The organism is Streptomyces sp. NPDC055099 (assembly GCF_053607685.1).
In genome coordinates this window covers 109,122-166,792 of sequence record NZ_JBSGUA010000013.1, presented here as the reverse complement: position 1 = coordinate 166,792, position 57,671 = coordinate 109,122, and the positions used below count along the sequence as shown (strand labels likewise).

At 69.6% G+C, this 57,671-nt stretch carries 44 protein-coding genes and 5 pseudogenes (1 of these 49 only partly in view); 30 read left to right on the top strand and 19 right to left on the bottom strand.

The features are described 5' to 3' along the window. Positions 1 to 410: 410 nt before the first annotated feature. Both ACWFRU_RS29105 and ppdK read right to left on the bottom strand, forming a co-directional pair. Complete coding sequence (locus tag ACWFRU_RS29105) at positions 411 to 791, bottom strand: hypothetical protein (RefSeq protein ID WP_409054957.1); 381 nt, start codon at positions 789 to 791, stop codon at positions 411 to 413. A gap of 86 nt (positions 792 to 877) precedes the next feature. Continuing rightward, complete coding sequence (gene ppdK / locus ACWFRU_RS29100) at positions 878 to 3,574, bottom strand: pyruvate, phosphate dikinase (protein WP_453691083.1); 2,697 nt, start codon at positions 3,572 to 3,574, stop codon at positions 878 to 880. Between the two features lie 273 nt (positions 3,575 to 3,847). Here ppdK and ACWFRU_RS29095 point away from each other — a divergent pair, with 273 nt between their 5' ends. Both ACWFRU_RS29095 and pflB read left to right on the top strand, forming a co-directional pair. Continuing rightward, positions 3,848 to 4,804 (top strand): universal stress protein, encoded by a 957-nt coding sequence (locus tag ACWFRU_RS29095; protein WP_409054955.1) that lies wholly within the window; start codon positions 3,848 to 3,850, stop codon positions 4,802 to 4,804. A 185-nt stretch (positions 4,805 to 4,989) separates the two neighbouring features. After that, positions 4,990 to 7,249 (top strand): annotated as a pseudogene (pflB, locus tag ACWFRU_RS29090) (formate C-acetyltransferase). A 298-nt stretch (positions 7,250 to 7,547) separates the two neighbouring features. Here the strand turns inward: pflB and ACWFRU_RS29085 are convergent. Next, positions 7,548 to 8,384, bottom strand: coding sequence for an alpha/beta fold hydrolase (locus tag ACWFRU_RS29085; RefSeq protein WP_453691082.1), 837 nt, complete (start codon positions 8,382 to 8,384; stop codon positions 7,548 to 7,550). Between the two features lie 193 nt (positions 8,385 to 8,577). On the opposite strand from ACWFRU_RS29085, the gene ACWFRU_RS29080 reads away from it, so the two are divergent. Continuing rightward, positions 8,578 to 9,348: a transposase gene (locus ACWFRU_RS29080; RefSeq protein ID WP_453691081.1), complete on the top strand. Its 771-nt coding sequence runs from the start codon at positions 8,578 to 8,580 to the stop codon at positions 9,346 to 9,348. 114 nt (positions 9,349 to 9,462) lie between these two features. Here ACWFRU_RS29080 and ACWFRU_RS29075 read toward each other — a convergent pair whose 3' ends face one another. Beyond that, positions 9,463 to 11,280, bottom strand: coding sequence for a stealth family protein (locus ACWFRU_RS29075; RefSeq protein ID WP_453691080.1), 1,818 nt, complete (start codon positions 11,278 to 11,280; stop codon positions 9,463 to 9,465). Between the two features lie 484 nt (positions 11,281 to 11,764). Here ACWFRU_RS29075 and ACWFRU_RS29070 point away from each other — a divergent pair, with 484 nt between their 5' ends. The 3 genes and pseudogenes from ACWFRU_RS29070 (at position 11,765) to ACWFRU_RS29060 (ending at position 14,979) form a co-directional block, all read left to right on the top strand. Further along, positions 11,765 to 12,694 (top strand): universal stress protein, encoded by a 930-nt coding sequence (locus ACWFRU_RS29070; RefSeq protein ID WP_453691079.1) that lies wholly within the window; start codon positions 11,765 to 11,767, stop codon positions 12,692 to 12,694. Between the two features lie 347 nt (positions 12,695 to 13,041). After that, a pseudogene (locus ACWFRU_RS29065) lies at positions 13,042 to 13,844 on the top strand (transposase family protein). 439 nt (positions 13,845 to 14,283) lie between these two features. Beyond that, positions 14,284 to 14,979, top strand: coding sequence for a hypothetical protein (locus ACWFRU_RS29060; protein WP_453691078.1), 696 nt, complete (start codon positions 14,284 to 14,286; stop codon positions 14,977 to 14,979). A 332-nt stretch (positions 14,980 to 15,311) separates the two neighbouring features. Here ACWFRU_RS29060 and ACWFRU_RS29055 read toward each other — a convergent pair whose 3' ends face one another. Both ACWFRU_RS29055 and ACWFRU_RS29050 read right to left on the bottom strand, forming a co-directional pair. Beyond that, complete coding sequence (locus tag ACWFRU_RS29055; protein ID WP_453691077.1) at positions 15,312 to 15,986, bottom strand: CBS domain-containing protein; 675 nt, start codon at positions 15,984 to 15,986, stop codon at positions 15,312 to 15,314. A 35-nt stretch (positions 15,987 to 16,021) separates the two neighbouring features. Then, on the bottom strand, positions 16,022 to 16,486 hold the full coding sequence (locus tag ACWFRU_RS29050) for a Crp/Fnr family transcriptional regulator (protein ID WP_453691076.1): 465 nt from the start codon (positions 16,484 to 16,486) through the stop codon (positions 16,022 to 16,024). A 270-nt stretch (positions 16,487 to 16,756) separates the two neighbouring features. Here ACWFRU_RS29050 and ACWFRU_RS29045 point away from each other — a divergent pair, with 270 nt between their 5' ends. Continuing rightward, positions 16,757 to 17,665 (top strand): universal stress protein, encoded by a 909-nt coding sequence (locus tag ACWFRU_RS29045; protein WP_453691075.1) that lies wholly within the window; start codon positions 16,757 to 16,759, stop codon positions 17,663 to 17,665. A gap of 66 nt (positions 17,666 to 17,731) precedes the next feature. Here ACWFRU_RS29045 and ACWFRU_RS29040 read toward each other — a convergent pair whose 3' ends face one another. Further along, the gene (locus ACWFRU_RS29040) at positions 17,732 to 19,495 is read right to left on the bottom strand and encodes a SulP family inorganic anion transporter (RefSeq protein ID WP_453691074.1); all 1,764 of its coding nucleotides are present in this window, start codon (positions 19,493 to 19,495) and stop codon (positions 17,732 to 17,734) included. 309 nt (positions 19,496 to 19,804) lie between these two features. On the opposite strand from ACWFRU_RS29040, the gene ACWFRU_RS29035 reads away from it, so the two are divergent. The 9 genes and pseudogenes from ACWFRU_RS29035 (at position 19,805) to ACWFRU_RS28995 (ending at position 29,368) form a co-directional block, all read left to right on the top strand. Further along, positions 19,805 to 20,713: a universal stress protein gene (locus ACWFRU_RS29035; RefSeq protein WP_453691073.1), complete on the top strand. Its 909-nt coding sequence runs from the start codon at positions 19,805 to 19,807 to the stop codon at positions 20,711 to 20,713. A 113-nt stretch (positions 20,714 to 20,826) separates the two neighbouring features. Further along, complete coding sequence (locus ACWFRU_RS29030) at positions 20,827 to 21,699, top strand: universal stress protein (RefSeq protein WP_453691072.1); 873 nt, start codon at positions 20,827 to 20,829, stop codon at positions 21,697 to 21,699. Between the two features lie 154 nt (positions 21,700 to 21,853). Continuing rightward, positions 21,854 to 23,888, top strand: a pseudogene (locus tag ACWFRU_RS29025) (phosphoketolase family protein). Positions 23,889 to 23,918: 30 nt separating this feature from the next. After that, a complete protein-coding gene (gene gap, locus ACWFRU_RS29020) occupies positions 23,919 to 24,932 on the top strand; it encodes a type I glyceraldehyde-3-phosphate dehydrogenase (protein ID WP_453691071.1) in 1,014 nt (337 codons plus the stop codon). Beyond that, positions 24,932 to 25,672: an HAD family hydrolase gene (locus ACWFRU_RS29015; protein WP_453691070.1), complete on the top strand. Its 741-nt coding sequence runs from the start codon at positions 24,932 to 24,934 to the stop codon at positions 25,670 to 25,672. The genes gap (ACWFRU_RS29020) and ACWFRU_RS29015 overlap by 1 nt, the downstream gene beginning before the upstream one ends. Before the next feature lie 14 nt (positions 25,673 to 25,686). Then, positions 25,687 to 25,926, top strand: a pseudogene (locus ACWFRU_RS29010) (glycoside hydrolase family 65 protein); the annotation flags it as partial. 899 nt (positions 25,927 to 26,825) lie between these two features. Further along, positions 26,826 to 27,557 carry a CBS domain-containing protein gene (locus ACWFRU_RS29005; RefSeq protein ID WP_409054947.1) on the top strand — a complete coding sequence of 244 codons (732 nt, stop codon included), beginning with the start codon at positions 26,826 to 26,828 and terminating at the stop codon, positions 27,555 to 27,557. 324 nt (positions 27,558 to 27,881) lie between these two features. Beyond that, on the top strand, positions 27,882 to 28,313 hold the full coding sequence (locus ACWFRU_RS29000) for an Hsp20/alpha crystallin family protein (RefSeq protein WP_409054946.1): 432 nt from the start codon (positions 27,882 to 27,884) through the stop codon (positions 28,311 to 28,313). 182 nt (positions 28,314 to 28,495) lie between these two features. Beyond that, positions 28,496 to 29,368: a universal stress protein gene (locus ACWFRU_RS28995; protein WP_453691069.1), complete on the top strand. Its 873-nt coding sequence runs from the start codon at positions 28,496 to 28,498 to the stop codon at positions 29,366 to 29,368. A gap of 290 nt (positions 29,369 to 29,658) precedes the next feature. On the opposite strand, the gene ACWFRU_RS28990 is transcribed toward ACWFRU_RS28995, so the two are convergent. Next, positions 29,659 to 29,865, bottom strand: a complete 207-nt coding sequence (locus tag ACWFRU_RS28990; RefSeq protein ID WP_409054944.1) for a DUF2180 family protein — start codon at positions 29,863 to 29,865, stop codon at positions 29,659 to 29,661. Positions 29,866 to 30,493: 628 nt separating this feature from the next. Between ACWFRU_RS28990 and ACWFRU_RS28985 the strand changes: the two genes are divergently transcribed. Beyond that, complete coding sequence (locus ACWFRU_RS28985; RefSeq protein ID WP_125509839.1) at positions 30,494 to 30,775, top strand: metal-sensitive transcriptional regulator; 282 nt, start codon at positions 30,494 to 30,496, stop codon at positions 30,773 to 30,775. A gap of 38 nt (positions 30,776 to 30,813) precedes the next feature. On the opposite strand, the gene ACWFRU_RS28980 is transcribed toward ACWFRU_RS28985, so the two are convergent. The 3 genes from ACWFRU_RS28980 to ACWFRU_RS28970 are packed head-to-tail and all read right to left on the bottom strand — an operon-like array spanning position 30,814 to position 33,334. Continuing rightward, the gene (locus tag ACWFRU_RS28980) at positions 30,814 to 31,563 is read right to left on the bottom strand and encodes a sulfite exporter TauE/SafE family protein (RefSeq protein ID WP_409054943.1); all 750 of its coding nucleotides are present in this window, start codon (positions 31,561 to 31,563) and stop codon (positions 30,814 to 30,816) included. Continuing rightward, positions 31,560 to 31,919, bottom strand: a complete 360-nt coding sequence (locus ACWFRU_RS28975) for a rhodanese-like domain-containing protein (protein ID WP_453691068.1) — start codon at positions 31,917 to 31,919, stop codon at positions 31,560 to 31,562. The genes ACWFRU_RS28980 and ACWFRU_RS28975 overlap by 4 nt, the downstream gene beginning before the upstream one ends. A 38-nt stretch (positions 31,920 to 31,957) precedes the next feature. Then, the gene (locus ACWFRU_RS28970) at positions 31,958 to 33,334 is read right to left on the bottom strand and encodes an MBL fold metallo-hydrolase (protein ID WP_453691067.1); all 1,377 of its coding nucleotides are present in this window, start codon (positions 33,332 to 33,334) and stop codon (positions 31,958 to 31,960) included. Between the two features lie 473 nt (positions 33,335 to 33,807). Between ACWFRU_RS28970 and ACWFRU_RS28965 the strand changes: the two genes are divergently transcribed. Next, positions 33,808 to 34,182 (top strand): hypothetical protein, encoded by a 375-nt coding sequence (locus ACWFRU_RS28965; RefSeq protein WP_409054940.1) that lies wholly within the window; start codon positions 33,808 to 33,810, stop codon positions 34,180 to 34,182. 190 nt (positions 34,183 to 34,372) lie between these two features. Next, a complete protein-coding gene (locus ACWFRU_RS28960) occupies positions 34,373 to 34,711 on the top strand; it encodes an ArsR/SmtB family transcription factor (RefSeq protein WP_409054939.1) in 339 nt (112 codons plus the stop codon). A gap of 565 nt (positions 34,712 to 35,276) precedes the next feature. On the opposite strand, the gene ACWFRU_RS28955 is transcribed toward ACWFRU_RS28960, so the two are convergent. Further along, a complete protein-coding gene (locus ACWFRU_RS28955; protein WP_453691066.1) occupies positions 35,277 to 35,645 on the bottom strand; it encodes a hypothetical protein in 369 nt (122 codons plus the stop codon). A gap of 135 nt (positions 35,646 to 35,780) precedes the next feature. Here ACWFRU_RS28955 and ACWFRU_RS28950 point away from each other — a divergent pair. Then, a pseudogene (locus ACWFRU_RS28950) lies at positions 35,781 to 37,994 on the top strand (bifunctional polysaccharide deacetylase/glycosyltransferase family 2 protein); the annotation flags it as partial. A gap of 3 nt (positions 37,995 to 37,997) precedes the next feature. Next, positions 37,998 to 39,218 (top strand): acyltransferase family protein, encoded by a 1,221-nt coding sequence (locus tag ACWFRU_RS28945; RefSeq protein WP_453691190.1) that lies wholly within the window; start codon positions 37,998 to 38,000, stop codon positions 39,216 to 39,218. A gap of 39 nt (positions 39,219 to 39,257) precedes the next feature. Here ACWFRU_RS28945 and ACWFRU_RS28940 read toward each other — a convergent pair whose 3' ends face one another. After that, positions 39,258 to 39,482, bottom strand: a complete 225-nt coding sequence (locus tag ACWFRU_RS28940) for a hypothetical protein (protein ID WP_453691065.1) — start codon at positions 39,480 to 39,482, stop codon at positions 39,258 to 39,260. A 723-nt stretch (positions 39,483 to 40,205) separates the two neighbouring features. Between ACWFRU_RS28940 and ACWFRU_RS28935 the strand changes: the two genes are divergently transcribed. Further along, positions 40,206 to 40,697, top strand: coding sequence for a Gmad2 immunoglobulin-like domain-containing protein (locus ACWFRU_RS28935; protein ID WP_409054936.1), 492 nt, complete (start codon positions 40,206 to 40,208; stop codon positions 40,695 to 40,697). 119 nt (positions 40,698 to 40,816) lie between these two features. Here the strand turns inward: ACWFRU_RS28935 and ACWFRU_RS28930 are convergent, their stop codons facing one another. Together ACWFRU_RS28930 and ACWFRU_RS28925 are read right to left on the bottom strand one after the other, a co-directional pair. Then, positions 40,817 to 41,863 carry a universal stress protein gene (locus ACWFRU_RS28930; protein WP_453691064.1) on the bottom strand — a complete coding sequence of 349 codons (1,047 nt, stop codon included), beginning with the start codon at positions 41,861 to 41,863 and terminating at the stop codon, positions 40,817 to 40,819. 177 nt (positions 41,864 to 42,040) lie between these two features. After that, the gene (locus ACWFRU_RS28925) at positions 42,041 to 43,468 is read right to left on the bottom strand and encodes an MBL fold metallo-hydrolase RNA specificity domain-containing protein (RefSeq protein ID WP_453691063.1); all 1,428 of its coding nucleotides are present in this window, start codon (positions 43,466 to 43,468) and stop codon (positions 42,041 to 42,043) included. Between the two features lie 294 nt (positions 43,469 to 43,762). Here ACWFRU_RS28925 and ACWFRU_RS28920 point away from each other — a divergent pair, with 294 nt between their 5' ends. Further along, positions 43,763 to 45,493 (top strand): GAF domain-containing protein, encoded by a 1,731-nt coding sequence (locus tag ACWFRU_RS28920; protein WP_453691062.1) that lies wholly within the window; start codon positions 43,763 to 43,765, stop codon positions 45,491 to 45,493. Positions 45,494 to 45,514: 21 nt separating this feature from the next. On the opposite strand, the gene ACWFRU_RS28915 is transcribed toward ACWFRU_RS28920, so the two are convergent. The 3 genes from ACWFRU_RS28915 to ACWFRU_RS28905 form a co-directional block, all read right to left on the bottom strand. After that, positions 45,515 to 46,489 (bottom strand): Acg family FMN-binding oxidoreductase, encoded by a 975-nt coding sequence (locus ACWFRU_RS28915; protein WP_409054933.1) that lies wholly within the window; start codon positions 46,487 to 46,489, stop codon positions 45,515 to 45,517. Between the two features lie 120 nt (positions 46,490 to 46,609). Further along, the gene (locus tag ACWFRU_RS28910; protein WP_453691061.1) at positions 46,610 to 47,311 is read right to left on the bottom strand and encodes a response regulator; all 702 of its coding nucleotides are present in this window, start codon (positions 47,309 to 47,311) and stop codon (positions 46,610 to 46,612) included. Positions 47,312 to 47,570: 259 nt separating this feature from the next. Next, a complete protein-coding gene (locus ACWFRU_RS28905; protein WP_409054931.1) occupies positions 47,571 to 48,035 on the bottom strand; it encodes a cyclic nucleotide-binding domain-containing protein in 465 nt (154 codons plus the stop codon). Between the two features lie 535 nt (positions 48,036 to 48,570). Between ACWFRU_RS28905 and ACWFRU_RS28900 the strand changes: the two genes are divergently transcribed. Next, positions 48,571 to 49,476: a universal stress protein gene (locus ACWFRU_RS28900; protein ID WP_453691060.1), complete on the top strand. Its 906-nt coding sequence runs from the start codon at positions 48,571 to 48,573 to the stop codon at positions 49,474 to 49,476. An 86-nt stretch (positions 49,477 to 49,562) separates the two neighbouring features. On the opposite strand, the gene ppk2 is transcribed toward ACWFRU_RS28900, so the two are convergent. Continuing rightward, the gene (gene ppk2 / locus ACWFRU_RS28895) at positions 49,563 to 50,366 is read right to left on the bottom strand and encodes a polyphosphate kinase 2 (RefSeq protein WP_453691059.1); all 804 of its coding nucleotides are present in this window, start codon (positions 50,364 to 50,366) and stop codon (positions 49,563 to 49,565) included. Between the two features lie 211 nt (positions 50,367 to 50,577). Between ppk2 and ACWFRU_RS28890 the strand changes: the two genes are divergently transcribed. The 6 genes from ACWFRU_RS28890 to ACWFRU_RS28865 all read left to right on the top strand — a co-directional run. After that, a complete protein-coding gene (locus ACWFRU_RS28890) occupies positions 50,578 to 53,268 on the top strand; it encodes a bifunctional acetate--CoA ligase family protein/GNAT family N-acetyltransferase (RefSeq protein WP_453691058.1) in 2,691 nt (896 codons plus the stop codon). Between the two features lie 34 nt (positions 53,269 to 53,302). Next, positions 53,303 to 54,034, top strand: coding sequence for a CBS domain-containing protein (locus tag ACWFRU_RS28885; protein WP_453691057.1), 732 nt, complete (start codon positions 53,303 to 53,305; stop codon positions 54,032 to 54,034). Between the two features lie 16 nt (positions 54,035 to 54,050). Then, positions 54,051 to 54,557 (top strand): flavodoxin domain-containing protein, encoded by a 507-nt coding sequence (locus ACWFRU_RS28880; RefSeq protein ID WP_409054926.1) that lies wholly within the window; start codon positions 54,051 to 54,053, stop codon positions 54,555 to 54,557. Between the two features lie 80 nt (positions 54,558 to 54,637). Further along, positions 54,638 to 55,678, top strand: coding sequence for a zinc-dependent alcohol dehydrogenase family protein (locus ACWFRU_RS28875; RefSeq protein WP_409054925.1), 1,041 nt, complete (start codon positions 54,638 to 54,640; stop codon positions 55,676 to 55,678). 200 nt (positions 55,679 to 55,878) lie between these two features. Beyond that, complete coding sequence (gene gap, locus ACWFRU_RS28870) at positions 55,879 to 56,925, top strand: type I glyceraldehyde-3-phosphate dehydrogenase (RefSeq protein ID WP_453691056.1); 1,047 nt, start codon at positions 55,879 to 55,881, stop codon at positions 56,923 to 56,925. Then, a protein-coding gene (locus ACWFRU_RS28865) for a universal stress protein (RefSeq protein ID WP_453691055.1) crosses the window boundary here: on the top strand, positions 56,922 to 57,671 show its 5' portion. The gene runs 126 nt beyond the window's last position; only the first 750 of its 876 coding nucleotides appear in the window; its start codon is at positions 56,922 to 56,924; its stop codon lies beyond the right edge, outside the window. The genes gap (ACWFRU_RS28870) and ACWFRU_RS28865 overlap by 4 nt, the downstream gene beginning before the upstream one ends.

Sequence of the window (57,671 nt, the reverse complement as noted above, 5' to 3'; positions counted from 1 at the left end):
CGCGGCCCCGCGGGACCGGCGGCGGCGAGCCGTACACGAGTCGTAGACTCGCGGTCGTCAGGCCGTCACCACCCCCGACGACGCCCTCGGGCCGCCACATCGCGCCGATGGTCCCCGGAACCTGCCCGCGCCGCCCTGCGCGGACGCTCCGTCCGCGGAGACCTGCGACAGGCACCTGGCGGATCGCGGTGCCGGTGAGTCGATCCTCCTCGGCCGGCACAGGGAGCCGTTCCGCCCCTCGATGTGTCACCGGTTGGGCCGCGTGCGGGAAGGTGACGGACGGCCTGCTCGGGACGCATCCCGACCACGCACAGCCCGCTCGTCCACGCACTGCCCTCCCGCCACCTCGTCCGTCCAGGCAGTGCCCGCCGACGGGGTGACGGTCGAGCGGCTTCGCAGGAGCGCCTCCGCTACAGCGGACCACCGCGCCACGGGGGCGGCGGGGCCGCCCTGCGGGCCTCCGCCCTGCGGTGCGCCGTGCGGTCCGTGCGCTCGCGCAGCCGGTCCCGCAGCCGGTCGGCCAGTTCCCGGGCGCTGGCCTCGCGGGCGTGGACGATGACGAGGCCGCCGCCCAGCCTGATCTCGGCCCCGGCCGACCAGGGCAGCTCGACGTGGTGCCCGGTGGCCCTGACGACGCGTACCTCACCGCTCACGGGCGCGAGCCCCGGCCGGTCCAGGGCGGCGCCGATCTTCTCCTTGAGATACGCCAGCGACTCCTCGTCCACCTCTCCCTCGGCGCGCACCCGCACGGTGTCGGTGATGTCGCCGGTACCGCCGACCTTGTCAGTCATGTGTCCCACCCCTTGCCCTTGTTCCGCCCGGCATTCCGGGCCTGATGCCCGTGCCGCCCCGTTCTCCGGTCCCGCCCCCGGCCCGCTCACCTGCTGTCACTGGCGTCGGTCCCTTCCAGCGCGGCCCGCCCGGCCTCCAGCCGTGCTACGGGCACCCGGAACGGCGAGCACGAGACGTAGTCCAGGCCGGTCGCGTGGAAGAAGTGGACCGAGTCGGGGTCCCCGCCGTGTTCGCCGCAGACGCCGATCTTCAGGTCCGGCCGTGCGGCACGGCCCTCGGTGACGGCGATCTCGACGAGCCTGCCCACACCTTCCCGGTCGAGGGTCTCGAACGGGGAGGTGGGGAAGACGCCCTTGTCGAGGTAGGCGGAGAAGAACTCCGCCTCCACGTCGTCGCGGGAGAAGCCCCATGTGGTCTGGGTGAGGTCGTTGGTACCGAAGGAGAAGAACTCGGCCTCCCCGGCGATCCGGCCGGCGGTCAGCGCGGCGCGGGGCAGCTCGATCATGGTGCCGACGGGGCAGGAGACCGCCACGCCCGACCGCTCGGAGACCTCGGCGAGCACCCGCCGCACCTCCTCGCCGACGATCCGCAGCTCGCGGACGTCCCCGACCAGCGGAACCATGATCTCCGCCAGGGGCGAGCCACCGGACCGCGTGCGCTCCACCACCGCCTCGCCGACCGCCCGCACCTGCATGGCGACCAGACCGGGCACCAGCAGGCCCAGCCGGACACCGCGCAGGCCCAGCATCGGGTTCTCCTCGTGCATGCGGTTGACGGCGGCCAGCAGCTCCACGTCGTGCGGGGCCGGCACCTCGCCGCGTGCCTCGGCTGCGGCGATGCGCACCGCGAGGTCCGTGCGGTCGGGCAGGAACTCGTGCAGCGGCGGGTCCAACAGCCGGATCGTGACCGGCAGGCCGTCCATCGCCTCCAGGATTCCGGCGAAGTCCTGCCGCTGGAGGGGCAGCAAGGCCGCCAGGGCCCGGTCCCGTTCGGCGTCGGAGCCGGCCAGGATCATCTCCTCGACCAGCTTGCGGCGCTCCCCCAGGAACATGTGCTCGGTGCGGCACAGACCGATGCCCTGGGCGCCGAACCGGCGGGCCCGCGCCGCGTCCTCGGGGGTGTCGGCGTTGGCCCGCACCTCCAGACGTCGCACGCTGTCCGCGCGGGCCAGGGCACCGGCCACCGCGTCGACCGTCCCGGCAGCGTTCTCGTCGCGCGTGCCGTCCTCCAGGAAGCGGATGACCGCGGAGTCGGCCAGCGGCACCGGACCTTGGTACACAGCTCCGGCCGAACCGTCCACGGAGAGCACCGTGCCCTCCTCGACGACCGTGCCGTCCGGGGTGGTGAATCGCCGCGCCCCGGTGTCCACCGACAGCGCCTCGGCGCCGCACACGCAGACCTTGCCCATGCCGCGGGCCACCACGGCCGCATGACTCGTCTTGCCGCCACGGCTGGTGAGGACGGCCTGCGCGGCGATCATGCCGGGGAGGTCGTCGGGGGTCGTCTCCTGGCGGACCAGCACCACCTTCTCGCCGGCTGCCGCGCGCCGCACGGCCTCGGCGGAGTCGAAGACGGCGGCGCCCACCGCGGCGCCGGGCGAGGCGGGGACGCCGTGAGCGAGCGGCTCGCCGGTCGCGTCGGCGTCGAACCGCGGGAACATCAGCCGGGCCAGCTGCTCACCGCTCACCCGTGCGAGCGCCTCGTCCTGGGTGATGGTCCCTTCGTCGGCCAGCTCGGCGGCGATGGCGAAGGCGGCCTCCGCGGTGCGCTTGCCGACCCGCGTCTGCAGCATCCACAGCGTGCCGTGCTCGATCGTGAACTCGATGTCGCACAGGTCCCGGTAGTGCCCTTCCAGGGTCGCCATGTGCGCGCGCAGCCGGTCGTAGGAGCCCGGGTCCAGGCGCTGCAGCTCGGTGAGCGGCACCGTGTTGCGGATGCCGGCCACGACGTCCTCGCCCTGCGCGTCGGGCAGGTAGTCGCCGTACAGTCCGGGCCGCCCGGTGGCGGGGTCACGGGTGAAGGCGACACCACTGCCGGAGTCGGCGCCGAGGTTGCCGAAGACCATGCGCTGGACGTTGACGGCCGTGCCCAGGTCGTCCGCGATGTGCTCACGCCGCCGGTACAGGCGAGCGCGTTCCCCGTTCCAGGACGCGAAGACGGCAAGCACCGCGCGGCGCAACTGCTCGGCGGGGGACTGCGGGAAGGTCTCGCCGGTCTCGTCCCGGATCAACTCCTTGAACGTATCGACCAACCCGGCGAGGTCACCGGCCGCCAGGTGTACGTCGTCCTGTACGCCGCGCGTTTCCTTGAGCACCGCGATCTCACGCTCGAAGTGCGCGCTGTCGACACCCATGACCGTAGTGCCGAACATCTGGACAAGACGTCGGTAGGAGTCCCAGGCGAAGCGCTCGTTGCCGGAGACCTTGGCGAGACCGAGGACGGAGTCGTCGTTCAGGCCGATGTCGAGGATCGTCTCCATCATGCCGGGCATCGAGAACCGGGCGCCGGAGCGGACGGACAGCAGGAGCGGACCGTCCGGCTGCCCCAGCAGCCGGCCCGCGGCGCGCTCCAGGGCCGTCAGTCGGTCCGACACCTGGCGCCACATGCCCTCGGGTTCACCACCGGTGTCCAGGAAGGCCCGGCACGCCTCGGTGGTGACGGTGAAACCCGGGGGCACGGGCAGGCCGAGCCGGGTCATCTCGGCGAGGTTGGCGCCTTTGCCGCCGAGCAGGCCGGCCATGTCCCGGCCGCCCTCCGTGAAGTCGTAGACGTAACGGACCATGACGCGCGCTCCTCTGCTGCGGGGCTCGGTGTCTCCAGCCTCGGACGGCGCCGACACGGGCGCGAGGTGCCGCCGGTCCCCTCGGGTGGGCCGACCGGCCCTGTGCCGCGCCGGGAAACGCGGCCGGGCGAGCCCCTGGCGTCGTAGGACGACCACTCGGCATGTAGGGCCCGGCGAGACCCGGACCAGGGCCGAGTGGCCCTGGAGTCGCCGTCCGTCAAAGAGGAGGCTCACAGACATCAGGAGGTATACCGACTCGGGAGAGGACGCGTCATGCTTCACGACATCGCCGTGGGGGTCGACGGCTCGCCCGCGAGCCTTGCCGCCGCGCACTGGGCGGCTCACGAGGCACGGCGGCGGGGCACCGGTCTCCGCGTGGTGCACGCCTGGAACCGCCACCCCCGCCCCGCGCCGTCCGTTCCCATCGACTGTACCGAGCACGACTGGGCCGAGAAGATTCTGCTGGAGGTCGCAAGCGGTCTCCGGGCGGCCCACCCGGACCTTCGGATCACCGAGCGGCTGGTGTGCGACTCGACGGTCGCCGCCTTGCTCGCGGTGGGCGCCGACAGCGACATGCTGGTACTCGGCTCGCTCAGCCTGGGAGCCATCGGCGGCTTCGTCACGGGGTCCGTGTCCCAGCGCGTCGTGGCCCGCTCCACTCACCCTGTGGTGCTGGTCCGGGCGGGCCGGGGAGTGGTGGGGGACCATCTTCCCGCCGCCGACGGCGTCGCTCCGGACGAGATCCCGAAGACGCCCTACCGTGAGGTCGTCCTCGGCCTGCACACCGGCCACCCCTCCGACGAGGTCCTTGAGTTCGCCTTCGACGCCGCCCAGCGGCGCGGCACCGGCCTGCGTGTGGTGCACGCCTTCCGGTCGCCCACGCGGCCTGTGTCCGACGCGTCGCTGGTCATCGCGCCCCCTGCTTCCGGCCGCCCGGCAACGGACCAGCAGGCGGAGTCGCCCGCGCGGGCCCAAGCCCAGGCTGACGCGGAAGGCGCGGTGAGCGCAGTGCTCCGTTCGTGGCGGGAGAAGTACCCGAGGGTCCCGGTGACCGAATCGGTCATCGAGGGCCGGGCCGCTGTGGAGTTGGTGCACTCGGCGCAGCACGCCGGGCTCCTCGTGGTGGGCCGCCGCGCGAGCGGCCACCGGCTCGGCGCCCACGTGGGCCCGGTGGCGCACGCGGCGCTCCACCACGCCGGTTGCCCCGTCGCCCTGGTACCGCACGGTTGAGGCGTTCGATCGCGCCCCTGCCGGGCCGGTGCGCGGCAGGGGACCTGTACGTACGGCGGGGGCCGAAGGTCCCGATCCCTGTCAGGGCCGCAGGGCCCCCTGGGTGCCCTGCCCGGCCCTCCTCTCCTCTCGAGCCCGGGACGAGTATCGGCCGTGGAGACGACGACCCGACGAGAGGACCTGGGATGACCGCGACGGTGACAGACGGCTCTGGGACCGCCGACGCCTGGCGGAAGTTCGCCGGAGGCGAGTGGCGCGAGCGCGTCGACGTGCGCGCCTTCGTCCAGACCAACTACACGCCCTACGAGAAGGACGCGTCTTTTCTCGCCGGGCCGACGGACCGCACCCGCGCCGTGTGGGAGAAGGTCAGCGCGCTCTTCCCGGAGGAGCGCAGCCGGGGTGTCCTTGATGTGGACGCCGCCACCCCCTCTACGATCACCTCGCACGCTCCTGGCTTCATCGACCGCGACCGCGAGCTGATCGTCGGCCTGCAGACCGACGCCCCCCCTCAAGCGCGCGATCATGCCCAACGGCGGCATCCGCATGGTGGAGAACAGCCTCAAGGCGTACGGCTACGAGCCCGACCCCTTCGTCAGTAAGGTCTTCGGCAGCTACCGAAAGACCCACAACGACGGCGTCTTCGACGCGTACACGCCCGCGATGCGCACCGCCCGCAAGGTCGGCATCATCACCGGGCTGCCCGACTCCTACGGCCGTGGCCGGATCATCGGTGACTACCGAAGGGTCGCCCTCTACGGCACCGACCGTCTCATCGAGGCCAAGCGCGCCGAACGCGCCCTCCTGGACGCCGTGCCGTCCACCGCGGACGTCATCCGCGACCGTGAGGAGATCGCCGAGCAGATCAAGGCCCTGAGTGAACTGACCGAGATGGCGGCCGGCTACGGCTGCGACGTCTCCCGCCCCGCGGCCACCTCCCACGAGGCCGTGCAGTGGCTCTACCTCGGCTACCTGGCGGCGGTGAAGGAGCAGAACGGCGCGGCCATGTCACTCGGCCGGACTTCCACCTTCCTGGACGTGTACCTCCAGCGCGACCTGGCCGAAGGAGCGATCGACGAGGGGCGCGCCCAAGAGCTGATCGACGACTTCGTCATCAAGCTGCGCATCGTGCGCTTCCTGCGCACCCCCGAATACGACGCGCTGTTCTCCGGCGACCCGACCTGGGTGACGGAGTCCATCGGCGGCATCGGCCGCGACGGCCGCCCGCTGGTCACCCGCACCTCCTTCCGCTTCCTGCAGACCCTGTACAACCTGGGCCCGGCCCCCGAGCCGAACCTGACCGTGCTGTGGTCGCCGCGACTGCCCGCGGCCTTCAAGGAGTTCTGCGCCCAGGTCTCCATCGACACCAGCGCCGTCCAGTACGAGTCCGACGACCTGATGCGCCCGCGCACCGGCGACGACACCGCCATCGCCTGCTGCGTCTCCGCCATGGCGGTCGGCAGGCAGATGCAGTTCTTCGGGGCCCGCGTCAACCTCGCCAAGGCTCTTCTGTACGCCGTCAACGGCGGTCGGGACGAGATGAACGGCGAGCAGGTCACCCCCGAGATGCCGGCGCTGACCGGCGAGTACCTGGACTACGGCCAACTGGTCGCGGCCTACGACCGCGTCCTGGACTGGCTGGCGCAGACGTACGTCGACGCCCTCAACGTCATCCACTACATGCATGACAAGTACGCCTACGAGCGCATCGAGATGGCCCTGCACGACTACCCCGTGCACCGCTTCATGGCCTGCGGCATCGCCGGCCTGTCGGTCGCCGTGGACAGTCTCTCCGCCGTTCGGTACGCACGCGTGAAGGTGCTCCGGGACGCCAAGGGACTGGCCGTGGACTTCGAGACCGAGGGCGATTTCCCGGCGTACGGCAACAACGACGACCGCGCCGACTCCCTCGCCGTCGACCTGGTGGAGTCGTTCATGAGGAAGGTGCGCCGGCACCCCACCTACCGGGACGCCGAGCACACGCAGTCGGTGCTCACGATCACCTCCAATGTGGTCTACGGCAAGCACACGGGCAACACGCCCGACGGCCGCCGCGCCGGTCAGCCCTTCGCCCCCGGCGCCAACCCGATGAACGGCCGCGACAAGCACGGCGTCGTCGCCTCCGCCCTCTCGGTGGCCAAGCTTCCGTACGAGGCGGCCCGCGACGGCATCTCCCTGACGACGACGATCACCCCCGAGGGCCTCGGACGCGCCCCTGGGGAACGCGCCGCGCACCTGGTCGGCATCCTCGACGGCTACACGGCGGCCGGCGGTTTCCACATGAACGTCAACGTCCTGGACCGGACGACCCTGGAAGACGCCATGGAACATCCGGAGAAGTACCCCGAGCTGACGATCCGGGTCTCCGGATACGCCGTCAACTTCGTCCGCCTGACCCGCGAGCAGCAGCTCGACGTGATCAGCCGGACCTTTCACGGAACGCTGTGAGCACGACGACCGCGGGACCGGTCACCCGCCTGTGGTCGTCGCTTGCCGCGGTGGGGCCGGCCGGCCCTGGCGGGCCGGTGCCGAGCGGCTTCCGTGCGCGATCGCTCGCGAACATTTACGGCTGGGCCGACTTCGGCCCGCTGCGATGCCGCATCCTGCGATCACCGTGATCAATAGACTAAAGGCTGTCCCGCAAGTCGTGGTCGTTCGGGGTCCGGCGGTCAGTTGGGGATGGGGCGTGCTCCGCTTCGAGTGCCAGAAGGGTGCCAAGCGCCGCCGAACCGCTCGAACGACAAGCTCATCCCTTGATGAACTCGATGATCTGCGGGGCGATCTTCTTTGGAGCCATGACGACGGCGCCATGGTTGAGTCCGGGCAGAGTGCGATGGTCGGCCTGCGGCAGGATCTCGGTGACGGCGAGGGCGGCGCGCTGGAACGCGGCCGCACTCTTGCCACCGGTCAACACTCGGGTGGGTACGGCCACTCCTTTCCACTCCTCGGCATCGAGCGGCTTGCCTTGCTGGGTATCGCCCATGACCGCGATGTCATAGGGGAGAGTGCTGGCCAACTTGGTGAGGTTTGCCCACATCTTCGGCATGAGCTTCATGAAGAACACGGCGATGCCGGGCATGCCCTGCACCCTGGTCATGAAGTACTTGACCGCGTCGCTGTGCCGGCCCTCCGCAAGCAACGCGGTGATCTGCTGCGCGAGGTCCTTAGGCGGTCCGTCGTCGCCTTCGCCAACTACGAACGGCGGCTCGTACAGAGCCAGGCGGTCGACGTTGACTCCGGCCGCGGCCGCGCGCAGGGCGAGGACCGCTCCGGAGGACGAGCCGAACAGCGACGCCGAACCGCCGACGTGTTGGACCAACGCGGCGATGTCTTCAATCTCGCGGTCTGGGGCGTAAGTAGCGGCGTCCCCGCTGGCACCGCGTCCGCGCCGGTCGTAGTTGATCACAGTGAAGTGGTGGGCGAGGAGAGTCGCGAGTTTGGCTGTGTCCGAGCGGTCTGCCAGTGCCGAGGCAACCAGGACGACGGCCGGCCCGCGGCCCGACTGCTCGAATGCGATCTCGGTGCCGTCGGCGGAGGTGACTCGGGCCTCGGCTCCGGCCGACTGCTCTCGCGCTGTTGCCATGTTTGTCTCTCCAGTTCACGTAGGGGCCGTAATGCTGTGGGCGTGCGTTGCTGCCAATAGGACCCCCGCAGTGCAGGAAACTCATCGGTGCGCCAGGCTTTCGGTGCCGAAGTCCTCGCATCTCGGAGACGACGAACCCCCTCACGCAGAATCGAGGGCATGGGGCGGCAGCGGCAACTGGGATGATCCAGTTGTGACTGGTGTGATTACGGCATCGCAGCCGTCCTGGATAGTCCCGTTCACCGGGCTGAGCCAGCGTTCCTTCGGCAAGCTGGTGACGGTTCTGCGGCGCGAGGGTGCGGACGCCGTCGGTAGAGGGCGGCCGTGGAGCCTGCCTCTGGAGGACCGGATGCCGCTGGTCGCAGCTTACTGGCGAACAAACTTGACGATGCGGCAACTCGCACTGCTCTTCGGTGTGTCGAAGTCCGCCGCAGACCGGATCATCGACCATCTCGGGCCGATGATCGCGCTCCGGCCGCGCAGGTCTTTCGACAGGGGCACCGTACTGATCGTGGACGGGACGCTCGTGCCCACCCGAGACCACACCATCGCCGAGCGGTCCAAGAACTATCGGTACTCCACCAACCACCGGGTCGTCATCGACGCTGACACTCGCCACGTCGTTTTGGTGGGCCGCCCAGTACCCGGCAACCGCAATGACTGCAAGGCATGGGAGGAGTCAGGGGCCAAGGCTGCCGTTGGCATGACCGTCACCATCGCCGACGGCGGCTATCCGGGCACCGGACTCGTGATGTCTCACCGGCGCCGCAAAGCCGAGGAGCTGCCCGACTGGAAGGAGGCCCACAACAAATCACACAAGCAGGTCCGCGCCCGGGTCGAGCACGCCTTCGCCCGCATGAAGAACTGGAATATCCTCCGTGACTGCCGCCTCAAAGGCGATGGTGTCCACCATGCCATGCGCGGCATCGCCCGGCTGCACAACTCAACCTCTCCGGCTAGATAAGCGGCCGGATTGATCGCCTCCCACGTTCCCGTCCCTCAGAGATCATTTACGGGACAGCCCTTAGGGGCAGGCAGGCGAGAGAGAACAGCATCACTGAGAGGGACAGCACAGGACCTAAGAAGGGCTAGGCAGCTCGAACGAACTCGGCACCGGGTAGTACGCGGCGAGGAAGGCACTGATCAGGGACTGTTGGGAAGCCCAGTCGTGCTCGTCGCCTGTGGTGTCGTTCAGGCAGAACACATGGCGGTCACGACGTGCCAGGAGGCGGGCCAGACGTGGCCCGAGGCTGGGGTGGGACACGTCCAGGTATGCATAGCGCAGATGTCCGGGCACCGCGCGCGCGGTGTGAAAGGCGTAATAGTGGTGCAGAGAGGAAGCGATGGAGAGATCGTCCAGGCTTCGGAACGGGTGGCTGGCGGTGGCGTGATGGAGCTGGGGGAACCGGTCCTCGATCTCGTACAGGACGCTGCGCCGCAGCGGGTGCGGAGTGTGTTTCATCTTCTGGGCGATGACGGTGCCGAAGGTCGCCTCGATGAGCGCGCGGTTGTTCTTGCCCGCGGCGGCGATCGGCACGTCCTCGGCATTCGGTGCTCCGCGCGGGATGAGGACCGATGACGGGAAGAACTTGGTCAGTCCGTTGGCGAGGAAGAAGTCCTGAGGCGTGGTGAGGCGGCCGAGGAATACATCGTCGTTGAAGTACAGGAAGTGCTCGGACAGGCCGTCGATATGGTGTAGTTGGCTCTCGATCGCATGAGAGTTGAATGTCGGGAGCACACGCGGATCGCTGAAGATCTCTTTGTGGCTGACGATACGGAGCCCGGGCGTACGCGTGTCGAGCCAGGACGGCGTCTGCTCATCGGTGATGAGGTAGACGTTGCGTATCCACGGCGCGTTCTGGCGCAGGGAACGCAGCGAATAGCGCAGTTCATCGCGGTTCACATAGCGTGCGGCATTCGCCGACTCCTCGTGGTATGCCTCTCCGGCGCAGGCCGCACGGCGTTTGAGCCATACCGGGTCGCGGCCGTCGACCCACGTGAACACCGCGTCCACCGGGAAACGGATGTCTTCGGGCCCCGGGTGGGCGAACTCGCGGCGGGTGCGCACCGTCGGCAGCGGGCTTCCCACGGGCGCGAGCCCGGTGAAGAGCGATTCGGAGACGAACACCGGCAGACCGGAGCGGGGCACCTGGTCGGCCGCCCGGTTGGGACGCGGGGCCACCAAGGTGTCACCGTTCGCCGACCAGAATTCCACGACGCACCCGTACTTGGGCCCCAGTATCAACTGCCCCTGCGGATCACCGTAGTACCAGGTCAGGCGTATCGCCTCGGCCTTCCCCACAGCCCGCCACGCAGCTCGCGTATATCCCGGCCGAGTAGTGCGCCGACCGTGCGGGCGCGCATCCGCGGCGCAGACATAGCCGGGCCGGGTGCGACATGCCTGAGCCAGTGCCCGGTGCGCCGCGGCGCGGTCTCGGGCGGCCACGGCCACGACTGCCGAACTGTGCTCTCGCCCTCGTACGCAGAAGTAGTCGAGACCGGCGGCCTCGAGCGCCTCACGTACCTGGGCGGCGTTGGCGTTGCGGGCCTGCAGCGGGGACGGCGACGGATGCACGTTCACGACCTTGGGCACGCTGCGTACCAGGTGCACCAACCGGTCCGCTCCGGAGCACAGGGGACGACGGCGGCGTACCAGATACCCGGCCCGGATCTTGCCGAGCAGGTGACGGGCGGAAGGCGCCATGGCCAGCCCTTGTTTGAGGCGCGCTCGTGATGCCGTGGATGTATGTGCCACGAAGGCGCGCCGGGCCGGTGCGGGGGTCATGCGCCGGTACAGGCGCATCGGCCAGGAGACCTCGGGGTTGCGGAGCGTGGCGGAGGCCAGGGGCTTCTCCGACGTGTGGGCGGCCTGCTCGGCGGGTTGTGGCTCGCTCATGGTGAGATCGCCCCTCAGCTGTGGTGTCTCTGCCCAGTCAATGTCTCTTGGCCGGACATGATTGGCCCGTGTCCAACAGGGCCAGGGCCGGGGCCGAGTGGGCCGATGCCGAAGGGACCTTCGGGGCAGGGGCCGGAGACCGGCGGGTGTCCGACGGAGGGGCGGGCGGCCTTGGGCACGCAGGTTGGGGCCGGGCACCGAACGGTTTTGGTGTCCATGTGGCTGAGGCCTCTACGCTCATCTGCGGCGCCTGCGGCGGCGGTGGTCGAGAACGCTGACGTCGTGCCGTTCTCCTCGATGGGGGTGCTCGTTGAGCCGGGTCGCGAACGACAGGGTCTTGAGCCGCGGCTGTCGCGGCCGGAGCGTGTGCACCGTGGACCAGGTGACCCGGCCGAGGTACCGGCGGGCTCAGGGAGGGGACCTGGTGGACCCTGCCCAAAGGGCGAACACCGCGCGACGCTTGTGGCACAGGGAGGTGGGGACGATGCTCCAGCCGATCGTGGTGGGCCTCGACGGCTCGCGTGAAAGTGTCGCCGCTGCGAACTGGGCGGCCCGAGAGGCGCTGCGCCGTGAGCTGCCGCTCCGGCTCGTGCACGCCTGGGAGGGATTGCCGGACGCCGACGAACCGGCGGGTCTTCCCGAACTTCGGGTTCCGCAGTACTGGGCACGGCGCATCCTGCGAACCACCCAAGACAGGCTCGCGGCGCGCTACCCCCAAATTTCCATCAGCGGAGAGCAGATCAGGCGTCCGCCGGTCCCGGCTCTGGTGGCCGAGGCGGAGTGCGCCGAACTGCTCGTGCTCGGCAATCAGGGCTTCGGCGGACTCGGCGGTCGACTCGCGGGCTCGGTGGCGATGGCTGCGGTGGCGCAGATCGCGCGTCCGGTGGTTCTGGTACGCGGGGACTTCTCGGCATCGGACGAGTGCCGGCCGGACGCCTGCGGGAACCCCTCCGAGCGGACTGCGTACCGTGATGTGGTCCTCGGTCTCGACGTGCGGCACGACTGCGGCCAACTGCTCGAATTCGCCCTGGCAGCGGCTTGCTTCCGTGGTGCCGCACTGCGCGTCATCCACGCCGTGCGCCTGCCGAACGCACGAGGTGGAACGGAACCGGCGCGCAGCAGAAGGCTGCAGGGGGAAGCCGCTTGGGTGCTGGCTTCTGTGCTCGACCCGTGGCGGGAGAAATTCCCCACTGTGGACGTCCGGGCGCAGGTGTTGTACGGCCGGCCCACTCAGGAGGTGGTCCAGGCGGCCCGCGACGCCGGCCTGCTGATTCTGGGCCGCCAAGTGCGCCCCGGGATGGCCGGGAACCACGCGGGAAGGATCACTCACACGGCGATCCACCACGTGAGCTGCCCGGTCGCCGTCATCGCGCACGACGGTCCCGAAGTGCATTCCAGTGAGGCGAGGACGTGAACTCCTGATGGCGTAGGCCAGGGTGCACGGTTGCCCCCGAGGGGATCGCGGAACGCATCGGCGTGCAGCTCGGCAGCGCGGTTCACGGGTAGAAATGGCGCGCCTCAGCATGGACTTCGGGCGGCGCACAGCGAGCCGCCCGGACTCGGCCCTGTGCGGTCTTCAGTGTGGGAATGCTCGGCGCGTTGCGCGGCCTGCTCGATGAGGCCGTCTCGGCAACGTGATGGCTGCGGTACGTGACGGCTCGCTGGACGGTGGCTTGGTGACCTGGTGTGAGATTAGGTAGAAGCCCCTGGTAGGAGCAGGTATTCGAAGATCACGTTCATGAGCATCAGAGGCTCCACACGTTGACCAGCATCACCTACACCGCTGTGCTCGATGTCCAGCGGGAAACCGCCGAGCAGCTCGCGAAGCTGCTGCGCGAGCATCAGGTCCGGATCTAGACCTGCAGGGGCACCCACGCTCTGGGTGTCTTCAAGCATGCCGTTCTGGTCCTGCGCCGGTTCATCGACGAAAGTTGCCCCGACCAACGGGCCCGAGACAACTGCATCTCGACGCCGACCGCCTACCGCTATCCGCACGAGGGGCTGACCGTGCTCGCCGACCACGCCCCGGTCCTGTCCACCGCGCTGGAGCGAGCCGTGCCCGCCGGATACACCCACCTCAACCTGGACGGCACCGTCATCCGCACCGACCCGTCGCCGCTCCCGGCCCTGACAAAGCCGACCTCTGGTGGTCCGCAAAGCACAAGCATCATGGCGGGGACGTGCAGGTCATCTCGGCCCCGGACGGCTGGCCACTGTGGGTCTCTCCGGTCCGCCCCGGCCGCGAGCATGACACCACCTGCGCCCGCACGCACGGCCTCATTGACGCGACGAACCGACTCGCCGTCACCCTGGGCACCCCGAGCCTGACCGACCTTGGCTACGAGAACGTCGGCGAGGGCTTCCGTCACCCGGTCAAAAAGCCGCAGGGGCGCGGACCCGACCTCGAACAGCAGACGTTCAACAAGGTGATCCGGGGCATCCACGCCGTGGCCGAACGCGCCAACGCCCCACTGAATTCACCTTCAAGGCCGGCCCTGCGCCGGGTCACCCTGGACCCCGCCAGTACAACCCAGATCGCCCGGTCCGCTCTCGTTCTGTTCTAACTCGGACACGGCCGAACCATCTGAACGAAGATCACGAACCGTCACGAGACGTAACCGAGAAGGATTCACTACCGTCTGTCAGAGGAGTTATGGCAGTGCGGCTCGCATGGTGCTGGGAGGATCTGGCCTTGTGATGGGGGAGATACGGCAAAGATGGGCTGTCCGTCAGCGGCGGGCACTGGATGCTGCGGTCGCCCAATTGGAGAGGGATCTCAGGAGGTTGCGTATTCCCTACCCGTCTACCCGACGCGTGCAGGTTTCATTGAGGATCTCCAGGCGCTACGGACGAGCTATCGCCGTAAAGTCGTTTGGCTCTTGCCTCAGTTGTGTTCTCTTCGGGTACTCCCTAGCCTCCACGGGAGCCGGGGCTCCGCTCAGCGATGTCTCGGTGGCCATTGGTGCGTGGAAGCCAGAGTGGGGACCTGAAGCCCTGCCCTGGATGGTGATGCTCGTTCTCGGGGCATTGATGATCGTTCTTTTCATCCCGCTTCGGTCTTCCATTCGGATGACGTTGGCCGGGGTAACGGATTTATCGTCTCGCGCACCGACTTCTGGCCTGTGGCGACGGCACTACCCCGTCGAGGTACTGGCGGAGGCCATCTCTAGGTGCGCCGATGTGTACAAGGCGAGCCATCGTCGACGAGGTGATGCGCTTCTTCGGCTTGCGTGGGCGATTGCTGCATCGGAACGCCTCATTCTGCGGATGCACCGAATGTCCACGGCTGGGCGGCTCACGCGGCGGAGTGCTGAACTGAGACGACACGGCCGCATGGTGGTGGCGGCGCTGCGAGAGGCGGAAGGCCGAATCGACCGAGACGGTCCGGAGTCGGCCAAGGACCTGGCGCAGATGCTGTTGAAGGTGGCCGACCGGTACACGGAGCGCCGTGTGGGGGCAATGCTGGATGAGGACGAATTGGCGGGGTTGACCCCGGCGCATGACTGGGAACTGCTACGCATGGCAGCGGCGGCCCTACTGATTCCGTCTCTAGTGGTCGTTGTGGGCGTCTTTTCCGAGCTGCCAGAGGGTACAGACATCTACGTGTACGGGGGAGGCGCGATTGTGATCCTGGTACTGCTGTACGGGCGAGGCGTCGGGCGAGTCCTACACCTGATCGATGTAATCCGCGGCCCGTAGCCCACCGCGCGACTGGCAGTCCATCGACGCTTGGGCCGCTCAGATCGTCGCGAACCTGAGGAAGGAGATGCGGGCGCCACGACGGTGCCTCTCGCTTTCGGGAGATGCGGATCACCGCGCTGACCGGCGTCTGCGACACCTACGTCGGAGCCGACACAGCGGCCCGTCATGCCAAGTCGGTCGCAGCGGCCGACCGTATTCCAGCCCCGTACTACTGCCTCCAAGTGGCTGGTCCGCGCACAACCGGCCTCCTCGGACACGCACATCCGCCGTCTCCCGGTCCACGGCTTCGCGTTTCCATCCTTCTCAAGATCGCAGGCCCGCATGCAGCCTTACGTGGCAGCCGTGTCTTCTGCAGACCGGCCCTGCCCCTGGGACTCGAACTCCACGTCGACGACGCCCTCGACGGCTCGGACCAGGCGCGCGGCCACGGGGATCAACGAGGTGTCCGGGATGTGCCCACAGAGGGTCACCACCCCCTCCTCGACCTTGACCCGGACGGTCGAGGCCGGCGGAGGGAAGAGATACGAGACGATCTCCCTACGAACTTCCTCCGCGATCTCCTCGTCTGCTCGGAGGAACACCTTCAGCAGGTCAGCGCGGCTGACCACACCCTCCAGCATGCCGAGGTCGTTGACGACTGGAAGCCGCTTGATCTTGGCGCGCGCCAAGGTGCGTGCGGCCTGGGCGAGGGTGGCGTCGGGAGCGACGGTGAGGGCGGGAGTGGTCATCAGCTCTCCGGCGGTCAAGGCACCGGCCTTGGCCAGGTCGGACAGGCGCCGCAACTGCGTGTAGCGGTCGGGGTCGCTGTCACGGAACTCCTCCTTGGGCAGCAGGTCGGCCTCGGAGACGACACCGACGACGCGGCCCTCGCCCTCCAGGACCGGCAGGGCGCTGACCTTCCAGTCCTGCATCATCTGGACGATCTCCTTGAAACGCGCCTCGCGGCCGATGGCGGCGACGGTGTGGGTCATGACATCACTCACGATGTGCGGCGTGCCGTGCATGGTCACTCCTCGAACGCGTCGGATTCCGATTGCGGTCACAGGGTGCTTCCGCTTCCGTGTGGGGCGTACAGATCGAGTAGTCGGGTGCGCGACGAGCGCAGCCGGTGGGCCAGGACCTCGCCCACCCACTGGGTGACCGCGTATCCCAGCGCGGGGTCGTCCTTGCACATGTCCCGCACCACCACGGCGTCGAACTCGTACGCCCTGACAGGCGTCGTGGTCTCGGCCCCCAGGTGCCAGGAGTGCGGGGCGAACAACCAGGACCAGCCGACGAGTTCGTTGTGGCCGAGGGCCTCGACGACAGCCGGCCGACGGCCGGGCACGCGAAGGTCGAGCGCGATGGAGCCGGTACGGATGATCCAGAACCGATCGGCGCGTGCGCCCTCCTCGAAAAGGCGGAATCCTACCGGAAAGGACACCTCACGGGCGATGCGCATCAACCGCTGCTGATGCTCGGCCGGCAGTGCCCGCAGCATGCTGTGTGTGGTCGAAGAGTTCATGCTGTCCCCTCAGGACGTGCGTGCTGACCTGCCACGTCCAGCATGTGCCCGTGCGGTCGGCGCCCGCCAGGGGCCACCCGGGCCCGCAGACGCAGACGATGGACCCCTCTGGCCGGTCTTGTCGGCATCTGGTCCATCACTGAAGCGGCGGAGGAAGCAACATGCCTCCGATGAGGCACATGAAGGGGCTGGGTGGCCCCTGTCCATGAGCGCCTTCCTGGACGAGGATCGAAGCAAGATCGGACCGGATCGGATACGGGAGGGCCCATCATGCTTCCGCATATCACCGCAGGAGTCGACGGATCCGCCGAGAGTCTCGCCGCCGCACACTGGGCGGCCCGTGAGGCCATGCGCCGCGGCGTCTCGCTCAATCTCCTGCATGCCTGGACGTGGCACCCCCGCCCCGCCCCTTCGGTCCCCGCGGGCAGGGCCGAGCACGAGTGGGCCGAACAGATCCTGGATCGGGCGGCGGGCAGCCTCCGTGCCGCTTACCCAGGGCTGCGGGTCGTGGAGCGCCTGGTGAGCGACTCCGCGGTGGCAGCCTTGGTGGCCGCCGAGGACGACACAGAGCTGCTGGTGCTCGGTTCCCGTGGCCTTGGCCGAGTCTCTGGCTTCCTCCTCGGTTCGGTGTCCGAGCGGGTCATCGCCCGGTCCTCCCACCCCGTGGTGCTCGTACGGGCGGATGAGAGCACCGCCGACGAACACCTTCCCGCCGTGGACGGTATCTCTCCCGATGAGATACCCGAGACCCCGTACCGCGATGTCGTCCTCGGCTTCGACATCCATCACCCCGGCGACGAACTGATCGAGTTCGCCTTTGAATCCGCTCGACGCTGCCGCTCCGCACTTCGGGTGATCCATGCCTACCGTGTGACATACGACCAGCCGGTGGAGGAACCGCAGGTACCGGTCTCCGGACCGGAACTGCTGGCGGCGCAGGAACGCGCCCTACAAGCGATGCTACGGCCGTGGTGCGAGAAGTTCCCGGAAGTCCCCGTGAGGGAAACCGTCCGTGAAGGACGGGCGGCCACCGCAGTGGTGGGCGCGTCAGCGGGAGCCTCCCTCGTCGTCGTGGGACGCCGGACTCGGGACAGTCGCCTCGGTGCGCACATCGGTGCCGTCACTTACGCGGCGCTGCACCACGTCCGCTGCCCGGTGGCTGTCGTCCCGCACAACTGAGATTGCCGGGACGGCCGTCCCGGCGTCGTGCTGAGGACACTCGCGCTTGAACGGCGAGTACCTGGACTACGGAGCTGATGGCGGTATGTCACCAGACGTCGGACTGGCTGGCGGCGACGTACGTGACGGGTAGAACTTGCGGTAGGCGGCCAGGGCCGTCGGAAGTGTGGGGAAGATCAGATCGGGGCCGACGGTCTCCCTCAGGCCGTACGCCTCCAAGTCGTCCAAGAGATCATGCTTCACCCGGGCGAGAGCGAAGACCACGCCCCGCCGGGTCAGTTCACGGCGCAGGGCATCGACCGCGTCCAGGGCGGTGATGTCGACTTCGACATTGGCCTCGGTGTTGAGGACGAACCAGTGGACCGGCCCATCGCGTTGGTCGACGGCGGCCAGGGCACGACGGTAGAAGTCGTCTGCGTTGGCGAAGAAGAGTGGCGAGTCATAGCGGTAGACCAACAGGCCGGGAACCGTTCGGGCCTGGGGGTAGTCGTCCACGTCATGCATGCCGGCCACACCTGGCACCAGTCCTTCGATCGCATCGTGCGGGCGCGCGACCCGGGACAGCAGTTCCGCGACCGACAGGCCGATGGCTACCAGTACGCCGTACAGGATGTCCAGAGCAAGGACGCCGACCAGACAGCCGACTGCCAGGAGCAGCTCCCGGCGGCGAAAACCCGCCAGGCGCCGGAAGCCCGCCAGGTCGATCATGCGTATGGCGGCGTACACGACGAGCGCCCCCAGGGCGGCTGTAGGGGTGCGGGTCAGAAATGGGCTGAGGAAGAGCAGGACAGCGAGGACCGCCGCCCCCGCGATCAGCGAGTAGGCCTGCGTGCGGGCGCCCGTCGATGATGCGAGTGCCGTGCGGCTGGCGCTGCTGCTCACAGGGAATCCATGCACAGCGCATGCGCCGAGGTTGGCCGCGCCCAGGGCCAGGAGTTCTTGATTGGCGTCCAGCTCCGGCCCTTGATCGCCACGATCACGGAAGGCTCGCGCGGTGAGGATGACATCGGTGTAGCCGACCAGGAGCACTCCCAAAGCGGGCAGCAACAGGTGCGGCAGCTCGGTGAAGCCCGGCACGGCCAGGCCGGGCAGGCCCGTCGGGACCTCGCCGATCACTTTGACGCCGTGCCGGTTGTCGAGGTCCAAAATCACCACGGTCACCGTGCCGAGCACCATGGCCAGCAGAGGGCCGGGCAACACGGGGGCGAATCGACTTACGGCGAGCACGAACGCGAGCAGGGCGACACCCAACACCAGCGTGGTCGGCTGGGCCTCCGCCAGATTCCCCGCGAAGGACCAGAGCTGGGGGAAGAAGGCGGAGCCCGTCGTGTGCACGCCGGTGAGTTCTGTCAACTGATCGGCCATCATGATCAGTGCCACGCCCGCCAGATAGCCGATCAGCACCGGCCGGGACAGCAAGTCGGCGACGAAGCCCAGCCGCAGCGCATACGCGACAAGACACAGCACCCCGACGGTCATGGCGAGAGCTGCCGTCAGTGCGGCGTAGCGGGCAGGGTCCCCGGCAGCGAGCGGGCCGACCACGGTGGCCGTCATGAGCGCGGTCGTCGACTCGGGGCCCACCGACAGCAGGCGTGACGAGCCGAGCGCGGCGTACAGGGCGAGCGCGGGCAGGATCGCCCACAGCCCTGCGACCGGCGGCAGGCCGGCCACGCCCGCGTACGCCATGACCTGTGGGACGAGGTAGGCGGCCACCGTCACCCCCGCCAACAGGTCGCCCTTCAGCCACGAACGCCGGTAGCGGCAGAGGATGGCGAGCCCGGGCGCCGTGCGACGCCACTGCGCAAGGTGATCACCCGAGCTGAGGGGCATGAGTCTCCTTGTGATGCGTGTGCTCAGATCCTCGTCGGCGGGTTCGCGCTCCGGCTAGCCGCCACACCGGCCTCTGCCGGCGACACCCTGGGCCTTGGGAAGCTCTGCACAAAGCTGCCCCTCGTCCGTACCCACAGCCGGCTTCGCTGACCCGACGTGGGGCAGGGGAGGCGCGGCGGGCCCAGACTGGGGCCGCCGCGCCTGCGGCCATAGGGCCGAACGGCCCCGGCCAGGTCCCTGTGGCCCCTGCACAACCACCCCGATCGACACGACGCTGGAACCCTCAAGGGATTCCAGGAGGTGGAGACCATGCCGCGCACCATCATCGTGGGCCTCGACGGTTCGCCGGAGAGCCGGGCGGCGGCCGAATGGGCGGCCCGCGAGGCCAAGCTGCGCGGACTGGCGCTGAAGCTGGTTCATGTCCGGGAGCCACTGCCGTATCCGACGGTACAGGCGCCGCTCCTCGGCGCTGAGACACAGCAGCACTGGAGCGAGCGGGTCCCGAGTGAGTCCGCCGACGGGCTGCGGCTACGGCACCCGGGTGTCGAGATCACTGCAGAACACCTCACGGGTCGGCCCGCCGAGCGGTTGTCCGAGGTGGCGAAGGATGCCCCCCTGCTTGCCCTGGGCTCGCGTGGCATGAGCGGGCTCGGCGGATTTCTGGTGGGGTCGGTGGGCCAGGCCGTCGTTGCGCGCGCAGAACGGCCGGTGGTCCTGGTCCGCGCCGAGGAACAGGCCGCGGACGAGCATCTGATGGACCCCGCGGGCATCCCGTCCGCCGCGACTCCTTACCGGCCCGTGGTCCTGGGGCTGGCCACCGACCACGACCCGGACCCCGCGCTCGTCGAGTTCGCCTTTGAGGCGGCTCGATGCCGCGCCACCACTCTCAGGGTCGTCCACGGCTGGAATCCGCCGTCCTACTACGCATACGGCCTCGCCGCCGATCTCGACTTCCACAACGAGCTGTCCAGACAGGAAGCCGTCACCCTCAGGCGGATCCTGCGACCTTGGCGGCAGAAGTTCCCCTCCGTCGAGGTCCTCGAGGAGTCCCGGTACGGAGCACCAGCAGAGCATCTGGTCGATGCGTCCGGTGAGGCCTGTCTGGTCGTGGTGGGCCGTCGCGTCCGGCGGAGCTCCCTCGGCGTCCACATCGGACCCATCGCGCACGCTGTCCTGCACCACGCCGCAGTGCCCGTCGCCGTCGTCGCGCACGGCTGACGTACGTCGAAGGGACCACACCATGAGGGCAGCGGACGAGTCCCCCGACAACGCGCTGCGCGGTCACGTCAAAGCGCGCATCGCCTTCGATCTCGCCACGGGAAGTGAGGATCATGGAACTGCCTCTGATAGTGGGCGTCGACGGGTCGGAGACCAGTTTGCGCGCCGTCGACTGGGCTGTCGGCGAAGCCGCCCTGCGCGGCGTGCCTCTCCGGCTCGTGTACGCCTCCCTGTGGGAGCGCTACGAGGGGGCCGCTCTCTCCGAAGAGCTTGACGTGACCTCAGAACAGGTACTGGCCGACACCATCGTCGACGAAGCAGCGGAACGCGCCCGTCGCCGCGAGGCGAACGTGAAGATTTCCACCGAGGTACTGTGCGGAGAGCCGGTGCCCGAGCTGTTGAACGAGGGGCGTAACGCCTGCGCGCTGGTTCTGGGGTCCCGCGGCCGCAGCGGCATCACCGAGCTGCTCCTCGGCTCGGTATGCCTCGCGGTCGCCGCCCGTGCCGACTGTCCCGTGATCGTGCTGCGCGGCAGCCACGGCAACCTGGCAGAGTCCGCGGGGCGCGGACGCGTGGTGGTGGGGGTCGGCGAAGAGCCGGAAAGTGCGGTGGCCGTGCGCTTCGCCGTCCAGGAGGCGGCGCACCGCGCGGTGCCCCTCGAGGCGGTACGTGCCTGGCGATGCCCCGCGCACGAGACCGTCGACCATCCGCTGCTGGCGGGCGAGCCGGCCCGGCTGCACGAGGAGCAGGCGGCGACGGCCCTGGAAGCGGCGCTTTGGGACGTCCCGGCGGAAGTGGAACTGCACCGGCGTATCGCCGAAGGCCCCGCCCAGAAGGTGCTGTTGGCTGCCTCCGCCGGCGCCGATCTGCTCGTCGTCGGTGCCCGACGCCGGCACGGGCACTTCGGAATCCAGCTCGGCCGGGTCGCGCACGCGGTCCTGCACCACTCCGCCTGCCCGGTCGCTGTCGTACCGCAAAGGGTATGAGCGCCGTGACCGGCTCAGCGGCCCGCCGCATGGTCGGCGGCGCCTGCCGACCGCCGCTTCCCGGCCCTCGGCCGGGCGCCCCCGGCCCGCACCCGCTCCTGGGCCATGCCGCCCGCTCCACTCGATGACGTGCCTCGACGACTACGGAGTCACCATGCCCCAGACCGCACACCAGGACAGCACGGTACTGACCGACGCGGAACTGCGCGCCCTGGACGCCCACTGGCGAGCCGCCAACTACCTTTCCGTGGGCCAGATCTATCTTCTGGGCAACCCTCTGCTGACCAAACGCCTGACGCCCGCGCACATCAAGCCGCGACTGCTGGGCCACTGGGGGACCTCGCCCGGCCTCAACCTCGTGTACACCCACCTCAACCGGGTGATCCAGGCGCGGGGCCTGGAGGCACTGTGCGTGTGGGGGCCGGGCCACGGTGGCCCCGCCGTGCTCGCGAACTCCTGGCTCGAGGGCAGCTACAGCGAGACCTATCCGGATGTCCCGCGCGACGCGGACGGCATGGATCGCCTCTTCCGGCAGTTCTCGTTCCCGGGCGGAGTGCCCAGCCATGTCGCTCCGGAGACACCTGGCTCCATCCACGAGGGAGGCGAACTGGGCTATTCACTCGCTCATGCCTACGGCGCCGCGTTCGACAACCCGAACCTTCTCGTGGCCTGTGTGATCGGTGACGGGGAAGCGGAGACCGGCCCGCTGGCCGCTTCATGGCACTCCAACAAGTTCCTCGACCCGGTACACGACGGCGCGGTCCTCCCGATCCTCCACCTGAACGGCTACAAGATCGCCAACCCGACGGTGCTCTCCCGGCTGCCCGAGCCCGAGCTCGACGCACTGCTGCGCGGCTACGGCCACGAACCCATCCACGTCAGCGGCGACGACCCGCACGACATCCACCGAGCCATGGCCAAGGCCTTCGACCAGGCACTGGACCGCATCAAGTTGATGCAGTCGACAGCCCGCGAGGAAGGCGTGGCCGAACGGGTGCACTGGCCCGTCATCGTGCTGCGCACCCCCAAGGGCTGGACCGGGCCCGCCGAGGTCGACGGGGTCCAGGTCGAGGGCACGTGGCGCGCTCACCAGGTCCCTCTGTCCGGGGTACGCGAAAACCCGGAACACTTGAGGCAGTTGGAGGCCTGGCTGCGCTCGTACCGTCCCGAGGAGCTCTTCGACGCCGCTGGGCGGCCTGCCGCCGACGTCCTGGCCTGCATCCCCGAGGGCTCCCGTCGGCTCGGCGCCACCGGACACGCCAACGGGGGCCTGCTGGTGCGGAACCTCCCCGTTCCGTCCCTCGACCGTTTCGCCGTACCCGTCGACAAGCCCGGCGCCACGCTGCATGAACCCACCCGGATCCTCGGCGATCTCCTCGAACAGATCATGCAGGACACCTCGGAACGCCGCGACTTCCGTGTCGTCGGACCGGACGAGACCGCCTCCAACCGGCTGGGAGCCATCTACAACATCCGTACGGGTCTACCTCCCGCCGGACGCCAACACCCTGCTGTCGGTGGCGGACCACGCCCTGCGCAGCCGCGACTACGTCAACGTGATCGTCGCCGGCAAGCAGCCGTGCTTCGACTGGCTCTCCATGGACCAGGCCCGCGCCCACTGCGCCCGCGGGGCCGGAATATGGGACTGGGCAGGCTCCGCGCACGGGGACCGCGAACCCGATGTCATCCTCGCCTGCGCGGGCGATGTCCCCACCCAAGAGATCCTCGCGGCCTCCGACCTGCTCCGGCGACACCTTCCGGAACTGGCCGTGCGGGTTGTGAACATCGTCGACATGACGCGGCTGCTGCCCCGTGAGGAGCACCCCCACGGAATGAGCGACTTCGAATTCGACGGCCTCTTCACCACCGACAAGCCGGTGATCTTCGCGTACCACGGCTACCCGTGGCTGATCCACCGGCTCGCCTACCGCCGTTCCGGACACAGCCACCTTCACGTCCGCGGCTACAAGGAAATGGGCACCACGACCACACCGTTCGACATGGTCGTCCGCAACGACATGGACCGCTATCGCCTCGTCATGGACGTCATCGACCGGGTTCCCGGCCTCGCGGTGCGCGCCGCCGCCGTGCGCCAGCACATGGCCGACACCCGCACCCGGCACCACGCCTGGATCAGGGAACACGGCACCGACATGCCCGAGGTCGCCGACTGGACCTGGACCGACTGAAACCCGCCCGTCACAAAGGAGTTCACGACCATGACCACACGCGTCGGCATCAACGGCTTCGGCCGCATCGGCCGCACCTACCTTCGCGCGGCACTGGACCGGGCCCAGGCGGGCACCCAGGATGTCGAGGTCGTCGCCATCAACGACATCGCTCCGCCCGCCACCCTGGCCCACCTCCTCGAATTCGACTCGACGTTCGGCCGCATCGGCCGCGAGGTCACCCACGACGACAGCTCCCTCACCGTCGACGGCCGGCGCATCGAGGTCACCGCCGAACGTGACCCGGCGGCCCTGCGCTGGGCCGACCACGGCGCCGACATCGTCATCGAGTCCACCGGCCGGTTCCGCGACCGCGAATCGGCCGCCCTGCACCTGAAGAGCGGGGCTCACACGGTGCTGCTCTCCGCACCCGGCAAGAACGCGGACGCGACCATCGTGCTGGGCGTCAATGACGACACGTACGACCACCACAGTGACCGCATCGTGTCGGCGGCCTCCTGCACCACCAACTGTGTGGCGCCGATGGTAAAGGTCTTGCACGAGACGTTCGGCATCGACCGGGGCGTGATGACCACCATTCACGGCTACACCAACGACCAGGCCCTCCTCGACGGTCCGCACAAGGACCTGCGCCGGGCCCGCTCGGCGGCCCTCAGCATCATCCCGACCAGCACGGGAGCCGCCCGCGCCGTCGGTGTGGTCCTGCCGGAGATGGCGGGCGTCCTGGACGGCATCGCCGTCCGCGTGCCGGTGGAGGACGGCTCGCTCACCGATCTCGCGGTGGTGCTGCGCCGCGAGACGACGGCCGACGAGGTCAACGCCGCCTTCGCCGAGGCCGCGGACGGCCCCTTGAAGGGCATCCTGCGGGTTTCGAAGGCGCCCATCGTCTCGCGTGACGTCATCGGGGATCCGGCGTCCTGCGTCTTCGACCCCGCCCTGACCCAGGCCAATGGCACGCTGGTGAAGGTCTTCGGCTGGTACGACAACGAGTGGGGCTACACCAACCGGCTTCTGGACCTCACCGCGCTGGTGGCCGACCGCTGATGGACACCGGCCAGGACGGCACGGTTGCCACACCCCGCGTACAGCGGGACACAGCGGCCGTGGTCTTCGACACCGACGGCGTGATCACAGACTCCGCCCGGGTGCACGCCGCCGCATGGAAGACGGCCTTCGACGCCTCTCCGCTCTTGCGCGGCAGGCGCCCCTTCGACGTACGGGACGACTATCTTCGATACGTCGACGGCAAGTCGCGTCCCGACGGGGCAAGGGCCTACCTGGAGTCCCAGGGCCTGACCCCCACGGAGGCCGAGGTCCAGGCCGTCGCGGCCGACAAGGAGCGGTTGTACACCGACCGGCTGCGCGAGCACGGCATCGACGCCTATCCCGGCACGGTCCGCCTGCTGGGCGTCCTGCGCTCCGCCGGCGTCGCGACAGCCGCCGTCTCGGCTTCCCGGCACGCCCTCGAACTCCTCGAATACGCGGGAGTGCGCGATCTCTTCGACGCACTCGTGGACGGCTCCGAGGCCTCCCGGCTGCACCTGGCCGGCAAACCCGACCCGGCCCTGTTCCTGGAGGCGGCCTGCCGCCTGGGGACCCCCGCGGCTCGTGCCGCTGTCGTCGAGGACGCACTGGCCGGAGTCGAGGCGGGGCGCCGTGGCGGTTTCGGCGTGGTGATCGGGGTGGACCGGACCCACACGCCGGGTACCCGTGCCGCGTTGCTGAAGCACGGAGCGGACCTGGTGGTCGACGACCTCGCGGAGCTACTGGACTCGGAGGACTGACGATGCGGGCCTGAACCTGGGAGTACGAGGCATACGACCCGGCGCGGGTGCGTCTGCGCGAGTTCCTGTGCACCCTCGGCAACGGCTACTTCGCGATCCGGGGCGCCGCCCCCGAGTGGACCGCCGACTCCGTCCACTGTCCAAAGACGTACGTGGCGGGCTGCTACAACCGGCTCACCTCTCAGGTGGCCGGGCGCCAGGTCGAGAACGAGGACATGGCCGACCTGCCCAACTGGCTGCCGCCGCAGGTCCGCCACGGATCGACCCTGAGCAACCTCGTCCACGGCTGGATGCTGGCCCGTGCCCTTCGTGCCCGGCCTGCGGCTTCGTGCAGGAGGCGCCCTGAGCGCCACGGCGGGCACGCTGGACCCCGTCCAGCGTGGTTCGACAGGGCTTGAGAACAGGGCAGGCGCCCTGCGGTTCGTCCGCGTTCCGCTGCCGGAACTTTCCGTTTACGGGTTTTCGATCCGCAACCAGGGCCACTGGGGTGTCCGTCAGCACCTGCGGTCGGGGACGCTGCACCTCACCGTGCCGGACTCCGACCGCGATCCGGTCTCCGTCTCCGACCGCACGGTGTCGGGGATTTTGGGGGAGTCCTGCGCTCGCATCTGCCGAGCTGACCGGTCGGCACCGAGCACCGTGTCTGCAGGGTCGGTCGGCCCCAGGTCGCGCCCGGTCAGCCCATGGGCGCCCTCTCTCGTCCGTTGGACGATCGAAGCGTCACGAGCATGGAGGAGATCCGTTATGACGGACGACCGGTTCGGCCGACCCACGGTCCTTGCCCTACTCCCCGACGGCACCACCGTGTGCATCTCCTCGCTGACACCAGCCGATCACGGACAGGTGCGGGGACCATCTCGCAGCTCATCCGGACGCCGGCTGGCTCGCCCCGCGTGCCTGTGCAGGCCTCCTGGATCTGCAGGGCGGCGCCCAAGTGCGCTCCGCCTCGGGGGACTTGGTGGCCGGGTCCGCCGGTCTGCTCACCGGCGTGGTCAAGGACGAGGTCTTTGGCCCCTTCGTACTGTTCGGCGCGCATGGCAGCGGACCTGCCGGCTTTGAGGGGCTGGAGCAACTGCCGCTGCGCCTGCCCTTGGGGCGGGCGACCTGCAAAAGAATCCCTATCCGCGCCGACTCCGCTGAGGAAGGAACACTCATGAAGCACAACAAGGTCGGCTCCGTGATGACCAAGGAAGTCATCAGCGCCAAATACGACACCACGTTCAAGGAAGTGGCACACCTGCTGGCCCACCATCACATCAGCGGGCTGCCGGTGGTCGACGACGACGAGAAGGTCGTCGGAGTGATCTCCGAGTCCGACCTGTTGGCCCGCCAGGCGGCGACCCCCGACCGCTACGAGCCCAAGCATCGCTTCCAGCTCTCCGCGCTGTCCCGCAACTCCAAGGAGCAGGCCGCGAAGGCGAAAGCCCGCACCGCCGGCCAGCTGATGAGCGAACCACCCGTAACCGTTCACGCCGATGACACCATCGTCAAGGCCGCCCGCACGATGGCGCAGCGACGCGTGGAACGGCTGCCTGTCCTGGACGAGGAAGAGCGGCTCGTGGGCATCGTCACGCGGGGCGACCTGCTCCAGGTCTTCCTGCGGACGGACGCCGACATCCATGACGAGGTGATCGAGGAGGTGCTGGTGCGCGCGCTGTGGTTGTCGCCTCGGCTCATCGACGTGTCGGTGACCGAAGGCGTGGTCACTCTCGCCGGCCAGATGGAGCGCAGGAGTGAGACGGAGATTGCCGCCTCCATGGCGCGTCAGGTGGACGGCGTCGTCGCGGTGGTCGCCAAGCTCAGCTACCGGCTGGACGACTCACACCTCAGGCCGGACGAGCAGGCACTGCACGGCGTCACCGAAGAATGGCTGCGAAAGCTGTGAAAGCAAGCGGAAACCCATGCCCAGCAGCGTGTTGATCGCCTACGGGACCACCGACGGGCCGACTGCCCGGATCGCGGGTCCTCGACTTCCTGGGCTGCCGCCTCGGCCAGCCTTTGCTGTTCCATGAGGACTCACACCGTGTTCAGGTCGGTTCCTGCGGCCCCTACGGGCACAGCTGAGGCGCCGTGACACGCGCGCGACGGCTGTGAGCCCAGTCGGGGCCAGCCGGGCTCGAAGCAGGTCCGGTCGGCCCTGGTGGACGTGCCGGGGCGGCGCGACGCTGGGAGGGAAGGAAGACCCCAACTACGTGAAAGGTGGGGCGAGATGAGTGGCATGATCGAGCGGCTGCCGAACTGGCCGTCGGCCCTGCCCGACCTGTTCGGCTGGGTCGAGGCGGGACTGCCCGGCTTGCACACGGTGCCCGGGCTGCACGGTATCCGGATCGAGGAGTCCTTCACCGAAGGGACATACATCCTGCGGGCCGAGCTCCCCGGCATCGACCCCGCCAAGGACGTCGAAATCACCGTGACGGAAGGCGTCCTGACGCTCCGCGCCGAGCGCAGCACGGAGGCCACGGACAAACGCCACACGGAATTCCGTTACGGCACCTTCGCCCGCGCCGTCCGGCTGCCCGCCGACGCCCGCGGCGACGACGCCACCGCCGACTACAAGGACGGCGTACTGACCATCACCGTTCCGGTACCGGAGACGAAGACCGGCACCAAGACCATCCCGGTGCGGCACACCGGAGCGTAACCCGCCCGTACCGCCGGCGCCTGCGTGACCAGACCACATCGGCCGCACAGGCGCCGTGCCCACGTTCATCTGGGCGGGCAGCACCCCAAGACGGGCCGAATCGCTCTTTCTCCAACCGTTCCCGCCTCGGCCCGGTGTTGCCGGCGGTGCCCGAGCGAACCGGCAAGAAGGTGAGGGGGACGATGAAGCTGCCTCTGGTCGTGGGCATCGACGGTTCCGAGTCCAGCCTCCGGGCCACGGACTGGGCGGCCGCCTACGCGGCGCGGCATGGCCTTGTGCTGCGCCTGGTCCACGTGTCTGTACGAGAGTCGCACGAAGGCTCAGTATCCCCGGTGGAAGACCGATCCTCCCCGCACGTGGATGCCGACCTTCTGGTCCACGATGCCGCCGAACGCGCTTGGCGCAGCAAACCCGACGTGGAGTCCACCACCGAGGTGCTCTACGCGGACCCCGTGCAAGCGCTCCTGCGTGAAGGGCGGCACGCGACCGCGCTCGTCACCGGGTCACGCGGGCGTGTCGAGATCACGGAGCTGCTCCTCGGCTCGGTCGGCCTGGCCGTGGCGGCGCGCGCCGAGTGTCCAGTGATCGTGGTGCGGGGTGCTGCATTCAGTCGGCAGGGAAGGCACGAGCGCATTCTGCTCGGTGTCGGCAACAGCCCGGCAGCCGATGCCGTGGTGCGATTCGCCTTCGAGGAAGCGGAAGCCCGGCGCTGTGAGCTCCACGCCGTGCGTGCCTGGCGCCGCCCAGCCGTTGAGGGGGCCAGCCATCCTCGGCTTACCGCGCAGTCCGTGCACTTCCATCAGGAACAGGCCTCCACCCTGCTCGACGAAGCGGTGCGCGAGGCATCCATCGATCACCCCGGCGTGGTGGTGCATCGCGCCACCCCCGAACGTACCGCTCGCAAGGCACTCCTGCGCCGCTCAGCCGCCGCCGACCTACTGGTGGTCGGTGCCACGAGGCGCCACGGCCACATCGGTCTGCAGCTCGGCCGGGTGGCGCACGCGGTGCTGCATCACGCTCAGTGCCCCGTGGCGGTGGTCCCGCATCTGGGATGACGCTTACGAGGATCACGCCACGGGCGGACAGAGTGCCTTCCAACGTCACGCCAGTGCTGCCCCGCCCGCTTCGAGGCAGGCAGCAGGGCAGCAGGGGGCGCAACAGCCGGAGCCGGGGTACTGCTTCGCGCCCGAGGCTGAGAGCTGGAGTTGTCCTACGTGGACAGGACCCCTCGTCCGTCGACCGAGAGCGTGGTGCCCTCCGGCACCGCGTTCCCACGGAGTGCCGGGAACCGACGCCTCTGGTCATCGACCGTGAGCGGCGCAGTGCCTCCGAGCGTGCGGTCGGCCTAACCCGTTGACTCCGCGTCGTGGCATACACCGCAGGTCATGTGACGTGCGTCGCGAAGACCGTGACTCAGCCCCATGCCCGCCACATGCCGCGCTTCCTCACCGGTCACGCGTACGTGTTTCGGGCACACTCCACCTCCACAATGGCGGCACACAGCGACTGCCTGCTCGGTTTCGCCGGCCTCGGCGCAGTCGTAGCACCTCATGCCGATCCCCTCTCACCCGAGATCGTGACTTTCGTTCATCGTGCCGCTCGGCACACCCGTGCGCTGTGGGCCAGTCGGCCCCGCTCCGGGGACGTCCGGCCCATGTGCCCATACGGCGGAGAGTCAGCCCGGCAAGGATGGGGAACCAGGGCTGCCTTCCCCGCGTCTCCCAGGCCGAACAGGACGCCCAGACGCATGGAGTGCTCTTCAGCGCCCAGCCAGTACTCCGGTGAGGAGTACGACGTGCTGGATGAGAATGTCGCGCGGCCGTCCCCGCCGCGTCACGCGAACCTGAGCTGCTTGGGACGCTACAGCTCCCGTGCCATGGTCCCGGCGATCGGGGCCGGCGTGCGCTGCGTGACCCGGACGCCACCGGGCTCGACTACGAGGATGGGGTGCAGGAGTGACCGCGAACGCCAGGACGGCCGCCCGCTTCTGCCGGAGGCTCAGCATGGCATCCCAGTGGTTTGGTGCGCCCGTGAGGATGAAGGCGGCGATGCCCGGGTCGGCCAGGCGCTGGGTGGCGATGGCGGAGCGGGCACCGGAGGCCCGGGGATTTATCTCTGCTCGGTTGGGGTTACCCCTTCGGTAGGGTACCCGCGGGGGTATCCAGAAGGAGTGTGTGACTGTGGAACTGGCGATGGCGGCTGAGGAACTGAAGACCGTGGTCAACCGGCTGCGCCGGGCGCAGGGACAGATCGCCGGTGTGATCAAGATGATCGAGGAGGGGCGGGACTGCGAGGACGTGGTCACGCAGTTGGCTGCCGCGTCCCGGGCTCTGGACAAGGCGGGTTTCGCGATCATCGCCACGGGGTTGCAACACTGCCTGACCGATGCGGACATGGCCGCTTCCGGTGACCGGGAGGAGATGCGGGCCCGGCTGGAGAAGCTGTTCCTTTCTCTTGCCTGAAGCCGGGGCGCCGCCGGCATCTGATCGTCCGCCAGGTGTCAGATGAGGGTGTCGATGAGCATGAAGGCGGCTACGGCCAGGAGGACGATGGCGAAGGTGTGTTGCAGCAGGGTGCCGGTAACTTTGGCGGCCAGGCGTTTGCCGTCCCAGGCGCCGAGGATCGCCGCACCCGTGAAGGGGCCGATGACCGCCCAGTCGATGCCGGCGGTGGTGGCGCCGCGGGTGGCCAGGGAGGCTATGGAGTTCGCCGAGATGACCAGCAGGCTGGTGCCGACGGCGGCCTGCATTTCGAAGGCCAGCACGGTGACCAGGGCGGGGACGGCGAGGAAGCCTCCGCCGACCCCGAGCAGCCCGGTCAGCGCCCCGAGTCCCACGCCGGCGCCGGCGGCCTTTGCCGGTTGCACCACGGGCGTCCGAGCGGCGCTCGCCTGGCCGGGACGCAGCATCTTCGCGGCGGCGAGGGCTGCGATGGCGGCGAACGCGGCGGTCAGTACGGGCTGGGGCAGGCGCGAGGCGGCGGCTCCGGCCGCTGCGGCGGGCACCAGTCCGGCCGCGGCGAACAGGGCACCGGCTTTCCAGCGGACGTTGCCGGTGCGGGCGTGGGCGTACAGAGCGGTGAGCGAGGTCGCGGCGACGATGATCAGGCTGGCGGTGGTGGCGGCAGCCGGGGTGAAGCCGAGCAGATAGATCAGCGCGGGCACCGCCAGGACGCTGCCGCCCCCGCCGAGCGCGCCGAGCGCGAGGCCGACCACGGCTCCTGCGAACAGGGCCAGAATCAGCGCGCTCACGCTATGACACCGCCGCCGCCCTGGCCGGTGACCGGCAGGCCCTCTCGAGCCCAAGCGACCATGCCGCCGGTGACGTCGGTGGCCTCGATGCCGCGGCCGGCCAGGAGCTTGGTGGCCTGCTGGGAGCGGTGACCGGAGCGGCAGATCGCCACCACCGGCCTGCCCTGAGCGGAGGGCGGGAGCGATGCCCCAGCCATCAGGCGAGACAGCGGCAGGTGCAGCGCGCCGGGCGCGTGTCCCGCCGCCCATTCCGGTGTCTCGCGCACGTCCAGCAGCACGGCCTGGCCGTCGCGGGTGCGTTGGTGAGCCTGTTTCGGGGTGAGGCGGCCGGGGCCGCGGCGAAGAAGCGGAAACATCGTCGGGTCACTTTCGTGCAGGTGGTGCGGGCGGGCTGTCAGTCGGTGGCATCGGGGCGGGTGAGGGGCAGTCCCGCCTCGGTGGCGGCGTCGAAGCCGTCGTCGACGGCGACCACGTCACGGCCTGCGGCATCCAGCAGGGAGGCGGCGATCGCCGCGCGCATCCCGCCGGCGCAGTGCACCCACACCACCCCGTCCGGCACCTCGCCGATACGCCCGTGCAGCTCGTGGATCGGGATGTGGACCGAGCCGTCGATGTAGCCGTCCGCGCGCTCGGAATTGCGGCGTACGTCCAGGACGACCACGTCAGCGCCACGCTCGCGCACCTGGGCGAGGCCGGCGAAGCGGGCGCGGGGGAAGGAGGCGAGCTCTTCGCCGGGACGGATCCAGTCGGCCTGGTCGCCGGTCGCGGCGGCGGCCGGGCGGTCGATGCCCACCCGGGCCAGCTCCCGCTGTGCGTCGGTGATCTGCTCAGGAGTGTCGGCGAGCAGGGTGACGGGCTTGCCCCACGGGATCAGCCAGGCCAGGTAGGTGGCGAGCTTGCCCTCGCCCTCGAAGTTGAACGACCCGGCCACGTGCCCCTCGGCGAAGGCCATGCGGCTGCGCAGGTCCACCACCCATTCGCCCGCGGCCAGCCGGGCTGCGATCTCCTCGGCGTCCGCCCGCCGCGGCGGGGTGAGGTCGATCGGTGCGGGCCCTGCTGCGTTGGCCGGGCCCATGTGCGCGTAGTAGGCGGGCACGTCGTCCAGGCCGGCGAGCATCTGCGTGACGAAGGTGTCCACATCCAGGGTCAGCGCGTCGTTGGTGACGCGTTCCTTGCCGATCGTGGTCGCGTCCCCCTCGGCCTGCGAGGAGGAGCAGAAGCTGCCGAAGCCGTGGGTGGGCAGCACCGGTACCTCATCGTCCAGCTCGTCGACCAGGCGGTGGGCGGAGGCGTGCTGGGCGCGGGCCAGCTGCTCGGTCAGCCTGGGTTCAACCAGATCCGGGCGGCCCACGGTGCCGATCAGCAATGATCCGCCAGTGAACGCCGCGACCCCGCGCCCGTCCTCTGCAAGGGCGTAGGAGGTGTGGTGCGGGGTGTGCCCGGGAGTGGCGATCGCGCGCAGCGCCAGGCCATCGTCCACCGTGACCGTGTCGCCGTCGGCAACCGGGGTGCGGGCGAAGGACACCTGGGCCTCGGCCGGCACCAGGTAGGTGGCGCCCGTCACCCGGGCCAGTTCCAGACCGCCGGTGACGTAGTCGTTGTGCACGTGGGTCTCGGCCACGAAAGCGATGCGCACACCGCGCCGGGCTGCCGCGACGATGACCTGATCGATGTCACGCGGCGGATCGATGACCACCGCGGCACTGGGTCCGCCGGCCAGGTAGCTGCGGTTGCCCAGGCCCTCGAATTCCAGGGTGTCGATGAAGAACACGACGACGACTCCTCACGAACGGTGGGACGGTGTACCCCGGGGGGTATCTGACACTCACCCTAACAGCAATACCCGGGGGGGTATTCCAGAGATGGACGGCACCCCCTTGCCAGGCGCCGGCTCAAGCTGCGCGGGTACCCGGTGGGGTATAGAGGAAACGGCCGTTTCCTGCCAGTGGGAGTGCTCATGTCCTACGACCGCACCGTGTCTGGCGCGGCGGCCGACATGCAGTGGCTCTCCCGCGTCGCCGCCGTCCACGCCCGGGTGATTTCACCCGGGCACGCCGCGTGCACAGTCCGCGACCGACAAGTAGGTCAAGTGAGCGGCTCGAGTACGGCACGCAAGCGCATCCAACCGATCCGAAGAGGGCAACTGCGGCTGCTTTCGCCTCAAGTCGCATCGGGTGGCGGCGCGGCTCCTAGAGTCTCCGCCTGGGCCGGACAACCAGCCTTCACGTCTTTCGAAGGAGAACCATGACCAGTGTGGAAGTGTCCCTCAAAACCCTGCTGACCGAGGCCGAAGGAGCGCTCGGAGCCGCCGTCGTCGACTACACGAGCGGCATGGCGCTCGGCACGCTGGGCGGCGGCAAGGACCTGGATCTGAACGTCGCGGCGGCCGGCAACACCGACCTGATCCGCGCCAAGGTGCGCACCATGGAGATGCTGGGCCTCAAGAGCGAGATCGAGGACATCCTCGTCACTCTGGGCACCCAGTACCACCTCATCCGTCCGGTGACCGGAAGGTCAGGGAACGGTCTCTTCATCTATCTCGTCATCGACAAGGCCCGGTCGAATCTCGCTATGGCGCGCCGCCTCCTCAAGCTCACCGAGGAGCAGATCGAGGTGTGAGCCCCGGCGCTTTTTCTACGCCCGCTACTTGAAGAATTGTTCAAGCCGCTAGCTCTGCATCTTCCGAACTCTCGGATCGAGTGGTCCCGGCCGGGGAGGATGGGACGTCACGCCGGGTGCGGCGGCGGCGGTCAGGGCCGCCGCACCCCCGTCTCAGGGCCTCATCCGCGTCAGGAGAGTGAGAGATCCCGTGCAGGCGCCCCTCTACCAGGTCAAAGCAGAGTTCTTCCGCATGCTCGGGCACCCGGTCCGCATCCGCGTCCTGGAACTCCTCCAGAACGGACCGGTATCGGTACGGGACCTGCTCATCGAGATCGACGTCGAGCCCTCGAACCTCTCTCAGCAACTCGCCGTACTGCGCCGCTCCGGCATCGTCGTCTCCACCCGCGAAGGCACGACCGTCACGTACGCCCTGGCCGGTGGCGATGTCGCCGAACTCCTGCGTGCGGCACGCCGCATCCTCACCGAACTCCTCGTCGGCCAGACCGCCTTGCTGGCCGAACTCCAGGACTCCGAGCAGCATCAATAGGCGTCGTGACCGGGCGTGTTCAAGCGTGTGGTCCCAACCGCCGGGCCAGACGACGGTACGCAGCCGTTCCAGCGGGGCAAGTGCCGGCACATCGGTCACTTGAGATCCATCTCCTTGGAGCGCAGCTGCTGGAGGAAGGCATCCCCAACCTTCCGTGGCGGTCCTGCACGCGGTCACCGATCCGGTATGTGAGACGACGAACCGGCAACTCGCCAACGCGCCCGTCCGGCCCGCCCCCGGAAGGGGCCGGGCGGTCCCCTGGCGAGGCCGACCGGCCTCTTCGGGCGCTCGCCCGGACGCGAGGATGGTGGTGACGACGGGCACGCGCATCCGGCAGGAGGGGGAGGGCCATGCTTCTCCGGGTGAGCACACGCTTTCGGTGGCGGCGCACGCACCCGTCCGAAGATGGCACCGACAGCACCGAAACGCTTCCTCTTGCCAGTCCTGATTTCGCGCGCTCGTCCGGATCGACGGAACGTACCGCCCCGGTGTTCGTCGACTCGACGGGCCGTCGGGGCCGGGTCGTGCGGCGTCTCGCGTATGGATTCGGCGCGCTGTGTGTCGCTTACACGATCGCGCTTGCGCTCAGCTTCATGGGTGCGGCGCCCTTCGCCCCCGGAACGTTGCTGCCCATCCCCGGAGTACCGTCCGACGAGCCGGGCACGGTGCGGCGGACACCTCCGACGCATTCGCCGGGTCCCACCGCGGCGCCAGGACCCGCGAGTCCCTCCTCGACAGACCTGCCCAGCCGGCCCGTGCCGACATCATCCGAGCCGGCCGATCCATCACGCCCCAGCGGCAGCGCGTCGAGCGCCGCGTCACCGCCCGGCACCACGGCCCCCACTCCCTCCGTGACGAGTAGCGGCCGACCGACGCCGAGCGCGACGCCGAGTACGACGCCGAGTACGACGGGCCCCGGCCCGACCTCGGACACCAGCGAATCGGTGACGGGGCCCCCACTCGGCACAAGGGGCACACCATCCGCAGCCAAGGTTCCTGCACCGTTCACCGGCGATGGGCCCTGGGTGATCGTCCTCGTCGCCTCACCTCTGACTCGGGCGACCCGGTCATGACTCCCTATCACCCGAGGGGCCAGTCACGGACCGGGCGCGTCCTGCCCGCGGAGCGGCGGCGCGGGGCGGTGTCGCGCCCAAGAGTCGCTCTCCTGCTGCTGATCCTGTGCGTCCTGGCCGGCATCCTGTTCCTGCACGGCTACGTGCACGGTGACTTCGGCGCCGACCATCGGGTCCGTGCGCCGGTATCCGCGACCGACCGGGTTCCGGCGGCGGTCCTGCGCGGCGGGCCCGTCGTCGACACCACCGGCTCCCGGACGAGCAGCCACCGCCTCCCGGACCATGTGGTCGCCCTTACTTTCGACGACGGACCGGACCCGACATGGACGCCGCGGGTCAGGGAGGCACTCGACCGGCACGGAGTGGACGGAACCTTCTTCGTCACCGGCGCGGCGGCCGCTCGCGAACCTGGCATCGTCCGTGACCTGGTGGGCTCAGGTCATGAGATCGGCGTGCACACCTTCACCCACCCCGATCTCAGTTATCAGTCCCAGGGGCGGTTCGACCGCGAACTGGCCCAGACCCAGCTGGCGCTGGCAGGAGCGGCCGGCATCCACAGCTCGCTGGTGCGCCCGCCGTACTCCTCTCACGCCTCGGACCTGGACAACAACTCCTGGCCGGTGATCCGGCGGCTGGGAGAAAAGGGGTACACCAGCGCATTCGTCGACATCGACAGTGAGGACTGGCGGCGGCCGGGGGCGGATGCCATCGCCGCTCGCGTCACCCGGCCCCTGACCGGGCAGGGCGCCGTTGTACTGCTGCACGACTCAGGCGGCGACCGGTCCCAGACGGTGCGGGCTTTGGACCGGATCGTCACCGAACTCAAGAGCCGGGGCTACCGCTTCACCACCGTGACCGGCGGGTTGAGCGCTGCGGCTGCGCATCGGCAGGTCGGAGGCACTGAACTGTGGAGTGGTCGTGTGTTCGTGGCAGCGGTCGTGGTCGCCGATTGGCTCGTGCCCGTCCTCGCGGTGCTCCTCGCGGCGGTCGGGACGTTGATGCTTGTCCGGTTCGTCGCGATGCTGCTGCTGGCCCACCACCACGCGCGTACGCGTCGGCGCCCGGGCTTCTCCTGGGGCCCGGAGGTGACCGCCCCGGTCAGCGTCGTCATCCCCGCCTACAACGAACGCGAGTGCATCGCCCAGACGGTGCGGTCGGTCGTCGAAGGCGAGCACCCGGTCGAAGTCGTCGTCGTGGACGACGGCTCAAGTGACGGCACCGCCACCATCGTCCGCTCCCTGCGCCTGCCCGGGGTGAGGGTCGTAGGGCAGGCCAACCGGGGCAAGGCCGCCGCACTCGAGCACGGTGTCGCACTCGCCTCCCACGAGCTGATCGTGATGATGGACGGCGACACCGTCTTCGAGCCCACGACCGTGCACCGTCTGGTGCAGCCGTTCGCCGACCGGCGCGTCGGGGCCGTGTCAGGCAACACCAAGGTCGGCAACCGTGGTCGTCTGCTGGGCACCTGGCAGCACCTCGAGTACGTGATGGGCCTCAACCTCGACCGCCGTATGTACGACCTGCTGGGTTGCATCCCGACGGTGCCGGGCGCCGTCGGGGCGTTTCGGCGCACCGCACTGCGCCATGTCGGCGGCATGAGCGACGACACCCTGGCCGAGGACACCGACATCACCATGGCGCTGCACCGGGGTGGTTGGGAAGTGGTGTACGAGGAGGGGGCGCGCGGCTGGACCGAGGCTCCGACCGGCATCGGTCAACTGTGGCGGCAGCGTTACCGCTGGAGTTACGGAACGCTGCAGGCGATGTGGAAGCACCGGCATGCCGTCGTCGAGCGGGGCCACGCGGGCCACTTCGGGCGCTTCGGTCTCGCCCTGGTGGTGCTGTTCACGGTCCTCACCCCGCTCTTGGCTCCGCTGATCGACCTGTTCCTGCTGTACGGGCTGATCTTCCAGGACCCGGTGCGCACCGCCGTGGCGTGGTGCGGGCTGCTGGGGGTGCAGATGCTGTGCGCGGGATACGCGCTGCGCCTGGACGGTGAGAAACTACGGACACTGTGGGCGCTTCCGCTGCAGCAGATCGTCTACCGGCAACTCCTGTACCTGGTCCTGCTGCAGTCCTGCGTCACGGCGGTCACCGGCGGCCGGCTGCGCTGGCACAAGCTCCGGCGCGTGGGCGGAGTCACCGTGGAGCCCCGTCCGAAACGGCTTCCTGCGGCGCAGCCTCCGCCGCCGCCCAGGCCGTCAGGGACCGATGTGACGCGGCCACTTCCCGTGTCGTCGCCGAACTCCGTGTCGCGAACCCCGCCCCTGCCTGGACCGGCCTCGTCGGACCGGGCGACCGCCACCCGCGCGACCGAGACCGTACGCCTTCCGGGCAGCGTTCCGCGCAAGAGCAGTCGCAACCTCTATCTGGACTTCCTGCGCGCCCTGGCCCTGGTACGCGTGGTGATGTACCACACCTTCAACTGGGCCTGGCTCACGCTGGCCTTTCCCGCCATGGGCGTCATGTTCGCCCTCGCCGGTTCACTGATGGCTCGCTCCCTCGACCGCCGTGACCGCACGGCGACAGCGGTGGTACGCGCCCGGATGCGCCGACTCCTGCCACCGGTGTGGCTGTTCGGGCTGATCGTCGTGGGCGTGATGCTGCTGAGCGGCTGGCGCCCGGACGAGGACGGCGACACGTCCACGACATGGCCCGCGATGCTGTTCTGGGTCGTTCCTCTGGGTGACCCGCCCGCCGCACCCGACGACTGGGCACAGGAGATCGTCGCACCGCTCTGGTACATCCGCGCATACCTGCTGTTCGTCCTCTTCTCGCCCCTGCTCCTGCGGATGTTCCGCAGGTTGCCCCGGTCCTGCGTGATCGGCTTCCTGGCCTTGGCGGCCGTTGCACAGGCCGAGATCACTCCGCTGCCCGCGCGGGTCGAGGACTCCGTGGTCGACCTGGCCATCTTCGGCGCCTGCTGGTTGCTGGGTTTCGCCCATCGAGACGGCATGGTCAAGGAGCTGTCCACCGCTCTGGTGTGGACGCTGGGCGCGGGCGTGATGGCGGTCGGCGGATGGTTCGCGATGACCCATCGGACGGAAGAGGGGTACGACCTCGGGGCGATCCCCCTCGCCCAGGCCCTGTGGTCGTTCGGATTCGTCCTTCTCCTGCTGCGCTTCGGCCCAAAGGACGACAGCTGGGTGATTCGCCACCGGCCGTTGCACGCGGCCGTGGTGTGGTTCAACGCCCGCGCCGTGACGATCTATCTGTGGCACGAAGTAGCTCTTGTGTGCGGCATCCTTCTCGTCGACCAGATGTGGAAGGTGCCTGCGATGGAGTCCTACCTGCCGCTGGACACCCAATGGTTCCTCTTCCTGGTGGCGTGGCCGCTGATCGTCGTCGCGGTGCTGCTGATCGGATGGACCGAGGACTGGGCGGCAAAGCGTCCATTGCGCCTTTGGCCGCGGCCTGCGGGCCGCGGCCGATGAGAACCGGGTGCGGTGACCGCCTCAAGGAGAGCAGGCGGTTCAGTCACGGTAGCGACGGTGGTCGTCGCCCTTGCCCATGTAGTGCCGTTCTTGTATGACCGTCTCGCGTTCACCGGGCCGTTTGACCATCCCGGGAGTACCCATGAAGGCCATGAGGCCGAGGATGCCCGCGGCCAGCAGGGTGAATCCGACGACGAAGGAGCTGGGGCCGAAGAGGATGCATGCTCCGGAAACGGTCGCGCCTATGAGAAGCAGGGGAACCATGACTGCCTTCCTTCGTATGCCGCCAACTCGCTTGTCGGGCTTCAGGCCTGTACAGGCCACGAGTGGGAGCGCAGGTACAACCGGTGATGAGCGGTTGGGTCCGTCCTGCCGCGGCGGCCGGGCATTTGTTTGTGCCATCGGCAAGTCGATCGCCACCAACGCTCCCTTCTGATGCAAGTTCAGTGTCTGGCGCCGGCCCCGGACGGCACAGGGGCTGAGCGGGTAGGGGCCAGGCCGAACGGCCCTCTACGCGTATGCGGCGGCTCACACCTTCAGCAGGAGGGGTGAGCCGACTGAAGGGCGGCACATCGCCTCGGCACCGAAATGGGCGTGACGAGCGTAGAGCGCCGCGCCGTTGGCGCCGTTGCTGTAGACGCAGGCCGAGCTTCGCCTCAAGCGCCGTCGAAGTCGAATCCGGTCCGGCCCGGGTGCACGAAGTTCGTCGCCCCCTCCGCCGACAAGGCTCAGCCTTTCGGCCCCAGTAGGGAGCCGTGGGAACGGCTGCCTACAGGGGTGATCGCGGACGCCGTGCGGCATGTACATCGGGGGTCATCACCGCTGTCCCTCATCTGTGGTGGCGGGCGTCGGCAGTGCGTCCGCAGCGCCGGAATGCGGCCGAAGTGGCACCGAAGGCGATTGTGTCCGAAAGTTCCGTTTGCGGGGCGCCTGGAAGGCAGTTGTCTGGTGGCAGGCACAGGCTCCACAACCAGCCCTGGAGGGGTCATGACCAATCGCATGGATCAACCGCGAAAGCTTGATCTCGTCGGTAACCCGGTGCTCGTAGGAGGGTGTGGCACGGGCCACGAGGCGACCTTGCACTATCGCGTCGGTGACGGTCACGTCGAGGTGACCGGCCACTTCAGCGCGGGGGGCGGCACCGGGGAGCACGGCCAGTTCCAGGTCGCCGCGGACGTCAGCCGCGTCAAGTTCAGCTCCGATCAGATCCTGGTTCAGGTGTTCGAGAAGAGCCCCAAGGACGGCAGCGAGATCAACGTGGTGACGGTGCCGGTATTGTACGGGCCCCGGATCGTGCCCGGTTACTACGGCTACCGCGAGCACAAGGTGGTCAAGGGCGACACCCTGTCGGGACTTGCGAAGGCGCATTACGGAGACGCGTCATTGTTCAAGCGCATACAGCGCGCCAACCCGGACCAGATCAGTGACCCCGACAAGATCATCCCGGGACAGGTGCTGCGGATTCCCATCGGCTCCTGAACGCACCGCCTCACCGTCGCGTGGGCCGGGCAACGCCGAGGTCTGTGACCGGGCCTGCCTCCGGGCATCGATGCGGCAGACATCGACCCGCCAGAGGGTGGTCACCGGGGCGTCCGGCCTCATCCGGGGTCGGACGCCCGCTGTGCGGGCGCACCGTACCGTGGCACTTCTGCGGTGCTCCGCCCGGCCGGGTGGAGCACCGCGCGGGCGACCAGGCGGGTGTAGTGCCCCACGGCTCTGTGCGACCACCGAACGATACGTCTGACCTGGGGCCATCCGTATCCGCGGGCGTACGTGTTCGGCCAGGGAACGGCAACGACCGGACACCGCGCATGGCGAATGGCGCGAACGGCCGTGGAGTTTCGCGACAGTGGCCAACCGGGGCCGCGGGCCCCCAGGACGAGGCCGAGGGCGTGTGCGGACTCCTTGGTCAGCACACGCGCCGGCCTGCCGCGGAGCACCGCGTGGTGTACCGGCACGGCCGGATGAGCGACCTGGCAGCCTGCCACCATCTGCGACAGCAGACGCCTGCACTCCTCCAAGGCCGCACGCTCGTCCAGGGAGCCCAGCAGCGGCCCGTGCCAGATGTGCAGCACCCGCAGCGCGGCCTTGTGCCGGGCGGCCTCCTCAAAGGCGTAATGCAAGGCAGCCGCGGAATGGCGTCTGCCGTCCCAACCGACGCCCACCCCTACGACGAACAAGGGCTTCCGTCGCACGTCGGATTGAGCCTCGGGGACCACCACCACCGGGCAGCCGGCATGCGCGATGATCGGCCTGGGGCGAAGCGCCTCCCCGGCGAACAACGCCGGGAGTCTGTTCGGCCGCCGTGCGCCGACCACCAGGGCCGCCGCCGCACGGGCCGGCCCGCACAGCGTCCGAACCGAGATGTCCGCCACGGCCGACGTGGAGATCTCCAGTTGCGGATGCTGCTGACGGACGGAGGCCACGGCTTTGCGCAGGTCCTCTTCCACCGGGTTGCGCCCCTCGTCTCCGCGCCGACGCTCGGGCGCATACGGCTTCTGGCCAGGCGCCCCCTCGCCGACGAGGACCAGCATCAGCGGCAGTCCGCAGCGGCGCGCCTCCTCGGCTCCCCAGTCGACGGCCGTACCGCAGGGCCGGCCGGCTTCAACGGCGACCACGATCCTGTTACCGGGCGACGACGTCATCGGCGATCAGCTCCCCGGACTTGTGCCGACGCTGCGGCCATCCAGTATGTGGCCCACGCAGTGGCGACGGCAGATACCGGAGACGTGGCGGCCGAGGCTCGGCCCCCGCGTCGCTCGGTGAAGGCCAGCCAGAACGCCGGACAAGGGACAGCCTGGGCGAAGGAGGTGTGGTTCAGGTCAGCGGACCAGGACACCCTCACCGGGGCGGGGTACGACGGCCGTCCAGCCCAGCTTGTGATCGATGCGGTCGCGCAGGGCGGCGGACGCGGCTGGTTCGCCGTGGACGAGGTAGGTGGTGTGCGGGGGAGGGGCGGCACGCAACCAGTCGATGATCTGGCTCGCGTCGGCGTGCGCCGAGAAATGGGGTACGTCGGCGACCTCCGCCCGTACGGGCACGTACTCACCGAACATCTTCAGCACCCGCGCCCCGTCCACCAGGTCCCGCGCCCGGGTGCCGGCCGCGGCGAAGCCGACCACCACCACGGCGTTGCGAGGGTCCGGGAGCAGGCGGTGCAGATGGTGCAGGACACGGCCGCCGGTGGCCATGCCGGCCGATGAGACGATCACGGCGGGGCCGTGCACGCTGTTGATGTCGATTGAGTCCTGGACCGTCCGCGCGGCGAGGAACGGCTCGGGGCTGAGCGCGGCCTCCCCCTGGGCCAGTACCTCCGGGCGCAGTTCCACCGATTGTTCGCGTATGGCGTCCCGGTACACGTCGAGGGCGGCCAGTGCCATGGGGCTGTCCACGTACACGGGGACGGACCGGGGCAGGATGCCCGTGTCGCGCAGTGCGCTCAGCTCATGCAGGACGACCTCGGTACGGTCGATCGCGAAGGCGGGAATGACGACGGTGCCGCCGCGGGCGAGGGCCCGCGCGATCACGGAGGCGAATGCCGACCGCCCGGACTCCCGGTCGTGGTGACGGTCGCCGTATGTCGACTCCATGAGCAGCACGTCGGCACCTGCGAACGGTTCCGGGGGCAGCAGCAGCGGGTGTCCTGCCCGCCCCAGGTCACCGGAGACGGCGAGGGTGTGGCCGTCCTCCAGCGTGAGGTGGGCCCATGTCGAGCCGAGGATGTGCCCGCCGTGGTGAAGGGTCAGCCGGGTGCCGGCCATGATCTCGACGTCGTCACCGACCGGGATGGGGTCGAAGAACGCCAGCGTTTTCTCGGCGTCGGAGTCGTTGTAGAGCGGCTTGGCCGGCCGGTGCTTGGACCAGCCGTGCTCGTTGGCGTGCCGAGCGGCTTCCATCTGGAGCCGGGCGCTGTCACGCAGCACGATCCCGGCGAGGCGGGTGGTGTGGGCACTGGCGAGAATCGGGCCCCGGAAACCCTGCCGGACCAGCCGCGGCAGATAGCCGCAGTGGTCCAGATGAGCGTGGGTGACGACCACGGCGTGGATGTCGGTGACGTCGCGGCCGAACCGTTCCCAGTTGCGCCGCCGCAGGTCCGCGAACCCTTGGAAGAGGCCGCAGTCCAGGAGGATCCGCGCATGGTCGCTCTCGACGAGGAACTTGCTTCCGGTGACCGTCCCCACGCCACCGAGGAAGCTGAGCAGCGCCGGCCGTGGAGCGGCCGTAGCGGGGTTCGAGGCTGTTTCGGTCATGGTTTGCCCTCCTCCGTGAAGTGGGCCGGTTTCACCCTTGCATGCGGAGCGTGCGCTCCGGATGGGCCTGAACGGTCCTTGAGCAGGGCCGATCGGCTCATATGGTTCCCCGTCGGCGTCGAGCACGCGGCTCGCGGACGAATCAGGGCTGGAGGGGGTGTTCGCGCCGATCCGTGGTCACGATGTCACGGTCTGCGCTTAGGGCTCTGCGGTGAACCGCACGCTCGGTAGGGTGGGAATCGTGGGCCTTTGGGCGGGCTGTCCCCTGTCTGCGTGTACCGGTCGGAGGATGCGATGAGTGGGGAAGAGCGGGGTGGGACTGGTCAGCAGCTGCCCAAGCTGCGGCTGGATGAGCTGCTGGACGAGTTGCAGGCGCGGATCGACGCGGCGCGCGGGGCGCAGGACCGGGTGCGCAGCCTCCTGGAGGCGGTTTTGTCGGTGGGGCGCGAGCTGGATCTGCCGCAGGTGTTGCGTCGCATCGTCGAGGTGGCCGTGGTCCTGGTGGACGCCGGGTACGGGGCTCTGGGGGTGATCGGTGACGATCGCAGATTGTCCGAGTTCCTGACCGTCGGCATCGACGACGAGGGCCGCGCGGAGATCGGTGATCTTCCCAGCGGGCACGGCATCCTTGGCGAGCTGATCCGGCATCCGCAGCCGCTGCGACTGCCCGAACTCTCCGAGCACCCGGCCTCGTACGGCTTCCCCGAGCACCACCCGGCGATGCACTCGTTCCTCGGTGTACCGATCCGGGTGCGTGACACGGTGTTCGGCAATCTCTATCTCACCGAGAAGCGTGGGGCGGTGGAGTTCGACGCCGAGGACGAGGCGGTGCTCTCCACGCTCGCGGTGGCGGCCGGGGTGGCCATCGAGAACGCGCGGTTGTACGAGGAGGCCAGGCTGCGGGAGCGGTGGCTGCGGGCGAGTTCGGAGGCCACCAACGCCCTGTTGTCCGGGGCGCCGAGTGCCGAGGTACTGGGGCTGATCGTCGAGCAGGCCCGCGTGATCGCCGCCGCGGACGTGGGGATGATCGCGGAGTATGTGGCCGGGGCGGAGCACCTGCAGCCGACGTTCGCGGTAGGAGTGGAGGCGAAACTGCGCAGTGGACTCGTGCTGTCCGCGCGGGACGGTTTCATGGGCGCCGCGCTGTCGGCGGCGGAGCCGGTGGTGAGCGCGGACATCGAGCACGACACCCGCGTGGGGGCGCAGGGGGCGCCGTGGGCCGGGCTCGGCCCGATGGTGGCGGTGCCGCTGGGCTCGGGCGGCAAGGGGCGTGGGGTGCTGCTGCTGGGGCGGGTGGCTGGGCAGACGCCGTTTGTCGATGCCGACACGGGGCCGCTGCTGGGCTTTGCGGGACAGGCGGCGCTGGCGCTGGAACTGGCCGAGCGGCGCCGTGACACGGAGCAGATCACGCTTCTTGAGGACCGTGACCGGATCGCGCGCGACCTGCATGATCTGGCGATCCAGCGGCTCTTCGCGGCGGGAATGACCCTGCAGAGCACGCAGCGGTTCGTGGATCACCCCCAAGCGGTCGAGCGTCTGGCGCGGACCGTGGACGACCTCGACGACACCATCAAGATCATCAGGTCGACCATCTTCGGCCTCCGGTCGCACGGCGGGACCAAGGAGGGAGGAGGTCTGCGCGAGCGGGTCTCGGACGCGGTGCAGGCATCGGCGAGCGCGTTCGGCTTCTCACCCGCGCTGCGCATCGAGGGACTGATCGACACCGAGGTGGACCCTGATGTGGCCGGTCATGCTCTGGCGGTCCTGGGAGAGGCCCTCAGTAACGCGGCCCGTCATTCCGGGGCGCGTTCGGTGGACGTTCATCTGCGGTGTTCTGAGGGGGAGTTGACGGTGACGGTTTCGGACGACGGTTGCGGGGTGTCCCAGAGTGTGGCCCGCAGCGGGCTGAAGAACCTGGAGGAGCGTGCCCTGGCGCTGGGTGGAGTGCTCACGCTCGGTGAACGGCCGGGGGGTGGCGGTACCCGGCTGGTGTGGCGGGTACCGGCGCGTTCGAAGGAGAATTGAGACAGCCGCCGGAGGCGCTTCTCACTGGAGTGCTTGCCGCGCCGTACGGCGCGGCGAGGCGGGCCCCTCCGGTCCGTATCCCAGGCGGATCACCATCTGCGCGTGCTCACGCCGCCGGCGCGGGGCGGGGGTGAGCAGTTCGCGTAGGTCGGACCACTCCAGTGCTTGGTGCAGCAGCGATGCCCGTACGCCGTGGGAGGTGGCCACCAGAAGGACGCGTTCCAGTGCTTGGCCTGCGCGCAGCCAATCCGTCCGCCGGTCGTGTGCGGTGGACAGCAGGAGGATCGAGGACCGTGTCTCGAAGGGGCGCGCGATGAGCGCGGTTGCCTTCCGGTTGGCGGTGAAATCCCGCATGGGGACGTGCCCGCGAGAATCCTGGACGCCCTGGGCCCGCGGTGGCACGCCGAGCCGCGTGCCATCCGGATCGTGTGACCAGCGGCGGCTTTCCGTCGCCCGGTCGGGGGTGGTGGCATTGCGGCGTTCGGCTTCCCCGGTGAGCCGTAGCAGACGGTCCGTGTCGTCTGGTTCGGGACGGCCCAGCAGGGCCCCCTCGACGTGCGCGGCCTCGATGAGCTCGGCGATCACGGGCGTGGGCAGGGGCCGGTCGGAGAAGGGGAAGCGGCTGCTGTGCCGTCGCCACAGCGCCTCGTACAGGCCGGACGTCGGGGTGGAGGTGCGCGCGGTGCGGCCGAGGCGCACGGCGGCGAGCAGGTCAGGTTCGTGGGGCCGCGGCAGGAGCCGGGTCACGGGCTCCCAGCCGAAGTGCGCCACCGCCACCCGCAGATTCAGGAGCGCTCCACCGACCGAGACGTGCAGGGCTCGCCCGTGCGGATCGGTATGCCCCAGGCCGCGCCCTCGGGCGGCACGGATCTCCAGGGTGACGGTGTCCGGATCGAGCCGGAAACGCCAGGGCTGGGTGTTGTGGATCGACGGTGCCGCCACGGCCGCGGACACGAGCGTCTCCAGTGTGCGGACGTCGAACGTCGGGGAAGGCATCGGAACTCCTCCTTGCCCTTGCACCGGAATGTTCCGGTGACCTGAGCGTGGGGTTCCGAGGGGGACAGGGGTAGGGGCCGGAGGGCCCGGCGTGGGGCCGGACGGCCCTCGGCCCGTACGTCACCTGGCCGGGCGCTCACCCGTCTCCGTGTGTTCGAGGTGTGAGGCGAGGACTGCCGCTTGGACCCGGCGCTGCACGCCCAGTTTGGCCAGCAGCCGGGAGATGTGGTTCTTGACGGTCTTCTCGGAGAGGTAGAGCTTCTTGCCGATCTCCCGGTTCGTGAGACCGTCACCGATGAGCGCGAGGATGTCTCTCTCCCGTGGAGACAGGCTCGCGAGTTCGGGGGCGAGCGTGGGCGAGTCCTTGGGATCCGCGCGCAGGGAGCGCATGAGGCGGGCGGTCGTCTCCGGGTCGAGCATGGACTGGCCGGAGGCGACGGTGCGAACGGCCGCGATCAGGTCGGTCCCCTTGATCTGTTTGAGCACATAACCGCTGGCCCCGGCCATGATCGCGTCGAGCAGAGCGTCTTCGTCGTCGAACGAGGTGAGCATCAGCACGGCTAGTTCCGGCATCTGGCTGCGCAGCTCGCGGCAGACCGAGATGCCGTCGCCGTCCGGGAGGCGCACGTCGAGGACGGCCACGTGGGGGCGCAGGGCCGGGCCGCGGACCAGCGCGTGTTCGACGTTCTCGGCATCGCCCACCACGGAGATGTCTGGTTCGGCGTCCAGCAGGTCGGACAGGCCACGTCGTACGACCTCGTGGTCGTCCAGCAGGAAGACCCGGATCGGGTCCTGCTCCGTGTAGGTGCGCGCCTCAGTCATGACGATCCCTCGTTCCCCGGTGACTGACGGACTGCGGGTTCCGTGACGACGATCATCATGCTCGGGGGCTGTGGACACTAGGGCCGACCGGCCCTATTACGCAGCGCGGAGACCCCTGACGGCTCCGGCGCCACGGCCCGATGTCCCTCCCGCATCGCCCACCCGATGAGACCGCCCTTCCAGTATGCGCGCCCACGTGCCCACGAGGGGGTACGCCCGCGGGGAACAGGGGACGGAGGCCCGGGACCGTCGGCTCGCGTCAGCGCAGACTTGCGCTGCCGTACGGGGCGTACAGGTCCAGCAGCCGCGTACGCGCCGAACGCAGGCGGTGGGCGACGATGCCACCCGTCCACAGCGCAACCGCCAGGCCCAGCGCGGGGTCGTCCTGGCCGGCCAGCCGGACCGCGACGGCGTCGAACTCGTAGGCGCGGACCGGCGTGGTCGCCTCGGCGCCGAGATGCCAGGAGTAGGGGGCGAACAGCCAGGACCAGCCGAGGAGTTCGTTGTGGCCGAGGGTCTCGATGACCGCTGACCTGCGGCCGGGCACGTGCATGTCGAGGGAGACCGTGCCGGTGCGGATGACCCAGAACCGGTCGGCGTGTCCGCCCTCCTCGAAAAGGCGCGTTCCCTGGGGGAAGGACACCTCGCGGGCCATCCGCATCAACCGTTGCCGGTGCTCCGCGGGCAGCGCCCGGAGCATGCTGGGGGTGGGGGGTGCGTTCATGGCGTGCCTCCAGGCGTGCGAACTGTTGGGCCGCTCCCAGCGTGGTCCGGTACCGCGGGCCGGTCCATGGGCCACCTGGTCCCGTGGCTGGGCCGTCCGGTTCTGCGGTGTCCGGCGCACCAGCGTGTGCCTGGTCTGGAAGGAGAGCCCCGTCGGCCCTCAGCGGTGGGTCGACCAGCCCTTCTTCCCGTGTTGCGGCGGCGGGATGATGCAAGTGGAAAAGCGTCTCCGTTCCTTTCGAGGCGGCAGGATGACGCACGGAGACTGCTCCCCTTACCGGTCCCGTGCGAGGCCTCCTGCCGGGAAGGCCACGGTGGAGTCGGTGCCGCCGTGGCTGCGGCCGGAGCGCGGGAATGCACCGGCCGGGTGTCCGCGCGGGCCGACCGCGCGGGCGCTTTCCTGTCCGGGGTGAGGCGACGCGGCTGCGGCCCCCTGCGCTGGGGCCGGTTGGTTCCCGAGGGGGCCCTGCGGCCCCTGCACTGCCCGGCACGGGGCCGTGAAGCTGATGGCGGACCCCGATCCAGGAGGTAGGATCATGTCCCGCACTGTCACAGTCGGCATCGACGGTTCGCCCGAGAGCCGGGCCGCGGCCGAATGGGCCGCCCGGGAAGCATCGCTGTGCGGCCTGCCGGTGAAGCTGGTCCACGTCATGGACTTGGCACCCGAGCCCGTGGCGCAGGCCCCGTTCGTCGGTGCGGAGACCCGGCAGTACTGGGGCGGACGGCTTCCCCGTGAGTCCGCCGAAGGCCTGCGCCTGCGCCACCCCGGAGTCGAGGTCATCAGCGAACAGGTCGCCGGTCGGCCCGAGGATGTCCTGTTGGCCGAGGCGAAAAACGCCGCGCTCCTCGTGTTGGGCTCGCGCGGTCTGGGCGGGATCGGCGGCTATCTGGTCGGTTCAGTCGGCCAGACTGTCGCGGCCCACACCGAGACACCGGTGGTCCTGGTCCGTGCCGGGGAGCAGGCCGCCGACGAGCACACCATGGACCCGGTGGGTGTCCCGTCGGCCGCGAGCCCGTACCGGCCAGTCGTTCTCGGCCTTGACATCGAGCGCCCTCATGACTCGGTCATCGCCTTCGCCTTCGACGCGGCAGTCCGGCGCGCCACGGCCCTGCGGGTCGTCCATGGCTGGCAGATTCCTCCGTACTACGCGTACGGCCTCTCCGCCGACCCTGAGATCGCCGGTGAGCTGGCTCGGCAGCAGGCCTCGGCCCTGAGCGGGACTCTCGTCTCGTGGCGGAAGGAGTTCCCCGCTGTCGAGGTCGTCGAGGAGTCCCGCCTCGGGGCGGCGGCCGGCCACCTCGTCGATGCCTCGCGGGAGGCATCCCTGGTCGTCGTGGGCCGCCGGATGCGTGGGCACGTGTTCGGCGTGCACATAGGCCCCGTCACGCACGCCGTGTTGCATCACAGCGCCGCTCCCGTCGCTGTCGTCGCGCACGGCTGAGGCAGGGACTGCGGCAGAGCGCGTCGCGGAAAAGGACCGACGATCAGGAAAGCCGCGGCCTCACAGGCGGGAGGGCCGCACCCGCCTCAGAGGTTCGCCGAGTGGTCGGGAACGTACGTCTGCAGGCGGCGCGGTGGCCGCTCGTAGCCGGACGACGGTGGCCGTGGCGGAAGTTCGAGGACCGGCGGCGGTACCTCGTGGTACGGCACGGAGTCGAGCAAGTGGGCCATCATGTTCAGCCGGGCCCGCTTCTTGTCGTCGCTCTCCACGATGTACCAGGGGGCGTCCGAGATGTCCGTGTGCACGAGCATCTCGTCCTTCGCCCGGGAGTACGCCTCCCAGCGGGTGATCGATTCCAGGTCCATCGCGGAGAGCTTCCATCGCCGCGTCGGATCCGCCAGGCGCCGCCGGAAACGCTCCGCCTGTACCGCGTCGCTCACCGAGAACCAGTACTTGCGCAACAGGATGCCCCCCTCCACCAGCATGCGCTCGAAGACGGGGCACTGGCGCAGGAACAGTTGATGCTCCTCTTTCGTGCAGAAGCCCATGACGTGCTCCACGCCGGCCCGGTTGTACCAGCTCCGGTCGAACAGCACGATTTCCCCGGCGGTCGGCAGATGCTTCACGTAGCGCTGGAAGTACCACTGGGTCCGCTCGCGTTCGGTCGGTTTCGGCAGCGCCACGGTCCTCGCGACCCGCGGGTTGAGGTGCTCCGCGAGCCGCTTGATCGTGCCGCCCTTGCCCGCCGCGTCCCGTCCTTCGAACACGACGACCAGCCGGGCCCCGTCGGCCCGCACCCATTCCTGCAGCTTCACCAACTCCGTCTGCAGGCGCAGGAGTTCCCGCTCGTACACCGCGCGCGGCAGCTTCGCCGTCTTCTCGTCGGCCATGCGGCCTCCTCCACCCGATGACCCTCCGCCCGATGACCCGTGAAGTCACCGTGCCAGGTCGAACACCGGGACGACACCGTGTTGACGGCGGAACTTTGCTCGTCTGCCGTTATGGGCCGATCGGCCCTTCGGGCGCCCCCGTTCAGCCCATGGGCCTCACACCAGGCCCGTCGGATGCTCAAGGTGTCGAAAGGCTTGGAGGAGACCCGCGATGACCGACGACGCGCTCAGCCGACCCATGGCCCACGCCTTACTCGCGGACGGCACCACGGTGTGCATCCGTCCCACGACAGCGGGCGACCACCAGCAGTTGCAGGGGCTGTACGAGGAGATGTCCCCCGACAATCTGCGGCTGCGCTTCTTCGCGGTGAGCCGGGCCTCGGCCAAGGCGGCCGCCGACCGCGCCTGCGCGCCGCCGCGCCACGGCTACCGGGCCCTGGTGGCCGAGACGAAGGGCCAGATCATCGGCCTGGCCGAGTACGACACCGCCGGTGGCGACGACTCCGCGGAGATCTCCATCGCCGTGGCCGACGGTCTGCACCACCGGGGGATAGGCACGCTCCTCGTGGAGCACCTCGTCTCCGCCGCCCGCACGGACGGCATCACCACATTCACTGCGGACGCGCTGAGCGAGAACCACGAGGTGCTCCGGCTCTTCGCCGACCTGGGCCTGCGTACGGCCCGTCACTTCGAGGGGCCGGAGGTCCGGTGCACCATCGAGCTCGGTGAGGACGCCACCTACCTCGCCGCCGTGGAAGAGCGCGGTCGCGCCGCCGATGTGGCAAGCCTGGAGCCGTTGCTGCGGCCGGACACGGTCGCCGTCGTGGGCGCCGGGCGCAGGCCCGGATCGGTGGGGCGGGCTGTACTGCGGCAGCTGCACACAGGCGGTTTCACCCGTCGGCTCTACGCGGTGAACCCCGGCGTCACCTCGGTCCTCGGCGTCCCCTCCTATCCCTCGGTCAGTGCACTGCCCCGCACACCCGACCTCGTGGTCGTCGCCGTGCCGGCGGCGGCGGTCGCGGCCACGGCGGAGGAATGCGGCAAAATGGGCGTGCGGGCCCTGCTCGTGGTCTCCGCAGGGCTCGACAGCGCTCAGGCCCAGGCGCTGCTGGGCGCTTGCCGCACGTATGGGATGCGCCTCGTCGGCCCCAACTGTCTGGGCGTCTCCAACACCGACCCCGCACTGTCCCTGGACGCCACGTTCGCCGCCGACCATCCACGCCCCGGTACGGCGGGCGTGGCGGTCCAGTCCGGCGGTGTGGGAATCGCCCTGCTCGGCGGGCTCGCCCGGCTCGGCATCGGTGTCTCCTCCTTCGCCTCCCTCGGCGACAAGTACGACGTCAGCGGCAACGACATGCTCCAGTGGTGGGAGAGCGACGGCCGTACCCAACTCGCCCTGCTGCACCTGGAGTCCTTCGGCAACCCACGGGCGTTCTCTCGCACCGCCAGGCGTGTGACCCGCCGCATGCCGGTCCTCACGGTCGACGCCGGACGCACCGACGCGGGCCGTCAGGCCGCCGCCTCGCACACCGCGGCCGCCGCCACCCGCACCATGACCCGCCAGGCCCTGTTCACGCAGGCGGGCATCACCGCCACCCGCTCCGTCGGTGAACTCCTCGAAAGCGCGGCCCTGATGTACTCCCAGCCCCTTCCGGCGGGCATCCGCGTCGCGATCGTCACCAACGCGGGCGGCGCGGGCGTCCTGGCGGCGGACGCCTGCGCGGAGGCAGGGCTCTCCCTTCCGCCCCTCACATCCGAAACGATCGACGACCTGCTGGCCGTGCTGCCCGACGGCGCCTCCGTCGGCAACCCCGTGGACGCCACCGCGGCCGTCACCGAGGACCAGCTCAGGGCCTGCGTGGACCGGCTCGAACGCTGCGCGGGCATCGACGCGGTGCTGCTCGCCCTCGTCCCCACGGCGGTCGCCACGGCGACCGGCGACGACCTCATCCGGGCCCTCACCCACGCGCCTAACCCCCGGGGCCGGCCGGTCGTGGCGGTACGACTGGAACAGGATCAGCCCGTCAGGCTGCTGCCCGCCCTCGCCGGAACCGTACCCTCATACGCTGAACCCCAGGCGGCGGCACGGGCTTTGGCCCACGCCGCGCAGCGGGCGGCATGGCTCGGCCGGCCCGCCGCCACGGTCCCGGACCTCGACGGGACAGACACGCGCCGGGCCCACGAGGTGGCCGAGGCCTACCTCGCCGCTCACCCGGACGGCGGCTGGCTCGATCCGCGCACCTGCGCCGAACTTCTCGCCTGCTACACGATCCCGCAGCTCCCCTGGGCCTGGGCGGAGACGGAGGACGACGCCGTGCTCGCCGCCGAACGGCTGCGCGGAACCGACGGCCGGGTGGTCATGAAGGCTCACTGGCCGGGGCTGCTGCACAAGAGCGAACAGCACGCCGTCCATCTCGACCTCCAAGGAGACGCCCAGATCCGGGCCGCTTTCCGGGACTTCGAGACCCGGTTCGCGGGCCTGCTCACCGGCGTGGTCGTCCAGCCGCTCGCCGAACGCGGCACGGAGCTGTTCACGGGAGTCGTCCAGGACGAGGTCTTCGGTCCGCTCGTGCTGTTCGGGCTGGGAGGCACGGCGACGGAGGTCCTGGCCGACCACGCGGCCCGCCTCGCCCCGCTCACCGACCGCGATGTGCACGACCTGATCACGGCGCCGCGCTGCGCACCGCTCCTGTTCGGCGCCCACGGCAGCGGCCCGGTCGACCTCGAAACCCTGGAGCAGATCTTGCTGCGGCTCTCCCGCATGGCGGTGGACCTGCCCCAGCTGGCCGAGGCCGACTTCAACCCCGTGATCGCCGCACCGGAACGTGTCACCGTCCTCGACGCGCGCGTACGCCTGCTGCCGCGCCGGCTCCAGGATCCCTATCTGCGCCGACTCCGCTGAGGAGGAGGCCGGCTTCACCGAGAAGGGAACAGCCATGAAGCACGACAAGGTCGGCTCAGTGATGACGACGGATGTCGTCCGCGCCGAGTACGCCACACCGTTCAAGGAGGTGGCCCGGCTGCTCGCCGCCAACAGGATCAGCGGGCTGCCCGTGGTCGACGCCGAGGACATGGTCATCGGAGTGATCTCCGAGACGGACCTGCTGGTCAGGCAGGCCGAGGCGCCCGAGCCGAAGCACCGCCACCGGTCGGCCGGCCTCAAGGCGTGGACACGCGGCGCCAAGAGGCAGGCGGCGAAGGCGAAGGCCCGTACCGCCGGCCAGCTCATGACCACGCCGCCCGTCACCGTGCACGCCGACGAAACCATCGTCGAGGCCGCGCGGACCATGGCGCGGCGACGTGTGGAGCGGCTGCCGGTCCTGGATGAGGAGGAACGGCTCGTCGGCATCGTCACCCGCCGCGACCTGCTCCAGGTCTTCCTGCGTACCGACGCGGCGATCCGGGACGAGGTGATCCAGGAGGTACTGGTCCACGCCCTGTGGCTGGCCCCCCGCACCATCGAGATCTCCGTGGAGGAGGGAGTGGTCACGCTCGCCGGCCAGTTGGAGCGCAGGAGCGAGACGGAGATCGCGGTCTCCATGACCCGGCAGATCGACGGAGTCGTCGCGGTCGTCGACAAGCTCCACTACCGGCTGGACGACTCACATCTGCGGCCCGACGACCAGGCACTGCACGGTGTCGCCGACGACTGGCTGCGTAAACTGTGAATGGAGACGTAGCGCCATGCCCAAGAAGGTACTGGTCGCCTATGCGACCACGAACGGATCGACCGCCCGGATAGCCGATGCCATCGCCGAGGTGCTGCACAAGAACGGCCTCACGGCCGAGGCCCTGTCGGCACGGTCGGTGGCGAGCCTGGACTCCTACGACGCCGTGGTGCTCGGGGGAGGACTCTATGCCGGGCGCTGGCACAGGGACGCCCGTCGCTTCGTCCGCCGTCACCACCGCGCGCTGGCCGAGCGCCCGTTGTGGCTGTTCAGCAGCGGCCCGCTCGACGCCACGGCGTCGGAACGTGACATCCCGCCCGTACGGGGGGTGAGGCGAACCATGGACCGCCTCGGCGCGGAGGAACACCGCACCTTTGGAGGATGCCTGGAAGAAGGAGCGAAAGGCTTCGTCGCGCGGAAGATCGTGAGCTCCGGCAAAGGCGGAGACTTCCGGGACTTCCCGCAGATCGAGAAGTGGGCGGCGGGCATCGCGAGCGAACTGACACGGGCCCGCCACGGCTGAACGCGCACCGGCACGGCGGGCGGACACAGCGCCCGCCATGTCGTGCGGAAGAAGAAGGTTCACGCCTCAGGGAGGCAGCCATGAAGGCTCTGATGTTCCACGGCCCCGGCAAGCGATCCTGGGAAGACGTTCCCGACCCGGTGATTCATGACCCCGGCGACGCGATCGTACGCATTGACGCCGTCACCATCTGCGGCACGGATCTGCACATCCTCAAGGGCGATGTGCCGACCGTCGAGTCGGGTCGCATCCTTGGCCACGAAGCCGTCGGCACCGTGCACCAGGCGGGGCCATCGGTCACCACCGTGCGCCCCGGGGACCGTGTACTGATCTCGTGCATCAGCGCGTGCGGCCGCTGCCGCTTCTGCCGGTCCTCGCAGTACGGGCAGTGCCTGGGCGGTGGCGGCTGGATCCTTGGGCACCGCGTCGACGGCGTACAGGCCGAATACGCCCGGGTCCCCTTCGCCGACACCTCCACCCACGTGCTGCCCGACCAGGTCAGCGACGAGAGCGCACTCATGCTCGCCGACATCCTTCCGACCGCGTACGAAGTGGGAGTGCTCAACGGTCAGGTCTCGCCCGGAGACGTCGTGGCCGTCGTCGGAGCCGGTCCCATCGGCCTCGCCGCGATCCTCACGGCCCGCCTCTTCAGCCCGAGCCGCGTCATCGCCGTCGATCCCACTCCCGCACGGCGGGAGGCGGCCGCACGGCACGGCGCGCAGCTCACGCTCGACCCCTCCGACGACGTCACCGGCCGGATCGCTGAACTCACCGACGGACTCGGCGCGGACGTCGCGATCGAGGCGGTCGGTATTCCCGGCACCTTCGAGGTGTGCACCCGGCTGATCCGACCCGGCGGACGCGTCGCCAACGTCGGCGTCCACGGCCGTTCGGCCACCCTGCACCTGGAGGACCTCTGGACCCGTGACGTCACGATCACCACGGGCCTCGTGGACACGTACTCCACACCGGCACTGCTGCGCATGGTCGCGGCCAAGCAGTTGGACACCGCGGGGCTTGTCACCCATCGGTTTGGTCTGCACGAGATGCAGGAGGCGTACGACGTCTTCACCCGGCCCGAGGAGAGCGGAGCGCTCAAGGTCGCGCTGTTCGCCTCGTGACCCTGTTCCGTTCCGGTGCCGAGCAAGCCGGCCACGTGGCGGCCGCCCTCTGCGAATTCGTACAGGCTCGGACGGGGCGGGCACGACGCGAGGCAGTCCCGTACGGCCCCGATCGTGGGGCCGGTCGGCCCCTGCCCGCGCCGCAGGCGGGCGCGCAGGCTGGCACGGGAGACAGGACACCGACCCGGGAGGCGACGGACATGAGCGTGCGCGTGGGGATCAACGGCTTCGGGCGCATCGGCCGGAACTATCTGCGCTGCGTACTGGACCGCGCCGAGACCGCCGGCCGGTCCGCCGTGCAGGTGGTGGCCGTCAACGACATCACGTCCCCGGCGACGCTGGCCCATCTGCTGGAGTACGACTCGACCTACGGGCGGTTGCGGCACACCGTCGAGCACGACGACACCTCGCTCACGGTGGACGGACAGCGCATCGCGGTGACGGCCGAGCCCGACCCCGCCGACCTGGCATGGGCCGATCACGGCGTGGACGTGGTGATCGAGTCGACCGGCCGCTTCCGCACCCGCGACGAGGCGGGCCGGCACCTGAAGGGCGGGGCGCGCAAGGTACTGCTGTCCGTCCCCGGCAAGGGTGTGGACGCCACGCTCGTCGTGGGCGTCAATGAAGCCACCTACGACCCGGACCAGCACCACGTCATCTCCAACGCCTCGTGCACCACCAACTGTGTGGCGCCGATGGTGAAGGTGCTGCATGAGCACTTCGGCCTGGTGAAAGGGCTGATGACCACCATCCACGGCTACACCAACGACCAGGTGGTGCTCGACGGCCCGCACAAGGACCTGCGGCGGGGCCGCACCGCCGCCGCGAACATCATCCCGACCAGCACCGGAGCCGCCCGCGCCGTCGGCCTCGTCCTGCCGGAGCTGGCGGGCACCCTGGACGGCATCGCCGTGCGGGTGCCGGTCGAGGACGGCTCCCTGACCGACCTGAGCGTGGTCCTCGAACGGTCCGCGACCGCGGACGAGATCAACGCCGCGTTCTGCGAAGCCGCCGACGGAGCTCTGAAAGGCGTCCTGCGGGTGTCCGACGCGCCGATCGTCTCCCGCGACATCATCGGCGATCCCGCTTCGTGCGTCCTGGACGCGCCGCTCACCCAGGCGCACGGCGACCTGGTGAAGGTCTTCGGCTGGTACGACAACGAATGGGGGTACACCCACCGGCTCCTCGACCTCACCGAGTTCGTCATGCCGTCCGTACAGCCGCGTGAAAGGCGGCAGGGACGATGAAGCTGCCTCTGGTGGTCGGAGTCGACGGGTCCGACGCGAGTCTCGTGGCCGTCGACTGGGCGGTGGACGAGGCGGCCCGTACCGGCCTCCCCCTGCGCCTGGTGCACGCCTCCCTCTCGGAACACCACGAGACCGCGCTGCCCCATGGCGATGTGGAACGCCCCTCCGCACAGGAGACGGCGGAGAGCATCGTCGAATCGGCCGTTGCGCGCGCCCGTCGGCGTAACCCCGGCATGGAGATTTCGGCGGACCTGGTGCACGACGACGCGGCGTCCGCGCTGTTGAGTGAAGGGCACAACGCCTCGGTCCTGGTGACGGGCGTGCGAGGGCGTGGAGAGCTGGCCGGACTGCTGCTCGGCTCGGTGAGTCTCGCCGTGGCCGCCCGTGCCTACTGCCCGGTGATCGTGGTGCGCGGAGACAAGGCGGGCCTTGAGGGCGCACATGAACAGATCATGCTCGGTGTCGGAGACCCCGAGACCAACAGTGAGGCCGTGCGGTTCGCCTTCCGCGCGGCCGCGGCCCGCAAGTGCCCGCTCGATGCCATACGTGCCTGGCGGTGTCCCGCGTACGAGGCCACCGACGACCCCCTGTCCTCCGACGCACTCTCCCGATACCACCGGGAACGGGCATCGGCCCTGCTCGACGCCGCTCTCCACGATGCCGCCGCGGATCACCCCGAGGTCCGGGTGCGGCACAGGACGGTCGAGGGATCGGCGCGCAAGGTACTGCTGCGCCGTTCGGCCGCC

Coding starts and splice junctions, on each gene's coding strand:
- ACWFRU_RS29105 (WP_409054957.1), bottom strand. CDS start 791: ATGACTGACAAGGTCGGCGGTACCGGCGACATCACCGACACCGTGCGG.
- ppdK (WP_453691083.1), bottom strand. CDS start 3,574: ATGGTCCGTTACGTCTACGACTTCACGGAGGGCGGCCGGGACATGGCC.
- ACWFRU_RS29095 (WP_409054955.1), top strand. CDS start 3,848: ATGCTTCACGACATCGCCGTGGGGGTCGACGGCTCGCCCGCGAGCCTT.
- ACWFRU_RS29085 (WP_453691082.1), bottom strand. CDS start 8,384: ATGGCAACAGCGCGAGAGCAGTCGGCCGGAGCCGAGGCCCGAGTCACC.
- ACWFRU_RS29075 (WP_453691080.1), bottom strand. CDS start 11,280: ATGAGCGAGCCACAACCCGCCGAGCAGGCCGCCCACACGTCGGAGAAG.
- ACWFRU_RS29070 (WP_453691079.1), top strand. CDS start 11,765: ATGCTCCAGCCGATCGTGGTGGGCCTCGACGGCTCGCGTGAAAGTGTC.
- ACWFRU_RS29060 (WP_453691078.1), top strand. CDS start 14,284: ATGGTGATGCTCGTTCTCGGGGCATTGATGATCGTTCTTTTCATCCCG.
- ACWFRU_RS29055 (WP_453691077.1), bottom strand. CDS start 15,986: ATGCACGGCACGCCGCACATCGTGAGTGATGTCATGACCCACACCGTC.
- ACWFRU_RS29050 (WP_453691076.1), bottom strand. CDS start 16,486: ATGAACTCTTCGACCACACACAGCATGCTGCGGGCACTGCCGGCCGAG.
- ACWFRU_RS29045 (WP_453691075.1), top strand. CDS start 16,757: ATGCTTCCGCATATCACCGCAGGAGTCGACGGATCCGCCGAGAGTCTC.
- ACWFRU_RS29040 (WP_453691074.1), bottom strand. CDS start 19,495: ATGCCCCTCAGCTCGGGTGATCACCTTGCGCAGTGGCGTCGCACGGCG.
- ACWFRU_RS29035 (WP_453691073.1), top strand. CDS start 19,805: ATGCCGCGCACCATCATCGTGGGCCTCGACGGTTCGCCGGAGAGCCGG.
- ACWFRU_RS29030 (WP_453691072.1), top strand. CDS start 20,827: ATGGAACTGCCTCTGATAGTGGGCGTCGACGGGTCGGAGACCAGTTTG.
- gap (WP_453691071.1), top strand. CDS start 23,919: ATGACCACACGCGTCGGCATCAACGGCTTCGGCCGCATCGGCCGCACC.
- ACWFRU_RS29015 (WP_453691070.1), top strand. CDS start 24,932: ATGGACACCGGCCAGGACGGCACGGTTGCCACACCCCGCGTACAGCGG.
- ACWFRU_RS29005 (WP_409054947.1), top strand. CDS start 26,826: ATGAAGCACAACAAGGTCGGCTCCGTGATGACCAAGGAAGTCATCAGC.
- ACWFRU_RS29000 (WP_409054946.1), top strand. CDS start 27,882: ATGAGTGGCATGATCGAGCGGCTGCCGAACTGGCCGTCGGCCCTGCCC.
- ACWFRU_RS28995 (WP_453691069.1), top strand. CDS start 28,496: ATGAAGCTGCCTCTGGTCGTGGGCATCGACGGTTCCGAGTCCAGCCTC.
- ACWFRU_RS28990 (WP_409054944.1), bottom strand. CDS start 29,865: ATGAGGTGCTACGACTGCGCCGAGGCCGGCGAAACCGAGCAGGCAGTC.
- ACWFRU_RS28975 (WP_453691068.1), bottom strand. CDS start 31,919: ATGTTTCCGCTTCTTCGCCGCGGCCCCGGCCGCCTCACCCCGAAACAG.
- ACWFRU_RS28965 (WP_409054940.1), top strand. CDS start 33,808: ATGACCAGTGTGGAAGTGTCCCTCAAAACCCTGCTGACCGAGGCCGAA.
- ACWFRU_RS28940 (WP_453691065.1), bottom strand. CDS start 39,482: ATGGTTCCCCTGCTTCTCATAGGCGCGACCGTTTCCGGAGCATGCATC.
- ACWFRU_RS28935 (WP_409054936.1), top strand. CDS start 40,206: ATGACCAATCGCATGGATCAACCGCGAAAGCTTGATCTCGTCGGTAAC.
- ACWFRU_RS28930 (WP_453691064.1), bottom strand. CDS start 41,863: ATGACGTCGTCGCCCGGTAACAGGATCGTGGTCGCCGTTGAAGCCGGC.
- ACWFRU_RS28925 (WP_453691063.1), bottom strand. CDS start 43,468: ATGACCGAAACAGCCTCGAACCCCGCTACGGCCGCTCCACGGCCGGCG.
- ACWFRU_RS28920 (WP_453691062.1), top strand. CDS start 43,763: ATGAGTGGGGAAGAGCGGGGTGGGACTGGTCAGCAGCTGCCCAAGCTG.
- ACWFRU_RS28915 (WP_409054933.1), bottom strand. CDS start 46,489: ATGCCTTCCCCGACGTTCGACGTCCGCACACTGGAGACGCTCGTGTCC.
- ACWFRU_RS28910 (WP_453691061.1), bottom strand. CDS start 47,311: ATGACTGAGGCGCGCACCTACACGGAGCAGGACCCGATCCGGGTCTTC.
- ACWFRU_RS28905 (WP_409054931.1), bottom strand. CDS start 48,035: ATGAACGCACCCCCCACCCCCAGCATGCTCCGGGCGCTGCCCGCGGAG.
- ACWFRU_RS28900 (WP_453691060.1), top strand. CDS start 48,571: ATGTCCCGCACTGTCACAGTCGGCATCGACGGTTCGCCCGAGAGCCGG.
- ppk2 (WP_453691059.1), bottom strand. CDS start 50,366: ATGGCCGACGAGAAGACGGCGAAGCTGCCGCGCGCGGTGTACGAGCGG.
- ACWFRU_RS28890 (WP_453691058.1), top strand. CDS start 50,578: ATGACCGACGACGCGCTCAGCCGACCCATGGCCCACGCCTTACTCGCG.
- ACWFRU_RS28885 (WP_453691057.1), top strand. CDS start 53,303: ATGAAGCACGACAAGGTCGGCTCAGTGATGACGACGGATGTCGTCCGC.
- ACWFRU_RS28880 (WP_409054926.1), top strand. CDS start 54,051: ATGCCCAAGAAGGTACTGGTCGCCTATGCGACCACGAACGGATCGACC.
- ACWFRU_RS28875 (WP_409054925.1), top strand. CDS start 54,638: ATGAAGGCTCTGATGTTCCACGGCCCCGGCAAGCGATCCTGGGAAGAC.
- gap (WP_453691056.1), top strand. CDS start 55,879: ATGAGCGTGCGCGTGGGGATCAACGGCTTCGGGCGCATCGGCCGGAAC.